This window comes from Streptomyces sp. NPDC005576, from assembly GCF_042871745.1.
Lineage (GTDB): Bacteria > Actinomycetota > Actinomycetes > Streptomycetales > Streptomycetaceae > Streptomyces.
Genome location: NZ_JBIAJC010000003.1, coordinates 288,358 through 345,234, shown reverse-complemented (window position 1 = coordinate 345,234; position 56,877 = coordinate 288,358). Strand labels below are relative to the sequence as shown.

Annotated in this window: 47 protein-coding genes and 1 pseudogene (2 of these 48 cut by a window edge); 25 read left to right on the top strand and 23 right to left on the bottom strand. The window is 71.2% G+C overall.

Features of this window, described 5'->3' with window-relative positions:
- Nucleotides 1-1,324, bottom strand: partial view of an AAA family ATPase gene (locus ACFYPN_RS07705; RefSeq protein WP_389297250.1) — the 5' portion only. Its footprint begins 1,421 nt before the window's first position; the window shows 1,324 of its 2,745 coding nt (coding positions 1-1,324); the start codon lies at nucleotides 1,322-1,324; its stop codon lies beyond the left edge, outside the window.
- 490 nt (nucleotides 1,325-1,814) lie between these two features.
- On the opposite strand from ACFYPN_RS07705, the gene ACFYPN_RS07700 reads away from it, so the two are divergent.
- The 4 genes from ACFYPN_RS07700 to ACFYPN_RS07685 are packed head-to-tail and all read left to right on the top strand — an operon-like array spanning nucleotide 1,815 to nucleotide 4,625.
- The gene (locus ACFYPN_RS07700; RefSeq protein ID WP_389297248.1) at nucleotides 1,815-2,438 is read left to right on the top strand and encodes an STAS domain-containing protein; all 624 of its coding nucleotides are present in this window, start codon (nucleotides 1,815-1,817) and stop codon (nucleotides 2,436-2,438) included.
- A 32-nt stretch (nucleotides 2,439-2,470) separates the two neighbouring features.
- Nucleotides 2,471-3,127: a response regulator gene (locus ACFYPN_RS07695; RefSeq protein ID WP_389297246.1), complete on the top strand. Its 657-nt coding sequence runs from the start codon at nucleotides 2,471-2,473 to the stop codon at nucleotides 3,125-3,127.
- On the top strand, nucleotides 3,124-4,227 hold the full coding sequence (locus ACFYPN_RS07690) for a PAS domain S-box protein (RefSeq protein WP_389297245.1): 1,104 nt from the start codon (nucleotides 3,124-3,126) through the stop codon (nucleotides 4,225-4,227). Before ACFYPN_RS07695 ends, ACFYPN_RS07690 begins: the two co-directional genes overlap by 4 nt.
- A complete protein-coding gene (locus tag ACFYPN_RS07685) occupies nucleotides 4,224-4,625 on the top strand; it encodes a response regulator transcription factor (protein ID WP_389297243.1) in 402 nt (133 codons plus the stop codon). The genes ACFYPN_RS07690 and ACFYPN_RS07685 overlap by 4 nt, the downstream gene beginning before the upstream one ends.
- 92 nt (nucleotides 4,626-4,717) lie before the next feature.
- Here ACFYPN_RS07685 and ACFYPN_RS07680 read toward each other — a convergent pair whose 3' ends face one another.
- From ACFYPN_RS07680 to ACFYPN_RS07665, 4 genes and pseudogenes are all read right to left on the bottom strand, one after another.
- Complete coding sequence (locus ACFYPN_RS07680; RefSeq protein ID WP_358764237.1) at nucleotides 4,718-5,674, bottom strand: sensor histidine kinase; 957 nt, start codon at nucleotides 5,672-5,674, stop codon at nucleotides 4,718-4,720.
- On the bottom strand, nucleotides 5,671-6,546 hold the full coding sequence (locus ACFYPN_RS07675) for an MEDS domain-containing protein (protein WP_358764236.1): 876 nt from the start codon (nucleotides 6,544-6,546) through the stop codon (nucleotides 5,671-5,673). Before ACFYPN_RS07675 ends, ACFYPN_RS07680 begins: the two co-directional genes overlap by 4 nt.
- A 465-nt stretch (nucleotides 6,547-7,011) precedes the next feature.
- The gene (locus ACFYPN_RS07670; RefSeq protein ID WP_358764234.1) at nucleotides 7,012-7,752 is read right to left on the bottom strand and encodes a DUF4328 domain-containing protein; all 741 of its coding nucleotides are present in this window, start codon (nucleotides 7,750-7,752) and stop codon (nucleotides 7,012-7,014) included.
- 166 nt (nucleotides 7,753-7,918) lie between these two features.
- Nucleotides 7,919-8,083: pseudogene (locus tag ACFYPN_RS07665) on the bottom strand (VWA domain-containing protein); the annotation flags it as partial.
- Nucleotides 8,084-8,531: 448 nt separating this feature from the next.
- Between ACFYPN_RS07665 and ACFYPN_RS07660 the strand changes: the two are divergent.
- Entirely contained in the window at nucleotides 8,532-10,004 is a 1,473-nt protein-coding gene (locus ACFYPN_RS07660; RefSeq protein ID WP_389297240.1) for a cation:proton antiporter, read from the top strand.
- Between the two features lie 184 nt (nucleotides 10,005-10,188).
- On the opposite strand, the gene ACFYPN_RS07655 is transcribed toward ACFYPN_RS07660, so the two are convergent.
- Complete coding sequence (locus ACFYPN_RS07655) at nucleotides 10,189-10,452, bottom strand: hypothetical protein (protein WP_358764230.1); 264 nt, start codon at nucleotides 10,450-10,452, stop codon at nucleotides 10,189-10,191.
- Between the two features lie 135 nt (nucleotides 10,453-10,587).
- Nucleotides 10,588-11,091: a GNAT family N-acetyltransferase gene (locus tag ACFYPN_RS07650; RefSeq protein WP_358764228.1), complete on the bottom strand. Its 504-nt coding sequence runs from the start codon at nucleotides 11,089-11,091 to the stop codon at nucleotides 10,588-10,590.
- 132 nt (nucleotides 11,092-11,223) lie between these two features.
- On the opposite strand from ACFYPN_RS07650, the gene ACFYPN_RS07645 reads away from it, so the two are divergent.
- Nucleotides 11,224-11,601, top strand: coding sequence for a VOC family protein (locus ACFYPN_RS07645; protein ID WP_358764226.1), 378 nt, complete (start codon nucleotides 11,224-11,226; stop codon nucleotides 11,599-11,601).
- Between the two features lie 180 nt (nucleotides 11,602-11,781).
- On the opposite strand, the gene ACFYPN_RS07640 is transcribed toward ACFYPN_RS07645, so the two are convergent.
- Complete coding sequence (locus ACFYPN_RS07640) at nucleotides 11,782-12,810, bottom strand: LacI family DNA-binding transcriptional regulator (protein ID WP_358764222.1); 1,029 nt, start codon at nucleotides 12,808-12,810, stop codon at nucleotides 11,782-11,784.
- 140 nt (nucleotides 12,811-12,950) lie between these two features.
- Here ACFYPN_RS07640 and ACFYPN_RS07635 point away from each other — a divergent pair, with 140 nt between their 5' ends.
- The 5 genes from ACFYPN_RS07635 (at nucleotide 12,951) to ACFYPN_RS07615 (ending at nucleotide 19,287) form a co-directional block, all read left to right on the top strand.
- A complete protein-coding gene (locus ACFYPN_RS07635) occupies nucleotides 12,951-14,255 on the top strand; it encodes an extracellular solute-binding protein (RefSeq protein ID WP_358764221.1) in 1,305 nt (434 codons plus the stop codon).
- A 33-nt stretch (nucleotides 14,256-14,288) separates the two neighbouring features.
- Entirely contained in the window at nucleotides 14,289-15,239 is a 951-nt protein-coding gene (locus tag ACFYPN_RS07630; protein ID WP_389297237.1) for a carbohydrate ABC transporter permease, read from the top strand.
- Entirely contained in the window at nucleotides 15,236-16,057 is an 822-nt protein-coding gene (locus tag ACFYPN_RS07625) for a carbohydrate ABC transporter permease (RefSeq protein WP_358764217.1), read from the top strand. Before ACFYPN_RS07630 ends, ACFYPN_RS07625 begins: the two co-directional genes overlap by 4 nt.
- Nucleotides 16,054-18,453, top strand: coding sequence for a glycoside hydrolase family 3 N-terminal domain-containing protein (locus tag ACFYPN_RS07620; protein ID WP_389297233.1), 2,400 nt, complete (start codon nucleotides 16,054-16,056; stop codon nucleotides 18,451-18,453). The genes ACFYPN_RS07625 and ACFYPN_RS07620 overlap by 4 nt, the downstream gene beginning before the upstream one ends.
- A gap of 198 nt (nucleotides 18,454-18,651) precedes the next feature.
- Entirely contained in the window at nucleotides 18,652-19,287 is a 636-nt protein-coding gene (locus tag ACFYPN_RS07615) for a DUF4328 domain-containing protein (protein WP_358764214.1), read from the top strand.
- Between the two features lie 112 nt (nucleotides 19,288-19,399).
- Here ACFYPN_RS07615 and ACFYPN_RS07610 read toward each other — a convergent pair whose 3' ends face one another.
- Both ACFYPN_RS07610 and ACFYPN_RS07605 read right to left on the bottom strand, forming a co-directional pair.
- Nucleotides 19,400-20,821, bottom strand: coding sequence for an endo-1,4-beta-xylanase (locus tag ACFYPN_RS07610; protein ID WP_389297232.1), 1,422 nt, complete (start codon nucleotides 20,819-20,821; stop codon nucleotides 19,400-19,402).
- Nucleotides 20,822-21,045: 224 nt separating this feature from the next.
- The gene (locus tag ACFYPN_RS07605; protein ID WP_389297230.1) at nucleotides 21,046-22,137 is read right to left on the bottom strand and encodes an endo-1,4-beta-xylanase; all 1,092 of its coding nucleotides are present in this window, start codon (nucleotides 22,135-22,137) and stop codon (nucleotides 21,046-21,048) included.
- Between the two features lie 961 nt (nucleotides 22,138-23,098).
- On the opposite strand from ACFYPN_RS07605, the gene ACFYPN_RS07600 reads away from it, so the two are divergent.
- A complete protein-coding gene (locus ACFYPN_RS07600) occupies nucleotides 23,099-24,559 on the top strand; it encodes an exopolysaccharide biosynthesis polyprenyl glycosylphosphotransferase (protein WP_389297228.1) in 1,461 nt (486 codons plus the stop codon).
- Nucleotides 24,560-24,646: 87 nt separating this feature from the next.
- Here the strand turns inward: ACFYPN_RS07600 and ACFYPN_RS07595 are convergent, their stop codons facing one another.
- Nucleotides 24,647-25,630: a GDP-L-fucose synthase family protein gene (locus tag ACFYPN_RS07595; RefSeq protein ID WP_389297227.1), complete on the bottom strand. Its 984-nt coding sequence runs from the start codon at nucleotides 25,628-25,630 to the stop codon at nucleotides 24,647-24,649.
- A 116-nt stretch (nucleotides 25,631-25,746) separates the two neighbouring features.
- Here ACFYPN_RS07595 and gmd point away from each other — a divergent pair, with 116 nt between their 5' ends.
- Genes gmd through ACFYPN_RS07570 form a run of 5 tightly spaced genes read left to right on the top strand, consistent with a single transcriptional unit; the run spans nucleotide 25,747 to nucleotide 33,368 of the window.
- The gene (gene gmd, locus ACFYPN_RS07590; protein ID WP_358763133.1) at nucleotides 25,747-26,760 is read left to right on the top strand and encodes a GDP-mannose 4,6-dehydratase; all 1,014 of its coding nucleotides are present in this window, start codon (nucleotides 25,747-25,749) and stop codon (nucleotides 26,758-26,760) included.
- The gene (locus ACFYPN_RS07585) at nucleotides 26,757-29,570 is read left to right on the top strand and encodes a DNRLRE domain-containing protein (protein ID WP_389297224.1); all 2,814 of its coding nucleotides are present in this window, start codon (nucleotides 26,757-26,759) and stop codon (nucleotides 29,568-29,570) included. Before gmd ends, ACFYPN_RS07585 begins: the two co-directional genes overlap by 4 nt.
- The gene (locus ACFYPN_RS07580) at nucleotides 29,567-31,822 is read left to right on the top strand and encodes a LamG domain-containing protein (RefSeq protein ID WP_358763137.1); all 2,256 of its coding nucleotides are present in this window, start codon (nucleotides 29,567-29,569) and stop codon (nucleotides 31,820-31,822) included. Before ACFYPN_RS07585 ends, ACFYPN_RS07580 begins: the two co-directional genes overlap by 4 nt.
- Nucleotides 31,819-32,544, top strand: coding sequence for a hypothetical protein (locus tag ACFYPN_RS07575; RefSeq protein ID WP_389297222.1), 726 nt, complete (start codon nucleotides 31,819-31,821; stop codon nucleotides 32,542-32,544). Before ACFYPN_RS07580 ends, ACFYPN_RS07575 begins: the two co-directional genes overlap by 4 nt.
- The gene (locus ACFYPN_RS07570; protein WP_358763140.1) at nucleotides 32,541-33,368 is read left to right on the top strand and encodes a glycosyltransferase family 2 protein; all 828 of its coding nucleotides are present in this window, start codon (nucleotides 32,541-32,543) and stop codon (nucleotides 33,366-33,368) included. The genes ACFYPN_RS07575 and ACFYPN_RS07570 overlap by 4 nt, the downstream gene beginning before the upstream one ends.
- Before the next feature lie 140 nt (nucleotides 33,369-33,508).
- On the opposite strand, the gene ACFYPN_RS07565 is transcribed toward ACFYPN_RS07570, so the two are convergent.
- Entirely contained in the window at nucleotides 33,509-35,113 is a 1,605-nt protein-coding gene (locus ACFYPN_RS07565; protein WP_358763142.1) for a hypothetical protein, read from the bottom strand.
- Between the two features lie 167 nt (nucleotides 35,114-35,280).
- The gene (locus tag ACFYPN_RS07560) at nucleotides 35,281-36,450 is read right to left on the bottom strand and encodes a glycosyltransferase (RefSeq protein ID WP_358763144.1); all 1,170 of its coding nucleotides are present in this window, start codon (nucleotides 36,448-36,450) and stop codon (nucleotides 35,281-35,283) included.
- Between the two features lie 104 nt (nucleotides 36,451-36,554).
- On the opposite strand from ACFYPN_RS07560, the gene ACFYPN_RS07555 reads away from it, so the two are divergent.
- A complete protein-coding gene (locus ACFYPN_RS07555) occupies nucleotides 36,555-38,075 on the top strand; it encodes a hypothetical protein (RefSeq protein WP_389297219.1) in 1,521 nt (506 codons plus the stop codon).
- Here ACFYPN_RS07555 and ACFYPN_RS07550 read toward each other — a convergent pair.
- Genes ACFYPN_RS07550 through ACFYPN_RS07540 form a run of 3 tightly spaced genes read right to left on the bottom strand, consistent with a single transcriptional unit; the run spans nucleotide 38,044 to nucleotide 42,238 of the window.
- Nucleotides 38,044-39,288, bottom strand: a complete 1,245-nt coding sequence (locus ACFYPN_RS07550) for a hypothetical protein (protein ID WP_358763146.1) — start codon at nucleotides 39,286-39,288, stop codon at nucleotides 38,044-38,046. The two genes, ACFYPN_RS07555 and ACFYPN_RS07550, sit on opposite strands and share 32 nt — an antisense overlap.
- Nucleotides 39,285-40,979: a lipopolysaccharide biosynthesis protein gene (locus ACFYPN_RS07545; protein ID WP_358763148.1), complete on the bottom strand. Its 1,695-nt coding sequence runs from the start codon at nucleotides 40,977-40,979 to the stop codon at nucleotides 39,285-39,287. The genes ACFYPN_RS07550 and ACFYPN_RS07545 overlap by 4 nt, the downstream gene beginning before the upstream one ends.
- A complete protein-coding gene (locus ACFYPN_RS07540; RefSeq protein WP_358763149.1) occupies nucleotides 40,976-42,238 on the bottom strand; it encodes a glycosyltransferase in 1,263 nt (420 codons plus the stop codon). Before ACFYPN_RS07540 ends, ACFYPN_RS07545 begins: the two co-directional genes overlap by 4 nt.
- Before the next feature lie 152 nt (nucleotides 42,239-42,390).
- On the opposite strand from ACFYPN_RS07540, the gene ACFYPN_RS07535 reads away from it, so the two are divergent.
- The gene (locus ACFYPN_RS07535) at nucleotides 42,391-42,840 is read left to right on the top strand and encodes an adenylyltransferase/cytidyltransferase family protein (protein ID WP_358763151.1); all 450 of its coding nucleotides are present in this window, start codon (nucleotides 42,391-42,393) and stop codon (nucleotides 42,838-42,840) included.
- On the opposite strand, the gene ACFYPN_RS07530 is transcribed toward ACFYPN_RS07535, so the two are convergent.
- The 7 genes from ACFYPN_RS07530 to ACFYPN_RS07500 all read right to left on the bottom strand — a co-directional run bounded on the left by ACFYPN_RS07530 (nucleotide 42,809) and on the right by ACFYPN_RS07500 (nucleotide 50,241).
- Nucleotides 42,809-43,546 (bottom strand): CDP-alcohol phosphatidyltransferase family protein, encoded by a 738-nt coding sequence (locus ACFYPN_RS07530; protein WP_358763153.1) that lies wholly within the window; start codon nucleotides 43,544-43,546, stop codon nucleotides 42,809-42,811. The two genes, ACFYPN_RS07535 and ACFYPN_RS07530, sit on opposite strands and share 32 nt — an antisense overlap.
- Before the next feature lie 112 nt (nucleotides 43,547-43,658).
- A complete protein-coding gene (mnhG, locus tag ACFYPN_RS07525) occupies nucleotides 43,659-44,012 on the bottom strand; it encodes a monovalent cation/H(+) antiporter subunit G (protein WP_358763155.1) in 354 nt (117 codons plus the stop codon).
- Nucleotides 44,009-44,344, bottom strand: coding sequence for a monovalent cation/H+ antiporter complex subunit F (locus tag ACFYPN_RS07520; RefSeq protein ID WP_358763157.1), 336 nt, complete (start codon nucleotides 44,342-44,344; stop codon nucleotides 44,009-44,011). The genes mnhG and ACFYPN_RS07520 overlap by 4 nt, the downstream gene beginning before the upstream one ends.
- The gene (locus tag ACFYPN_RS07515; protein ID WP_358763159.1) at nucleotides 44,341-44,934 is read right to left on the bottom strand and encodes a Na+/H+ antiporter subunit E; all 594 of its coding nucleotides are present in this window, start codon (nucleotides 44,932-44,934) and stop codon (nucleotides 44,341-44,343) included. The genes ACFYPN_RS07520 and ACFYPN_RS07515 overlap by 4 nt, the downstream gene beginning before the upstream one ends.
- Before the next feature lie 26 nt (nucleotides 44,935-44,960).
- Nucleotides 44,961-46,616 carry a Na+/H+ antiporter subunit D gene (locus ACFYPN_RS07510; RefSeq protein WP_358763161.1) on the bottom strand — a complete coding sequence of 552 codons (1,656 nt, stop codon included), beginning with the start codon at nucleotides 46,614-46,616 and terminating at the stop codon, nucleotides 44,961-44,963.
- A complete protein-coding gene (locus tag ACFYPN_RS07505; RefSeq protein ID WP_358763163.1) occupies nucleotides 46,613-47,272 on the bottom strand; it encodes a Na(+)/H(+) antiporter subunit C in 660 nt (219 codons plus the stop codon). The genes ACFYPN_RS07510 and ACFYPN_RS07505 overlap by 4 nt, the downstream gene beginning before the upstream one ends.
- Nucleotides 47,269-50,241, bottom strand: a complete 2,973-nt coding sequence (locus tag ACFYPN_RS07500; RefSeq protein ID WP_358763164.1) for a Na+/H+ antiporter subunit A — start codon at nucleotides 50,239-50,241, stop codon at nucleotides 47,269-47,271. The genes ACFYPN_RS07505 and ACFYPN_RS07500 overlap by 4 nt, the downstream gene beginning before the upstream one ends.
- Before the next feature lie 332 nt (nucleotides 50,242-50,573).
- Between ACFYPN_RS07500 and ACFYPN_RS07495 the strand changes: the two genes are divergently transcribed.
- The 6 genes from ACFYPN_RS07495 to ACFYPN_RS07470 form a co-directional block, all read left to right on the top strand.
- Nucleotides 50,574-53,483, top strand: coding sequence for a nitrate- and nitrite sensing domain-containing protein (locus tag ACFYPN_RS07495; protein ID WP_389297215.1), 2,910 nt, complete (start codon nucleotides 50,574-50,576; stop codon nucleotides 53,481-53,483).
- On the top strand, nucleotides 53,480-53,917 hold the full coding sequence (locus ACFYPN_RS07490; protein WP_266710071.1) for a roadblock/LC7 domain-containing protein: 438 nt from the start codon (nucleotides 53,480-53,482) through the stop codon (nucleotides 53,915-53,917). The genes ACFYPN_RS07495 and ACFYPN_RS07490 overlap by 4 nt, the downstream gene beginning before the upstream one ends.
- Nucleotides 53,914-54,330: a DUF742 domain-containing protein gene (locus ACFYPN_RS07485; RefSeq protein ID WP_389297213.1), complete on the top strand. Its 417-nt coding sequence runs from the start codon at nucleotides 53,914-53,916 to the stop codon at nucleotides 54,328-54,330. The genes ACFYPN_RS07490 and ACFYPN_RS07485 overlap by 4 nt, the downstream gene beginning before the upstream one ends.
- Nucleotides 54,331-54,335: 5 nt before the next feature.
- A complete protein-coding gene (locus tag ACFYPN_RS07480) occupies nucleotides 54,336-54,905 on the top strand; it encodes an ATP/GTP-binding protein (RefSeq protein ID WP_358763168.1) in 570 nt (189 codons plus the stop codon).
- 59 nt (nucleotides 54,906-54,964) lie between these two features.
- Nucleotides 54,965-56,098, top strand: a complete 1,134-nt coding sequence (locus ACFYPN_RS07475; RefSeq protein ID WP_358763170.1) for an FAD-dependent monooxygenase — start codon at nucleotides 54,965-54,967, stop codon at nucleotides 56,096-56,098.
- Between the two features lie 412 nt (nucleotides 56,099-56,510).
- On the top strand, nucleotides 56,511-56,877 hold the 5' portion of the coding sequence (locus ACFYPN_RS07470; RefSeq protein WP_358763172.1) for an ATP-binding protein. 83 nt of this gene lie beyond the right edge of the window; only the first 367 of its 450 coding nucleotides appear in the window; the start codon lies at nucleotides 56,511-56,513; its stop codon lies beyond the right edge, outside the window.

The following is a 56,877-nucleotide window of genomic DNA, read 5'->3' as shown; positions in this document are numbered from 1 at the left end:
GCCGGCCGGCCAGTAGCCGGTCGCCCGTTTCCAGGGCCTCTCTGTTCCGGCCGGCCCGCGTCAGGCAGAAGATCGCCTGCTCACCCACGGCGAACCGCAGCGGATGTGCTGACGGCACAAGCTCCAGTGCGCGCGTCATCAGGTCGGCGGCGAGGCCGGGCGTGACCGGCAGCACGGCGTCGGCCGCTTGCCGCAGCAGCTCCACGGCCTCCTCGTCCCCGGGCAGGGCTCCCCTGAGGACGTGCGGCACGGCGTCGATCGGCTGGTGGCCCGCGCCGACGATGTGGCGGGCAGCCTCCCGGTGCAGAGCCTTCCGGGCCGAGGGCGGGATGTCGACGTAGACCGCCTGGCGCAGCAGATCGTGCCGGAAGACCAGATGATCACCGTCGTCGTCCAGGAGTCCGGCGCGCACGGCTTCCTCGAGTGCCTCGATCAATGTGGCGGCCGACCGGCCGCAGAGCGCGGCAGCGTCGTGGAAGGCGAACCGGCGTCCCAGTACCGCTCCCATCTGGAGGAAACGCAGGGTGTCGGGCTGCAGGGACCTGAGTCTGCCGCGCACACCCACCACGAGCCCCGGAGGCACGGGGTCGTCGGAGGTCTCCGCGGTCCGCAGCCCCGCGAGCATCTCGACAGCCAGGAACGGGTTACCGCCCGCACCGTCGAGCAGTTCCCGCACGCGTGCGTCCACGGCGGCGCCCAGGGTGTCACCGGCCAGTCGAGCGATGTCCGCACCGGACAGGGGCCCCAAGGAGACGGTGACCGTCGGCAGGTCGACGGGCGCGGCCGCGATGATCTCTTCCGCCGGGCCGCTGGGCTCGCGTCGGCTGGTCAGCACCCACAGTACGGGCGAGGTACGCAGGCGTGCCGGTAGCTGTTGCAGGGCGAATCGGCTCAGCGAGTCCGCCCACTGCACGTCGTCCAGGCTGATGAGTACCGGCACGCTGTCGGCTCTCGTTTCGATCGCCTCTGCCAGGCGCTCCACCAGCCAGATCCGCTGATCGTGGTTGCGGGCCAGATCGGCGAAGTCGTCGCCGGACAGCAGTGGCTGATCTCCCTGCAGGACGCTGGCCGCCAACGACGAGAGCGGCACGATGTGATGCAACTCGTCCGCTTTGCCGACGCCGACCGAGAATCCCGCTGCCGTGGCCTGGGAGACCACCTCGGCGAGCAGTGTGGTCTTGCCGATGCCCGGTTCGCCCTGGATGAGGGCCAGACCGCCGCTCCCGGTGCGGACCACGGAGTCGATCAGCGCCTCGAGTTCTTCGAGTTCGGTCTCTCGGCCGCGCAGACCGCTACGGGACAGCGGACCGCCCAACCTTGCCACTTGTGCCCCATTCCTCCTGCACTCGTCCGTCGGACCCGGTCTCCGCCCATGCCGGCAGGTGGCCGCGATCTTGGGGCCGCAGCCTTGGGGGACGCTGCGTCGCGTTCCCGGCGCGTCAGGGAAGTCCCGGCGACCCGATGACCGTCCAGCGACTCCAGGGAGGCGATGTACTGGTGGCCAAAACTTGTCCGTCAGTGAACTCTAACTGTTCTCTGCGTGCACCTGAACCGTGGTTGCCCAGGTCAGGCCGCCGACGCGAGGGCTTCAGACGTCGGCCATTCCGATCCATCGGAGGGAACCATGGAAGGGATCCACTGAGGGGAACAGGAATGCTCCGGTGCGGATCGTGCTCCTGCCTTCGTCGAAAGAAGGATCCCGTACCCACCGCACCCGGACTCCGGCCGTCGCCTCCACGTCCGCCCACCGGCCTCGCGACCGCGCCTCCGGTGTTGACTTCCGCGTCTAGTGCAGATTCACTAGGATCAAGCTGATGCTCTCGCACTATGGAAAAATCGGTCACCGCCAACGGAGGGTCCACGGAGAGCTCATGGAATCCCACGCAGAGGCACGTGCCGCACGTACGCAGGGAGAGGGCCGGGAGGCTCTGCCCGTTACGCCGTTCCGGTCACACACGACAGTCCGTTCGGGAATCGCACGCGTGACCCTCGTCGGTGAACTCGACATGGATACAGCCCCCCGTCTCCGGAGCGCGGTCTCCGACTGTCTGGGCGCAGCACCGACACGGCTCCGCCTCGACATGACGGGCGTCTCCTTCTGTGACTGCGCGGGCCTGAGCGCCCTGCTCGGGGCGCGGACCTCCGCTCTTCGGGTGGGCGCGGACTTCGTCGTGGAAGGGGTCGGGGCCGGGACGCAGGTAGCGCGCCTGCTCTCCTTGATCGGGGTCGACCGGTTCCTCACCGGCCAGGTCCCCACCGGCCAGGTCCCCACCGAACAGTGCCCGACCGACCAGTGCCCGACCGACCAGTTCCTCACCGGTCGGGACACACCCCCGTACGCGGAGTCGTTCCGTCGTCGCGCCGTGGGAGCGGCTGCTCCCTCCCGTGAGGCGGCTACGGCCACTGCGGAGCAGCAGTCCCAGCACCTGCTGACATGATGCTGGTATCCGCCACCTGCAAGGACGCACCGATGACCGCCCCGCCCACGGACCGCCGACCGGTCAGAATCCTGTTGGTCGAGGACCACGACATGGTGGCCGAGGCGATATGCCTCGCGCTGGAGCGCTCACCCGATCTGCGGGTCGTGGCGCGCGCGGCGTCGGTGGCGTCGGCACTGGCCGACGCGGTGCGGTGCGAGCCGGACGTCGTACTGATGGACCGACGCCTGCCCGACGGTGACGGGGTCACCGCCATCGCCGATCTGCTGGCCCTGCTCCCGGGCGTGCGGGTGCTCATCCTGGCGGCGGAAGGGAGCGGGTCCGTCGCTGCGCGCGTCGCGGAGAGGGGCGGGTCCGGCCTGATCCTGAAGGCCCACGGTCTGCGGGAGCTGGAGGATGCCGTTCGCCGGGTGGCGGCGGGCGAGATGGTGTTCAGCCAGGACGTCCTGGGCGACGTGCTGCAGCGGCTGACCGGCCGGACACCGGCGCCCGGCGCGGATCTCACTCCCCGGGAGCGGGAAGCTCTCGGCCTGCTGGCCGAAGGCCGCACCACCGCGGAGATCAGCGAACACCTGGGGGTCGCTCTCAACACGGGGCGCAACCACGTCCAGCGGGTGCTGCAGAAACTAGGAGCACGATCCCAGTTGGAAGCGGTGGCGATCGCGCGGCGCGAGGGTCTCCTCGCATGACGCCGGAGCCGGGACAGCAGCAGTGGGCGCGGAAGCAGGCGACTCCGCTGTCGGAAGAAGCGTTCACCCTGCTGGTCCAGGGGGTGCTGGACTACGGCATCTTCATGCTCGACCCGCAGGGCTACGTCATCAGTTGGAACGCCGGTGCGGAACGGATCAAGGGGTACGCGGCGGCGGACATCCTCGGGCAGCACTTCTCGGTTTTCTATCCGCCCGAGGACCAGTCCTCCGGCAAGCCCCAGTGGGAGCTCGAGACCGCCGTCGCCGAAGGCCGGCTGGAGGACGAGGGCTGGCGCGTCCGCCAGGACGGCTCCCGGTTCTGGGCGAACGTGGTCATCACCGCCCTGTGGGACGAGAACGGTGTGCTGCAGGGATTCGGCAAGGTCACCCGTGACATGTCCGAACGGCGGGCTGCGCAGCATGCTCTCGTCGAGCGGAGGCGGCTGTTCGATCACCTGGTCCAGGCGCAGGAGGCGGAGCGGCGCCGCATCGCCTGGGACGTCCATGACGACTCCATCCAGGCCATGGTCGCTGTGGGCATGCGGCTCGAACTGCTGGCCGATCAGGTTGCCGAGCCGCACTCCGCGGAGCTGCTCCGTCTCGACGCGTCGGTGCGGGAGGCGATCGGTCGCCTCCGCAGCCTGACCTTCCGGCTGCATCCGCCCGGGATCGACCGTCACGGGCTGGTCGAAGGGCTCTCCAGCCACTTGGACGACGTCGTGGGCATCTCGTGGGGAATGGCTTACTCGTTCGAGCACCTGTTGGAGCGTGAGCCCACGCCGGAGACGGCCATCACCATCTTCCGCATCGTCCAGGAAGCGCTGCTGAACGTGCGCAAGCACGCGCGTGCGAGCAGGGTCGACCTGCGCCTCTCGCCGGCCGACGGGGGCATTCTGACGCGGGTCGCGGACGACGGTACCGGCGCACCGATGTCGCAGGACGGCGCCCGCGACCACTTCGGGGTCGTCGAGATGCGGGAGCGGGCCGAGACGGCGGGAGGCTGGTGGTCCCTGCACAGCCGCCCGGGTACGGGGACGACAGTCGAGTTCTGGGTGCCCAACCCCCTGCCGCTCGCGGCATCGCCGGACGGTGGGCCGTGACCGCCGTGACACCGGACGGGCTCCCGGAGCCGCGGCTCAGCGTCCTTCTGTGCGATGACAACCAGATGATTCTGGAGATCCTGGGCGACGTCGTGCGGGCCCAGCCCGACATGCGGGTCGTGGGCACCGCGCGAGACGGGGCCCGAGCTCTTCACCTCGCGCGACAGCACCGGCCCGACGTCGTGGTCCTGGACGTGCGCTTCCCCGGCGGAGGCCCCTCGGTGGCCAGGGACATAGCAATCTGTTCACCCGGCAGCCGGATCGTGGCGTTCTCCGCGTACGACGACAAGGGCTCCGCCGAGCAGATGCTGAGCGTCGGCGTTCGTGAGTACGTCCTCAAGGGTGTGAGCAATCGGGAGGTCCTCGCGGCGCTCCGCCGGGCGGCGGGGCCTCGATGAGAGCCGGGTGGCGCGGGGCCGGAACCCGGTGGGGACGGACCGTCGTGGGGACGGACCGTCGTGTGGGCGGAGCGTCGGACGGACGGCCCGGCTCACTCCCGTCCCATGTGGAGCCGGAGGACGAGTCCCTGAGCGCCCGCGCGGATCTCGACCAGATCGCACAGCTGATGCATGATCCACACGCCTCGGCCACCGGTCGTCGCCCGGGGATCGGGCCTGCGGCGGCCCGTGAGGGGGTCGGTCAGCAGCCCCCGGTCGCGGATCTCCGCGACGAGTTCACCGTTCTCGCACCACATGCGCAGGACTCCGTGACCGCCTCCGTGGCGCACCGAGTTGCCGGTTGCCTCGCTGATGGCGAGGAGCCAGTCCGTACGCCGGACCGGCGGCAGGCCGGCGGCCTCCGCCCAGCGGTCGGCCTCGTCACGGACGAGCGCCAGACCCTCCTCGTCGAAGGGGATGACGACGGCGTCCGACGGCTCGGCCAGCGGGGTGTCGCAGTCGCGGCAGACCTCGTGCGGATCGGCGTAGCCGGAGCTGGCGCGGTACGCCCCCGGTTCGCCGACCACCGGGTGGGTGCGGTACGCCTGGGCCAGTACGTCCTCGGGCAGGGCCGTGTCGTAAGGGCACAGGATGCTGACGGGGCGCCCGGTGAAAGCGAGGTTGATCAACGCTTCGTGGCGAGTGGCTTCCAGTGCCTCCGCCGACGTGCGGCCGACCCAGATCGGCTCTCCCACGATGGAAGCCTGGGTGCAGACCTTCCGCGCACTGTCCGCGAACTCCTGGAGCATCGACAGGATGCGTCCCGGATTACGTCCCGCCTGGCGCATGTCCACCCACGTGACGCGGTCCGCCCCCTCGACGAAGTCGCGCAGCAGTGAGAGCTGGGGGCCGGGTACGGCCACCAGGACGGAGTGCTCGCGCTCGACGGCGTCCTGGACGAAGGTCCCGACTCCGTCGAGGTACTCGGCCCTGCTCCCGTAGAACAGTGCCGGATGGTAGAAGGCGGCCTGGGGGCCGGGGTCGGTCGAAAGAGATCCGTAGGTTGTCATCGGTCCACGACCTCCACCATGGAATCAAGCTCCGGGAACAGTCGCAGTAGTCGGCGCAGAGGAGGAGGGGCCTGCCGGATTTTCAGTGGCGTCCCGCCCGGTCGCCGGGCCGCGGCGCCGGCCAGCACGCCCAGGGAAGCCGCGTCGAGGTGACGCAGTGCCCCGAGGTCCAGCTCCATCGGCTGAGCTGCCGAGGCCGAGAGGGCGGCGGCTGCGGCCGCGACCACGTCCCGGGTGTCGTATCCGGCCGACCCGGACAGCGCCAGGCCCAGCCGGTCCTCCAGGGGGACCACCCGCAGAGCCGGTTCGGCGTACGGTTCCCCCTCGTGCGTCACGTGAGCGCTCGCGAGGACACCCACGTACGCCTCGGACAGCAGGCGGCGGTCGTAGAAGCACCGGGCCGTCAACGGCAGCCGCGCGAACACCTCGTGGTGCAAGCGCAGTTCGTACTCCAGCAGCCGGTCGGCACCGTTGATGTCCCTCGCTCCCCAGGACATCTCACCGATCGCGCGCAGTCCCTGGTATCCCGAGGCGCGGGCCGCTTCCGCCACGTCGAACCAGAGCCCGATCATGGCGTCGGGATCGAAGTGGGACCCGGCCAGATACGACTGCGTGGCGACCGACACGGACAACTGTCCGCGCGCCACGGCGCCCGCCGCGTCGATGCCGGCGTCGGTGAGGACACGCAGTACCCGTTCGGGGGCGGTGGTGTCCGCGAAGTACTGCACCTGCTCGCCCTTGTCCAGCCCGTCGCGGACGAAGGCGCCGAGGTGTTCGGCCCACTGCCGGTCGTCGGAGAAGACCACACTGGAGTGGCGTCCCTTCAGCGACTTCCGCTCCGGGGGCACCTGCACCCCTCCAGCCTTCGGCATACCAAGCCCCCTGGTCCCGTCCGCCCCACGGACTCTCGTTCGGATCATGCTGTGCTCCAGCCGATGCGAACGAAAACCGTCAGCGCCCCCGCCGGCGAGCGCTGCCCGGTCCCGGCCTGGCTGTCCCGACCATGGAAACACGGATTCAATGTGCCTGACGCGCCGGTGTCTCATGCCGGGCCGGGGCACGTCGAACGGCCGGGCATCCGACGCGGACACCACGCCCCGCCCGACCAGCGCCCGGAGCAGGCCGCGGACGCCGGGACCGCCACGACGGGTCCTCCGGCCGTCCGGTCGCGCATGTGGCGGGGATCTCTCTGCCTCATCGGTGAGCCTCGCGCGGACGGGGCGGGACAGGACGGGGCGCGGGGCACCCGGCCGGACCGGCTCGACCGGCTCGACCGGCTCGACCGACTTGAGGAACGGTTTGGCGCGACCGGCACGGGATCCCTCCCGGCAAGTGCGTCAGGGGGCGGCGGGGAAGCCCGGCTGGACCAGGGCGGAGTAGCCGGGCTCCGGGGCCGGGCGGCGGTGCAGGGCGGTCAGGCGTATGGCGAAGTACGCCGCGGCCCCGGCCGCGAGGATGTCCAGGCCGTCGCTCACCGCGGTCTGGAGGACGGCGGCCCTGATCTCCGTGAGCGATTCGGCGGCGTTGTACCGACCGCTCGTGAACCGTCCGGCGAGCGTCGTGAGGATGAAGAGGCTCCACCACAGCCTCACCGGCCAGGCGGACGGGTAGCGTGCCGGTTCGGCACTCCAGGTCCGGGTGGCGGCGTTCCACATCTGGAGAGCGATGCGGACGGGCATCCACAGCGCCCCGATCGGTATGAACCACGAGCCGATCGCCCAGCCGGCGCCCCGTTCGAAGGCGTCCTGCGCCAGTGCTCCGATGTACTTTCGCATCCGGAAGAACCAGACGAGGAAGACCACCACGCAGGCGATGTACGGGGTGAACCAGAGCGTCGCGGCGAAGCCGTAGAGGTTCTCGGCCGCTTCGAGGTCCCCGACGGGGGTGGCGACGAAGTTCGCGTCGTCACCGATCAGATTCGCGAGGTTCAGATCGGCGTACACGGCGAAGAGGTCGGCGAGCGCCACCAGGCCCAGCAGGGCGACGACGGCCTTCAGCAGACCCTCCGGAGCGCGGGGCACCGGGGACGCCGGGGCACTGGGCCAGGCTTGCTGCTCGGGAAATGCGACATCGGACATGACAGAGTCCCCCCGGACGGATGAAAGAGAATGTGGCCCGCTTCGAGCGAGCAGAGGGAACGTACGCCCTCCCGGAGCGGAACGTCCATTCGATTCGGAACCGAAGTCCGGGCCGGAACCACCAGAACCGCAGCTTGCGCCGGAGCCGGAGTCCGAGCCGGAGCCGTCAGGGCATGACGAGCGGGCGGATACTCGCCTTGATCTTGCGGTTCACGGAGCGGCTCTCCACGTCCACCTCCAGCCGGGGATTGTTGCCCGTCTTCGCAGAGACGGTCTGGTGGACGCCCGCACCGAACAGCAGGCTGCGCGCGGCGTCGCCCGTGTACGCGCGGGGTCGGTGGCGAGGCGACCAAGTCACCCGGCACCCGTTCCATCGGGTCCGACACGCTCGCGAGCAAGTGCTTCCCAGAGCCGGGCGACGTAGTAGTCCACGTACGGATGCGGTGGACCGCCGTCTTCCCGCAACTCGGAACCAATGCCGTACGGGGTGCTCCGGGCCCCAGGGTGCGATCTCCTCCCACGGCGTCAGTTCGAAACGAAAGCGGATCGCGGGGAGGGTGGCGGTGGCCGGGGCGGGGCGGGGTTCGTCATGCGTCCAGCATCCCGGTCCGCCCACCGGCCCTTGCCTCTCACCCCCGTTGCGCTGCCGGGAGCCGGGGACATCGCACCGGCGCACGGGGACCCCGACCGCGTTTCGGGACTGCGCCCCCACCGCTACACGCTCCGCCCGGGGGTAGACGGCGCAGATCAGCCCGATCTACAGGACGGAGCGGCCGGACGTGGCCATCACAACCACTGGTGCGGTGTACGGGTGTCTGGGCTTGGGGGCACTGCTCGCCGCGGTGCTCCCCCGGCTGCTGTCGCGCCGGCCCGTCTCCCCTCCCATGGTGTTCCTCGCCTCCGGCCTGATCGTGTACGCCCTGCCGCTGCCCCTCCCCCTGCCACAGGTGGACCCGACGGAGCACCGGGACTGGGCGGAGCACCTCACCGAACTCTGCGTGATCGCGTCCCTGATGGGTGCGGGACTCGCGATCAACCGCCCGTTCGGACGGAGGACTTGGCGCTCGACGTGGCGTCTGCTCGGCGTGGCGATGCCGATCGCCATCGGTGCCACCGCGCTGGTGGCCTTCCTGCTGCTGGACTGGCCGCCGCACGTCGCGCTGCTGCTCGCGGCGGTGCTGGCCCCCACGGACCCGGTGCTCGCCTCCGAGGTACGGGTGGGCGAGCCGACGGACGACGAGTACGACGAGGACGAGGTGCGCTTCGCCCTGACGAGCGAGGCAGGGCTCAACGACGGGCTCGCGTTCCCGTTCGTCCTCGGTGCGCTCGCCCTCGGAGCGGCGGGCCAGGTCTCGTCCACCGGCTGGATCGTGCACTGGGCGTGGAGCGACGTGCTCGTCAGGCTCTCGGTCGGGGTGGCGGTGGGAGTGGGGACGGGCCTGTTGCTGGGACGCGTCCTCTTCCACGCCGGTGCGAAGCCGCTGCGACTCGCCGAGCACGGCGAGGGGTTCGTGGCGCTGGCGGTGACCCTCACCTCCTACGGCCTCGCCGAATCGCTGCACGGCTACGGGTTCCTCGCGGTCTTCGCGGCCGCCTGCACCCTGCGCAGCCGCGAACGGGGGCACGAGTACCACCGGGTGCTGCACGAGTTCATCGAGCAGATGGAGCGGCTGCTGATGGCGGTGCTCCTCTTCGCGACGGGCGCCTTCATCGCGACGGGCGCCCTGTCCCACCTCACCTGGCAGGGTGCGGCGACGGGGCTGCTGCTCCATCTGCTGATACGGCCGCTGACCTCGTGGGTCGCGTTGCTGCGGGGCCCCGCCTCGCGCAAGGAACGGCTGGTCACCTCGTTCCTCGGCATCCGGGGCATCGGCTCGTTCTTCTATCTCGCCTACGCCTGCGGCCGGGGAGACTTCGGGCGCTGGGAGGACGAGTTGTGGGCCGTCGTGGTCTTCACCGTGCTCGTCTCGGTCGTGCTGCACGGCGCGTCGGCCACGCCGATCACGGCGTACCTCGACAGGAAGAACGGCGAGACCGGTACCGACGAGGAGAGGGCCGGCGAGGAGAGGGCCGGCGAGAAGAAGGCCGACGAGAAGGGGGCCGGCGAGGAGAAGGCCGACGAGAAGGGGGCCGGCGAGAAGAAGGCCGACGAGAAGGGGGCCGGCGAGGAGAAGGCCGGCGAGAAGGACACCCCCGAGGCCGGTCCCGAGCGCCTCGGCAGCGGCGGAGACGCGCCCCGCGAGCGCGTCTGACGCGCTGGGACGGCCCGGCGGGCGCACACCGCCTGCGGGGGGCCGGTTCGTGGCGCGCGGCAAGGCAGGGCACCCGGCCGTGGCGCCGCACGCGGGTCGTACCGCCGGTCCCCGCGCACACCAGTGGGGCGGGCCGCAGGGTCTCGGGCGGCCCGCCCGGTTCTCACTCCGAACCCGGGAGTCCTCAGGCGGAGCGCGTCAGCTTCCGGGCGGTGCCGCAGTGGGCGGTTCGTCCGTGTCGCCAGAGCTGCGTCAGTGTCACGCCCAGCAACAGGACGAACACCACGAGGAGCACCCCCGCGATCGCCGTCTGCCGCGGCGCCGATCCCTCCCCCTGCGTCAGGAGTCCGAGGAGGGAGAGCAGCGCACCCGCCAGGTAGACGGAGCGCACGCGCCGCAACTGTCGCAGCGCACGGGGAGCCAGAGCCACATGCCTCTTCGATGCCATGGACGGCTTATGCCCCCGAACATGGAGCCGCAGACGCCGCGTTGGCCTCGAAAAGCCCAGGGACGGCAACCCAGGACGACAACCCGGGAACGACAACCCCGGAAACGGCAACGTTGGGGACGAAAACGCCGGGGACTACGAGGAGCCGAGCCGGATCTGCAGGGCCGGGTAGCGCGGGGCCCCGAAGCCGAGAGCCTCGTAGATGCGGACCCCGTCCGGTGTCGCGTTGAGGCCGACCAGGGTCACTTCGGTCTCCTCGGCGAACCAGCGCAGCGCCTCCTCGGTACAGGCGCGGGCGTACCCCTTGCGGCGGGCGACCGGTTCGGTACTGACGTTGAAGAGGTGGCCGCTCACGCCGCTGGGGCTGTTGGGCCCGGGGGCGCGGTGCTCACAGCTGCCGACCGCGCTACTGACCACACCCAACTCCGGGTCGTCCACCACGAAGGCGGCGAACACGGCTTCCATCGGCAGCCGTTCGGCGAACCACCGGGTGGCGGTTCCCCGCCAGGGCGCGTCCTCGGGCCCGACCGCCATCCCCATCTCGGCCAGCATCAGGGCTCGGAGCCGTACGAGGGCCTCCACGTCGTCGGCCGTCGCGCGGCGGACCTTCGGGGCAGGGGCGATCCGTGGGCTCTCCATGTCGCTCATCGTGCGGACGATTTCCGGGCCCGGCAAGCGGATTACGCGGACCTGGCGGGGGAAGACGGTGCGTGCGTGTGCGCGTCCGTCCGTGTTCGTTCGTGTCCGTCCGCCGCAGGAGGGGTTCCTCGCATGGCAGTTCGCAAATCCCTGGTTCTCGTGCTCGACAGCGCCGATCCGATGGAACTGGCCGAGTTCTACGCCGCATTGCTGGGAGCCGAGTCCAGGCCGGGGCAGGGCAACGATTACGTGGAGGTCGTCGGGGAGTCGGGGGTGCATCTGGCGATCCGGAGGGACCTCGGGTACGCACCGCCGAGTTGGCCCCGGCCCGACGATTCGCAGCAGGCCCATGTGCTCATCCGGGTCGAGCGGGCGGACATGGATGCCGCAGAGCGGGAGGCGATCGGGCTGGGGGCCACTCCGGTGGAGGCGCGGAACAACGGTGGCCTCCGCGACACGCGTCACTATGCCGATCCGGCCGGGCACGGCTTCGCCCTCACCGCGGTGTAGGGGACGCTCCCGGTCCACGCGCGACCCACGCGCTCCCGCGCGCGCCGTCAGGTGTCCTCGACGTCCGCCTGACGCTCACCCCGTCCAACGGCGGCGGGGGTGCGTGGCGGACGGGCCGCGCCCGCACCGACCCACGCCGACGGTGCCGTCACCGGCTCACCCGCCCAGCACGGCCGTTCCTCAAGCGCGAGGAGCGGCCGTGCTGTTGCGTACGACCAGGCTGGTGGCCAGCTCCATCCGGGTGGTCATCGGGGCCTCGTCCCGGAGCCGTATCAGCATCTGGACCGCCTCCTCGGCCATCTGCCGCAGGGGCTGGTGGACGGTGGTGAGGGCGGGGCTGGACCAGCGGGCGATCGGCACGTCGTCGAACCCGACCACGGAGAGGTCGTGCGGGACGCGCAGTCCGCTGACCCGCGCCGCTTCGAGCACGCCGAGGGCCTGGAGGTCGCTGCCGGCGAAGATCGCGGTGGGCGGATCGGGCAGGGCGAGCAGCTCCATCGTCCGGTCGTAGCCGCCCTCGACGTGGAAGTCGCCGTAGAGCACCAGGTCGGACGAGGCTTCCAGGCCGGCCATGCTCATCGCGGAGCGGTAGCCGTCCAGCCGGGCGAGGGAGCAGATCATGTCCTCGGGGCCGGTGATGATGCCGATCCGGCGGTGGCCCAGCTCGATGAGGTGGCGCGTCGCGGCGAGGCCGCCGCTCCAGTTCGCCGAGCCGACCGAGGGGACGTCCGGTTCGGGGTCGCCGGCCGGGTCGATGATCACGAAGGGGATCGAGCGCGACCGCAGCTGCTGCTTGAACTCCACCGGCAGGGCCGAGAAGACGAGCACCACGCCGAGCGGTCGGCGTTGGAGCACCCCTTCGATCCACTCGGGGCTGGGCGAGTGGCGGGTGCCGCTCTCGGTGAGCACCACGCCCGCCCCGTGGAGCTTGGCGACGTTCTCCACGCCTCTGATCAGCTCCATCGCCCAGATGCTCTCCAGCTCGTGGAAGACGAGCTCGATCAGCGGCGCCTCACGGGCGGACCGCGTCGTCCGCCGGTAGGAGTGCGTCTCCAGCAGGCGTTCCACCTTGACCCGAGTCGGTGCGGCGACGTCCTGTCTGCCGTTCAGCACCTTCGAAACTGTCGAAATGGAGACGCCGGCCTGCTGGGCCACCTGGGCAAGGGTGATGCGGCCCACGTTCTCGTCATCGCGCATGGTGAGAAGCATAGGGCACGAACAATTGGCCAACAGAGATAACAAATCAGCAACTTGAGGCCCGAGGGTTGACCCCTCCTGCCGCCGAGCCCTAGCGTCCCGACGCATGAAGTTTCGGTAATGAAGCCGAAACATTTTCGAGAGGCGAGACCATGACGCGACGCACACGGCTCCCACGTACCGCTCTCGTCGGCGGGGCCGTCCTGGCCATGGCGCTGTCCATGTCGGCATGCGGAGGGGACGACTCCGCGTCCGGCGGCGACGACAAGATTCACGTACTGGTCTACGGGGACGCCACCAACAAGGTGGAGAAGCAGCTCATCGCCACCTTCAACAAGACGTCGAAGGTCAAGGCCGTCCTGGACACCATCCCGGGCGCCGACTACCAGGCCAAGCTCCAGACGATCATCAACAGCAAGCAGGCTCCGGACGTCTTCTTCAACTGGGGCGGCGGCAGCATCAAGCCCTTCGTGGATGCCGGGCTGCTCCTCCCGCTGGACGACTTCATCGCGAAGGACCCGGGGCTCAAGGACAACTTCCTGCCGTCGGTGTTCAACAGCACCGTGGTGGACGGCAAGGCGTACGGCGTCCCGATGCGCGGCACGCAGCCGGTGCTGATGTTCAACAACAGCAAGGTGCTCAAGGAGAACGGCCTCGCCGCCCCCAAGACCTGGGACGACCTGGTGAACGCGTCGAAGGTCCTCAAGTCGAAGGGCGTCACCCCGATCGCCCTCGGCGGCGGCGACAAGTGGCCGACGCTGATGTGGTTCGAGTACCTCTACGACCGTGTCGCCGGCCCCGAGCTCATCCAGAAGGCCATCAAGGGCGACAAGGACGTCTGGGCGACCGACGACAGCAAGGCCGCGCTCAACAAGCTCAAGGAGCTCATCGACGCCGGCGCCTTCGGCACCAACTTCGACTCCGTGAAGTTCACCGACGGTGGCTCGCCCACGCTGCTCGCCACCGGCAAGGCGGCCTTCGAGCTGATGGGTTCGTGGGAGTACTCGACCCTCCAGGACTCCCAGCCGGACTTCGCCAAGTCGGACCTCGACTACAGCGCCTTCCCGGCCATCGACGGCGGCAAGGGTGCCCCGACCGACATCGTCGGCAACACCAACAACTTCTACTCGGTGCTGAAGAAGACCAAGCACCCGGAGGCGGTCGCCGAGTTCCTGAAGCTCCAGTACTCCGACCAGTTCGTGAAGTCGCAGCTCTCCATCGGCAACCTGCCGACCACGACGAACACCGAAGCGCAGCTGGACGGCGCCGCGAGCCCCGACTACGCCCGCTTCCAGTACGACCTCGTCAAGAACGCGCCTTCCTTCCAGCTCTCGTGGGACCAGGCGTACCCGCAGACGGCCGGCACGGCCATGACGACTGCCGTGCAGCAGTTCTTCAACGGCGGACTCGACGTGGACGGCTTCATCAAGGCGATGCAGGCCCTGCCCACCTCCTGACCGCGCTCCACCACCCGACTTGGAACACCTCTCATGACCACAACTGCCACCGCGGTCCCCGCGGACAGCAAAGGGGTCGAGCGGAGCGGCCGGCGCCCCGGCCGCTCCCGTGAAGGCGCCGGTCGCCCCGGCTTCGCCTGGGCGGCTCCGGCCGCCGTCTTCTTCGGCCTCTTCGCCATCGTCCCGCTCGTCCTGGTCGTCGCCCTCTCCTTCGCGAGCTGGAACGGACTCTCCGACCCGGAGTTCGCCGGTCTCGACAACTGGAAGAAGCTGTTCGACGACCCGATCATGATCAAGAGCCTCTGGCTCAGCCTGCTGCTCACCTTCCTGGGCGTCGTCGTGCAGACCCCGCTCTCCATCCTGCTGGGGGTGTGGGCAGCCGGGCACCAGCGCAACCGGGCCGTGCTGTCCGCCATCTACTTCGTCCCGCTGCTGCTCTCCGCCACGGCCGTCTCCGTGCTGTGGCGGGCGGTGCTCGACCCCAACTTCGGAGTCCCGGCACACGCCAAGTGGCTGTTCGGCGACGGAAACCTGTTCGGCATGCAGAGCAGTGCCATCGGAGTCCTCATCTTCGTCAGCACCTGGCAGTTCACCCCGCTGCACACGCTGATCTACCAGGGGGCGGCCCGCTCGGTACCCCGGGTGCTCTACCAGGCCGCGGAGATCGACGGGGCGGGCCGGTACCGGCAGTTCTTCCACATCACCCTGCCGCAGCTGCGCAACAGCGTCGTCACCTCGATGATCCTCATGGTGGTCGGCGGACTGACGACGTTCGACACCGTCCTCATCCTGACCCAGGGCGGTCCGGGCACGGACACCACCATCAGCGCCTACTACATGTACCAGAAGGCCTTCAAGAGCTTCGACTACGGAGCGGCGTCGGCCATCGGCGTGATGCTGATCCTGGTCGCCACGATCATCTCCCTGGTGATGGTGCGCCTCACGGGCTACGCCAAGATGAACAGCACCATGGAGGGCATGTGAGCAGGCGCCGCCCCAATTTCCTCGCCGGCTTCGGCTCCACCGTCTGGCTCCTCGTGGTGGGCCTCCCCCTCTACGTGATGCTGGTCGCGACCTTCCAGAACCGAGCCGACTACGGGTCGAACGGGCCGTTCGCGCTGCCCGAGCACTTCACCCTCGACAACTACATCGACGACTTCAACAGCGGGTTCGGCCAGTATTTCGTGAACACCGTGATCGTCACCCTGTCGGTGGTGGCGATCGTCGTGCTGCTCGTGGCCCCGCTGTCGTACGCGATCGTCCGCAGTCGCAGCCGCACGATCGGCATGGTGTTCCGGCTCTTCCTGCTGGGGCTCGCGATTCCCTCGCAGGCCGTGATCGTGCCCATGTTCTTCGCGATGAGCGAGGCGGGACTGTATGACAACCTCATCGGCGTCATCCTGCCGACGGCCGCTTTCGCGATGCCGGTGTGCGCCCTCATCCTCACCGGCGTGATGCGCGACATCACGCCGGAGCTCTACGAGGCCATGACGATGGACGGCGCGACCCACCGGCGCGTCTTCTTCCAGCTGGTGCTGCCGCTCTCCAAGAGCGGGATCTCCACCATCGTCGTCTTCTCCGCCCTCCAGGCGTGGAACGGCTTCCTCTTCCCGCTCGTCCTGACGCAGTCGGCCGGGTCCAAGGTCATCACCATGGGCCTCTACGACTTCCAGACCGAGCACGGGGTCGACATGCCGGGGATGCTCGCGGCTGTCGTCCTCTCCATGCTTCCCATCCTGCTCGTATATCTGTTCGCCCGCCGAGCCCTGGTACAGGGGCTGATGGGAGTCGGAGGAAAGTGACCGACCACGTGTCCGTACAGACCGAACAGGCCGAAGAAGTGGCGCTCCCGCTGTGGCGGGACCCGTCCCGCACCCCGACCGAGCGGGCCGACGCCCTGCTCCGGGAGATGACCCTGGAGGAGAAGATCGCCCAGCTCTTCGGAGTATGGGTGGGCGCCTCCGACGAAGGCGCCGAAGTCGCCCCGCACCAGCACGACATGGAGGAGCCGCCGCCGCTGGCCGACCTGCTGCCCGAGGGACTGGGCCAGCTCACCCGGCCCTTCGGTACGGTCCCGGTCGACCCCGCGCTCGGCGCGCTCTCGCTGCTGCGCACCCAGAGCGCCATCACCGCCGCCAACCGCTTCGGCATCCCCGCCGTGGCCCATGAGGAGTGCCTCGCGGGATTCGCCGCCTGGGGCGCCACCGCCTACCCCGTGCCGCTCTCCTGGGGCGCGACCTTCGACCCGGTGCTCATCGGCGACATGGCCGGGGCCATCGGACGCGACATGCGCTCGGTCGGCGTCCACCAGGGGCTCGCCCCGGTGCTCGACGTGGTGCGCGACGCCCGCTGGGGCCGTGTGGAGGAGACCATCGGCGAGGACCCGTACCTCGTCGGCACGATCGCCACGGCCTACATCAAGGGGCTGGAGCAGGCCGGCATCGTCGCCACCCTCAAGCACTTCGCCGGTTACTCCGCCTCCCGCGCGGGCCGCAACCTCGCCCCGGTCGGCATGGGCTCGCGCGAACGCGCCGACGTCATCCTGCCGCCGTTCGAGATGGCCGTGCGGGAGAGTGGTGTGCGCTCGGTGATGCACGCCTACACCGACACGGACGGGGTCCCGTCCGCCGCGGACAGGGAACTGCTCACCGGACTGCTCAGGGACACCTGGGGCTTCGACGGGACCGTGGTCGCCGACTACTTCGGTATCGCCTTCCTCAAGACCCTGCACGGTGTGGTCGGAACCTTCGGGGAGGCGGCCGTCGCCGCGCTCCTCGCCGGCGTCGACGTGGAGCTGCCGACCGTCAAGACGTTCGGTGAGCCGCTCCGCGCCGCCGTCGCCGAGGGACTCATCGCGGAGACCGACATCGACCGCGCCGCCCGCCGGGTCCTCGTGCAGAAGGCACAGCTCGGTCTGCTGGACGCCGACTGGAACCCGGTTCCCGAAGCCCTCGCCGGCGCCGGACTCACCCCCGGGACGCTGCGCGGCACGGTGGTCCTCGACAGCGACGCGAACCGCGCCCTGGCCCGCCGGATCGCCGAGCAGGCCATCGTGCTGCTCCGCAACGACGGCACCCTGCCGCTCCGGGGCCGGAACGCGCCCGCGCGCATCGCCCTGATCGGGCCCAACGCCGACCTCGCCACCGCCGTGCTCGGCTGCTACTCCTTCCCCGTGCACGTCGGCAGCCAGCACCCGAACCTGCCCGCCGGTGTGGAACTTCCCACGCTGCGCGAGGCGTTGGTGGCGGAGTTCCCCGGCAGCGAGATCGTCACCGCGGCCGGCTGCGGCATCGACGACGGCAGTACGGAGGGATTCCGCGAGGCGCTGGCCGCCGCACGCGACGCGGACGTCGTCATCACCGCACTGGGCGACCGGGCGGGTCTCTTCGGCCGGGGCACCAGCGGCGAGGGCTGCGACGCCGGTTCCCTGACCCTCCCCGGCGCCCAGCAGCAGCTGCTGGACGCGCTCCTGGACACCGGCACTCCGGTCGTCGTCACCCTGCTGGCGGGCCGTCCGTACGCGCTCGGCCGCGCGGTGGACGAGGCCGCGGCCGTCGTGCAGACCTTCTTCCCGGGCGAGGAGGGCACCCACGCGCTCGCCTCGGTGCTGAGCGGGCGGGTCGCCCCGTCCGGGCGGCTTCCCGTCAGCGTGCCGATGAAGCCGGACGCGCAGCCGTCCACCTACCTCGCGGCCCGCCTGGGGCACGCGAACGAGGTCTCCAACATCGACCCGACGCCCGCGTTCGGTTTCGGCCACGGACTCGCGTACACGACCTTCGAGTGGTCGGACCTCGCCGTCGCGACGACGGAGATCCCCACCGACGGCCTGGCCGAACTGGAGTGCACGGTACGGAACACGGGTGACCGCGACGGCGTCGAGGTGGTCCAGCTCTACCTGCACGACCCGGTCGCCTCCGTCGTCCAGCCGGTGCAGCGCCTGGCCGGTTACGTACGGGTCGAGCTGGCCGCCGGCGAGGCCGCCAGGGTGCGTGTCGGCGTCCCCGCCGACCTCGCCTCCTTCACGGGCCGCGACGGCGCACGCGTCGTGGAGCCGGGTGCGCTGGAGCTGCGGCTCAGCGCCTCCAGCACGGACCCGCGCCTCACCGCGGAGGTGACGCTCACCGGCCCCGCGCGGAAGGTGGACCACACCCGCCGGCTGCACGCCGAGTTCCGGGTGGAGACGCTCACGGAGCACTGAACCCCCGGAACGACGTCCGAACGCCTCTCGCCGGAGCCCGGCCGCCCGTCAGTGGGGTGGCCGGGCTCCGGCGCGTCCGGAGCCCGGCGCCCCGTCCGTTCATGATCAATTCACTGGTGGACGTCCGGTCCCCCGCAGTAGGCTGCCGCCGATTCCCGCGCGTGACGGCACGGCGGGGCCGTGACCCCGGGGGCCACCATGAGCGGTACGAACGGTCGGAACGACAGAACCACCGCGGACGTGCCGGACCCGGGAGGCCGTCCGCAGGGTGTCGCGTTCCGGGCGACCGGCGGGGTGGCGACTGCCGCGCAGGCGCTGATCGCCGGACAGACCGTGTTGCAGCTCGTGCTGGCGGCGGCCGGCGGTACCGGTTCGGAGGTCTTCCGGGTGACCGCCCCGGCGCAGACGCTGGTGCTCTTCGGCTCGGTGATCGCCTTCCTCCTCTGGTTCCGGGCATGCCTGGCGAACGCGGAACTCCTCGCCCCGGGGTCGCTGCGGTACACCGTGAAGCTCACCATGTGGAGCTTCTTCCTCCCCGTGCTCTGGTGGATCCCGGTCCGGGCGGCCCTGGACATCCGCGACGCGAGCGGCTCGACGCGTGGCACGGCGCTGATCTACGCGTGGTGGGCCGCGTTCGTCGCCAAGACGATCGGTTCCGTGGTGGTGAACGGGACGGCGCCGACGAACGGCGGGTTCTCCCCGTACGACCTCGTGGTCGGCGTGCTCGCGACGGTGCTGGCGATCCTGCTGATCCGACGGATCACCGCCGACGTGGACGCCGCGACCGGCGCGGGCCGGGCCGTCCCGCCGCCCGCCGCGCTTCCCGCCCGCTGACGGCCGGGGCACCCACGCGAGGATGCCCGGTCACCCCCCTCTGGAAAGGGCGACCGGGCATCCGCCTGGGGGCCTCACGGCCGGTACGGGGACGGGCGTGCGGCAGTGGTGATCAGGACGCGGTGCAGACGCTCACGGCGGGGGCCGCGGTGTTGCCGTTCGCCTGCACGGTGAAACCGAAGCTGGTCGAAGCTCCGGCCGCCAGGCTGCCGTTGTAACTCGGTGTGATCGTCATGACCTTGCCGGTGCTGTCCCAGCTGGTCGTGCCGTTCCAGACTCCGGTGGTCGTCTGCGAGGCCCCGAGGGTGACCTTGACGCTCCAGCCGGTGATCGCGGCGGAGCCCGCCTTGATGGTCACCTGGCCGTTGAAGCCGCCGGACCACGTCTGCGTCGCCGTGTAGGTCGCGGTGCAGGTCCTGGTACCCGTGCCGGGGTCCGTGCCGCCGCCGGTGCCCGGGTCGGTGGTGCCGCCGCCGGAGGTCCCGCCGAGAGCCGTCAGGGCCGCGGTGTAGGCGGCCTTCTTGCCATAGTTGTCGTCGAAGAGCAGCGGGGTGCCGCTCGCCCGCCACGAGTACTTGTCCGGGATGCCCCAGACGGTGATCCCGGCGCAGCGGGTCACGGCGAGGCAGGCCTTGACGACGTTGCTGTAGTTGGTGGCCTGGGCCGATCCGGAGCCTTCGATGTCCAGCTCGGTGATCTGCACGTCGACGCCGAGGTCGGCGAAGCGCTGGAGGTTCGCCTGGTAGTCGGAGGGGACGGGCGAGTTGCTGTTGAAGTGGCTCTGGAAGCCCACGCAGTCGATCGGGACGCCCCGCGCCTTGAAGTCCTTGACCATGTTGTAGACGGCGTTGGACTTCGCGTTCACGCCGTCGGTGTTGTAGTCGTTGTAGCAGAGCTTCGCGGCCGGATCGACGCTCCGCGCGGTCGTGAACGCCTCCTCGATGAAGCCGTTGCCCAGCTTGTCCTGGAAGGGCGAGGAGCGCCGTGCGCCGCTGCTGCCGTCCTGGAACGCCTCGTTGACCACGTCCCAGGCGTAGATCTTGCCCTTGTAGTGGGTCATCACCTGGGTGATGTGGTTGTTCATGGCGGTGCGCAGATCGGCGGCGGCGAGGCCGCTCACCCAGCTCGGCAACTGGGAGTGCCAGACCAGCGTGTGGCCGCGGACCTTCATGTTCTTGCTCTGGGCGTGGCTGACGATCTGGTCGGCGTTGGAGAAGTTGAAGGTGTTGCGGGTGCCCTCGACGGCGTCCCACTTCATCTCGTTCTCCGGCGTCACCGCGTTGAACTCGGTGTCGAGCGTGGTCGCGTAACCGGATTCGCCGAGGTGGTTGGCGGCGACGGCCGCACCGAAGTAGCGGCCCTGGCCGGCGGCCGCGGCGCCGAGGGTGCTTCCGGCGGCGTGCGCGCTGCCGGAGAGCGCGACGACTCCGGTGACGGAGACGAGGCCCGCTCCGCCCAGGGCGAGGGCCCTGCGGGCGAGGACGCGGAACGGGGAGCGGTGTCGCCCGCCCGCGTCGGACACGTTGATGGTCATGACTGCTTCTCTCTTCCGTCGTCGGACAGGGAGGAACTGACCGCCGTGGGGACGGCCACGATCAGGGGCACGCCGTACTGAATGCCATGCGCATGCCAAACATGGGGCGGCCGGGTGCGGGGCGGCCGCACGCCGTCCGCGCGGCCGGGGCGACACGCGGTCGCCCCGGCGCCGGGCGGCATCCGACGGACACCGCCCGGCTGACCGGGTCAGTGCCGGCCGGGTCAGTGCCGGCCGGTGCGGCGCGCGGCGGCGCGGAGGCCGTCGGCGAGCGCCGTGTACGCGGGCTTGCGGACGTAGTTCTCGTCCATGATGTTCGCCGCGCCCTCACCGGTGAACGTGCCCGGCACCCAGGAGTACTTGTCGCTGAAGCCCCAGACCGTGAAGGACTTGCACCCCTTCACTGCGACGCAGGCGTCGAGCAGCCTGCGGTAGTCCTGGGCCTGACGGGCCAGCTTGGTGGCGTCCGCGGGCAGCGTCATCCGCACGTCGATCTCGGTGAACGCGGTCTGCAGGCCGAGGGCGTCGAAACGGGCCAGGTTGTCGCCGACGTCACCCGGGAAGCCGTACTGGATGTCCAAGTGGCCCTGGATGCCCAGGCCCTGGACCGGTACGCCCTGCGCGCGGAGCTTCTTGGCCAGGTCGTAGTAGGCGGTGGACTTGGCGTTCACGCCCTCGACGTTGTAGTCGTTCATGAAGAGCTTCGCCTTGGGGTCGGCGGCGTGGGCCCACTTGAAGGCGTCGGCGATGTAGGACGGGCCGAGCTTCTGCAGCCACAGGGAGTCCCGGTAGCTGCCGTCCTCGTCGAATACCTCGTTGACGACGTCCCACTGGTAGATCTCGCCCTTGAAATGGCGGACCTCGTCGGTGATGTGCCGGTGCAGGATGGCGCGGAGCTCGCCGGTGTCGATCGAGCCGTCCGCGACGCCCGAAGTGAGCCAGGCCGGCAGCTGGTTGTGCCAGAGCAGCGTGTGGCCGCGCACCTCCTGGCCGTGCTTCTGCGCGAAGGAGACCAGTTGGTCGGCCTGCGACCAGTCGTAGGTGCCGCGAGCGGGCTCCACGACCTCCCACTTCATGACGTTCTCCGCGGTCACGGAGCTGAACTCGGAAGTGACGTCGGCCCGGTAGGGGGCGTCGGCGGCCAGCGCGCTCGTGTCGACGGCCGTCCCGATGAGCAGGTCCGGACGCTCCGCGAGGGTGCGCAGCGTCGCCTCGTGCCCGGCGTGACGGGCGGGGGCCGCCTGGGCGGCGGTACCGAGGGACAGTGCGGCCACGGCACCCGTGGCGACGGCGATGGCGAGTCGTCTGGACAGCATGGTGTGCAACTCCTCATAAGGGTGGGACTGAGTGCGTCGCGTCGACGAGGCCGTGACCCGGTCCTCGTCTCTCCGAAACTCTCTCGGCAAACGACAGGTGACGCTCCGCCCTTCTCCGGTTCGGGAGAGGGAGCGGTGACCTGGACTTACCGGATGGTTCAGGCGCATAACACTCCTGGGGGTGGAGTCCTGAGCCGTCGTCGGCGCTGAGACAGATCCTGGGGCATGTATTGCCACCGAAACAATGGCGCGTCACAAACGAAACATTTTCGTTCGAGTGATCCCCATCGAACATGCGGGATTCGACGACTCCGCACCCCGGAATCCGGACACTCCCGCGTCCGCCGACGGCACGCGCCGCCGATCGGCCCGCACGGGCGACACCCCACCCGCGCACCGCCCGACATCCCGCGCGCCGGGCGCACACCGCCGGGCCGAACGGAGCCGTACCCTCCGCACCGGGGACACGGGTCCTCCCACGCCGCCCTCCGCCGTCGCACATCAGGGCTATCCTGTTCAAATCTCCATGTGATGTGCGTAACTCTCGCCGGCGCGTGCACAAATGACACACCTGAAAGGTGCATGTGCCATGCGTATCGGGGAGGTTCGGTTCGTCCGGGTTGCGCCCGGATCATCCGGCCGCTGGTACGCCCATTGCTGCTCATGTGTCCCAACAGGGCACTGTCGTAGCAGAGATGGCGGATGGGCCGGGATCGCGGTGGAAGCCGCCGATTGGTCTGAAGTTCACGTGAACCCCAGCGAAATGACACGTGTGTGGATATCGTGCACCGAGCGATGGCGCATCCGCCGGTCCCCGGGATCGACGGATGCGCCGCGTTGTGGGGATGCAGCTGTGACTGGGGGGTTCATGGGGCATGTCGAAATACCCGACTCTGAAATATCCGGGCTCGTGGGACTGCGGCGTCGACCGCGCCTCCGTCCCACGGCGCCCCGGGACCGCATGACGGCCCTCGAACAGCTCTGGAGGGCCCCGACAGCACAGCGCGACCTGACCGGCCACGTCCTTCCGGGCCGCAGGCCGAGCCACTGGAGAACGTCTTTCGCGGTCCTGACCGAGACCGCGGCCATGGCGGCTCCCGCCTGGGCCGTCCTGTCCGCGCGAGGACAGCCGGTGGCCCTGCCCACCGCGGCCCTCGCGGCCCTCGCCTGGGCCGGGGTACGGGCCGTGCGCGGGCGCTTCACGGCCGGACCGCAAGGGAGCACGGCCGGAGCGACGGCCGTCATCGGGGACTGGCTGGTCCTCGTCGGTCTGCTCGCCGTCGCCTGGGCCGTCGCCGGCGACGCCGTCGATCCGACGGTGGCCCTGGTGTCCGCCGCGCCCGGCGGGGTGGTGACGGCCACGGTGACCTGGGCCGTCCGGCGACGAGCCCGCGCCGCGCACCGCCGTCCGGCCCTGCGGGTCCTCGTCGTGGGTGACGCGTCCGACGTGGACACCGTGGCCGGCGCCCTCGGTCCCCGCGCCCAGAGCGAGGGGTACGCCGTCGTCGCGGCCGTCACCGTGGGAGCGGCGGAGCCGGAGCACCAGCTGCCGGTGACCGGGCGGCTCCGAGCCGACGGCACCGACGACGACGTCTCCACCGTGCTCGCCGGGGCGTACGCCTACGACGCGGACCTCGTCCTCGTCGCGCCCGGGCCGCTGCTCCGCGGCGACCGGTTGCGGCGGCTCGGCTGGGGGCTGCACGACGGGGGTGTCGCGCTCTGCGTGCTCTCCGCGCTGACCGGGACAGCCACCGCCCGGATACGGCCCGCCTCGGTCGCCGGGATGACGCTGCTGCACGTCGCCCCGCCCCTGCGGCGGGGTCCGCAGCCGGCGCTGAAGGCGGCGCTCGACCGCTCCGGCGCACTGGCCGGGCTACTGCTGCTGGCACCCCTGCTGCTGGTGGTGGCACTGGGTGTACGGCTCTCCTCGCGGGGCCCCGTCTTCCACCGGCAGATCCGGCACGGCCGGCACGACCGGCCTTTCACCATGTGGAAGTTCCGGACGATGGTGGTGGACGCCGAGTCCCGGAAGGCGGAGCTGACGATGGCCAACGAGGGGGACGGGCCGTTGTTCAAGATGCGCCGCGACCCCCGGGTGACCGGGATCGGCAGGGCTCTTCGGCGCCTCTCGATCGATGAACTCCCGCAGCTGTTCAACGTCTTGCGCGGTGACATGTCCCTGGTGGGTCCTCGTCCTCCCCTTCCCGAGGAGGCGGCCGAGTACGACGACCGTGAGCGAAGACGGCTCGCGGTGAAACCGGGGCTGACCGGCCTCTGGCAGGTCAGCGGCCGGTCGGACCTCTCCTGGAAGGAATCGGTCTCACTGGACCTCTGGTACGTCGACAACTGGTCGGTCTCCACCGACATGGGCCTGCTGGCCCGTACCGTGCGCGCCGTCACCGACGGCCGCGGCGCCTACTGAGAGGACGGAGTGGAGACGATGCGAGCAGTCCCGGTGCCCCGCGCACGGCGGGGCACCGGTTCGCCCGGACGAACCGGGCCGTCCGGCTCACCCGAGGCCGGAGTCCCGGTCGCGCCACCAGGCGTAGGTTTCGGCGATCCCGTCCCGGAGCGAGATCTTCGGCGCGAAGCCGAGGGCCGTCAGGCGCTCCACGTCGAGCAGCTTGCGAGGCGTGCCGTCCGGCTTCGAGGTGTCCCAGTCGATCGTTCCTCGGTATCCCGTCACGTCCCGCACCGTGTCGGCGAGTTCGCGGATGCTCAGGTCGTCCCCGCAGCCGACGTTGACCGGTTCGTCGCCGTCGTACGAGGCCAGCAGCAGCGCGCAGGCCGCAGCGAGGTCGTCGACGTGCAGGAACTCCCGGCGGGGGGTGCCGGAACCCCAGAGGGTGACCGAGGGCGCCCCGTCGCGCTTCGCCTCGTGGAAGCGGCGGATGAGCGCGGGCAGGACGTGCGAGGTCGCCAGGTCGAAGTTGTCCCCCGGACCGTAGAGATTGGTCGGCATGGCGCTGATGTACGAGGCGCCGTACTGCTTGCGGTAGGACTGGATCTGCACGATGCCGGCGATCTTGGCCAGCGCGTACGCCTCGTTGGTCGGCTCCAGCGGGCCGGTGAGCAGCGCGTTCTCGCTGATCGGCTGGGGGGCGTGCTTGGGGTAGATGCAGGAGGAGCCGAGGAAGAGCAGCCGCTCGGTGCCGGCCGCGTGGGCCCCGGCGATCACGCTGAGCTGGATGCGGAGGTTGTCCTCCAGGAACTGCACCGGCCAGGTGCTGTTCGCCATGATCCCGCCCACCTTCGCGGCGGCCAGGACGACGGCGTCCGGCCGGACGTCGCGCAGATATGCCTCGGTCCGCGTACTGTCGCGCAGGTCGAGGAGGTCGCGGCCGCGGGTGAGCACCTCGTGGCCGTCCGCGGTCAGGCGGCGGACCACCGCCGAACCGACCAGCCCGCGGTGACCCGCCACGAATATGCGTGCGCCGGGGCGTAGGAGAGAGCTGTCGGGTTCCTGGGGAGGGCCGGGGAGATCAGTCGTCATGGCTGGGATTGTGCCAGCCGGCGCGCGACACTGTGAGCTTCTCACCGCAAACCGCTCACATGATGCAATTCCGGGGAAATACAACGCCGTTCAGGCGACCACAGAAGGGGGGAGTCATGGCCAAGACCGCACTCATCACCGGCGTGACCGGGCAGGACGGCTCGTACCTGTCCGAGCTGCTGCTCGACAAGGGGTACACCGTCCACGGGCTCATACGTCGTTCGTCGAGTTTCAACACCGAGCGCATCGACCACATCTACCAGGGGCCGGAGGAAGCGGACCGCTCCTTCGTGCTGCACCACGCGGATCTCGCGGACGGTGTCGCCCTGGTGAATCTGCTGCGCGAGATCCAGCCCGACGAGGTCTACAACCTCGGCGCCCAGTCGCACGTCCGGGTCTCCTTCGACGCGCCCCTCTACACGGGTGACGTCACCGGTCTCGGCGCGATCAGGCTGCTGGAGGCGGTGCGCGCCAGCGGTATCGACACCCGCGTCTACCAGGCGTCTTCCTCCGAGATGTTCGGCTCCACCCCGCCCCCGCAGAACGAGGGGACGCCGTTCCACCCGCGCAGCCCGTACAGCGTGGCCAAGGTGTACGCGTACTGGGCCACGGTCAACTACCGCGAGGCGTACGGCATGTTCGCGGTGAACGGCATCCTCTTCAACCACGAGTCCCCGCGCCGGGGCGAGACCTTCGTGACCCGGAAGATCACCCGGGGGGTGGCCCGCATCAAGGCGGGGCTCCAGGACCGTTTGCACCTGGGGAATCTCGACGCGGTACGCGACTGGGGGTACGCCCCCGAGTACGTGGACGCGATGTGGCGGATGCTGCAGCGCGACACTCCCGACGATTATGTGGTGGCGACCGGCGAGGGGGTCAGCGTCCGGCAGTTCCTGGAGCACTCCTTCGCCCATGCCGGTCTGGACTGGCGCGAGCACGTGCGGTACGACGCGAAGTACGAACGCCCCAGCGAGGTGGACGCGTTGATCGGTGACGCCTCCAAGGCGGAGGAGTTGCTGGGCTGGAAGCCGGAGGTGCGGTCGATGGAGCTGGCGCGCATCATGGTCGACGCGGACGTCCGGTTGCTGGAGGCGCAGCTCAGCGGCGCAGCCGTGCGGGTGGACCGATGAGCGTGCCACCCCGCCCCCGCCGGAGCCGGGGCGGGGTGTGCGCTACGGTGCTGGTGCTGGCGGCGGGGGTGCTCTCCGCCTCGGCGGCGGCCGCTCCCCCGGCCGCCGCGCTGACCGCTCCGGTCGGATTCACCGCCGACAATCTCTCCACCTACCAGACCAACGGCATCGTCTGGGCGCTGGCGGAGGCGAACGGGGTCGTCTACGCGGGCGGCACCTTCTCCCAAGTCCGGCCCGCCGGGGTGGCCGCGGGCGGCACCGGTTCGGCCCCCGCGGTCAACTTCGCCGCCTTCAACGCCGCGACGGGGGCTCCGGCCGGCTGCCCACTCTCCTTCACTCGCAGCAGCGGCACGGCCACGGTGCGGGCGTTCGCGCTCTCGCCGGACAAGACGACTCTCTACGCGGGCGGTTACTTCAACGCGGTCAACGGCACGTCCGCCAACGGCCTGGTCGCCGTCAACACCGCGAACTGCACGGTGCGACCGGGGTTCGCTCCCAACTTCGGGGCGACGGTGCGGGCGTTGGACGTGGCGGCGGACGGCACGGTGTACGCGGGCGGGGACTTCCAGACGGTCAACGGCAGTGCCCGGCGCTTCTTCGGGGCGGTGACCCCGGCGGGCGCGCTGACGGCGTGGAATCCGGACGCGGACGACCCCGGGCGGGCGCTGAAGGTCACCCCGGACGGCGCCTCGGTTCTGATCGGGGGGGACTTCACCACGGTGGGCGGTACCGCGACGCACGCGCTCGCGGTGACGGACGTGGCGTCCGGCGCGCTCACCCACACCTACCCGGACGGCTTCGTCCCGGCGTCCGCCGTCATCAAGGGCATCGTGACGGACGAGGCCTCCGGCGGCTGGTACGTCGCGGGCGAGGGCATGGGGGGAAACTCCTTCGACGGGCGTCTCGCCATGGAGCTGGAGGGATTCGGCCAGCGCTGGCGCGACACCTGCCAGGGCGCCACGCAGGCGGTCCGGGTCTACCGGGGTGTGCTGTACGCGGGCAGCCATGTGCACGACTGCTCCACCATGGGCGAGTTCCCGAACCAGGTCCGCAAGCATCTGACCGCCCAGTCGGTGGACGACCCGGCGATGCTGGGATGGCTGCCGGACACCAATGACGGCATCGGAGAGCCGGTCGGTCCGCGCGCGCTGACCGTGTCGAGCCGGGACGGGCGCGACTTCCTCTGGGTGGGCGGCGAGTTCACCGCCGTCAACGGCTCCTCCCAGCAGGGGCTGACCCGGTTCGCGAGCTCCCCGGACACGGGTGCGCCCGCCGTACCGGTGGTGAGCGCGTCCTCGCCCCGGGCCGGGCAGGTGAAGGTCGCCTGGCGTTCCTCGCTGGACCTGGACGACTCCTCGCTGACCTACCGGGTCTACCGCAACGGCGCGACGGCGCCGGTGTTCACCACCACGGGCTCCTCGCTGTTCTTCAGCCGTCCGCAGCTGACCTTCACCGACACGGGCGTGGTGGCCGGGCAGACGTACACGTACCGGGTCAGCGCGAGTGACGGGACCAATACCAGCGCCCGGTCCGCCGCCGTCTCCGTCACTGCGGCCTCCTCCGCCTCTCCGTACCAGGAGCGCGTCCTGGCGGACGGTGCCGAGCTGTACTGGCGCTACGACGAGGCGGGCGGGGCCTTCGCCGCCGACACCTCGGACGGGCTCGACGGCGGCGTCTACGCCAACGCGCCGGCGTACCGGGCGGCAGGGGCGGTGGCCGGTTCGACCGCGCTGGGCCTCAACGGCACGGACGAGTACGTCTACAGCGACCGGCTGCACCACTACACCTCGCCGTCGCCGTACTCGGCCGAGACCTGGTTCCGTACGACCTCGACGACCGGGGGCCGGATCATCGGCTTCGGGAACAACATCGGTACCGCCCAGGGGCACACCAGCAGCATCTCCGACAAGCTCGTCTACCTGACCGACGACGGCCGGCTCGCCTTCGGAGTCCAGTCCGGCGCCACCCGGCCGACGATCACCACCGCCGCCGGCTACAACGACGGCGCCTGGCACCACGTGGTCGCCACCCAGGGTCCGGCGGGCATGGTGCTGTACGTGGACGGCGAGACCGCCGGCACCGCCCCGGCGACCGGGAGCCGTTCGTACAACGGCTACTGGCGGGTCGGCGGCGACGCCATGAACAACGCCTGGCCGAACCGTCCGACCAGTGGCTACCTCGCCGGACAGGTGGACGAGACCGCCGTCTACCCGACCGCCCTGACCGCGGCGCAGGTCGCCGAGCACTACGACCTGGCGGACGCGCCGCCCGTTCCCGGCGGCGGTAACGGCGGCGGGAACGGTGGTGAGGGCACCACGGTCACGCTCGCCCCGGTGGAGGACGCGTACGTCAACGGCGTCGCCCCGAACACGAACTACGACGACACCCAGCTAGCCTCGCGCGGCACCACCGCCTACCTCGGCTATCTCCGCTACGACCTGCCGGCGGCCCCCGCCGGCCAGGTGCTCAAGGGCGCCCGGATCGATTTCCGCACCTCCTCGGACTCGACGGCGGGTTCCGCCGAGAGTCATCAGGTGGTGCCGGTGACCGGTGCCTGGACCGAATCGACGGTCACCTACAACACCCGGCCGGCGCTCGGTGCGACCGTGCTGGGGACCATCACCGGCGCGACGGCGGTCTCCACCGACTACACGGTGGCGCTCGACGCGTCGGCCCTGAGCGGGGCCCTCGGCTCCGCGACCTCTCTCGCCCTGACCAACACGGGTACGGACAGCCTTCGTATCTGGTCGAGCGAGATCTCCACCGCGGCCTACCGGCCGCAGCTGGTTCTCACCTTCGGAGCTGAATGATGAACGGACGTACGGGGCAGAGATCCGCCGGACGCGGCCGCAGGCGCGCCGCTTCCGCCGCTCTCTGCCTACTGGCCGGAGCCCTGACCGCGACAGCGGTCGGGACTTCCCCGGCGGCTTCGCTGACGCCGCCGGTGTCGATCACCGCCGACGATCTCTCCACTTGGCAGACGAACGGCATCGTCTGGTCGATGGCCGCGAACGCCGGCGTGGTCTACGCCGGCGGCACCTTCTCCACCGTGCGTCCGCCGGACGCCGCCTCCGGCACCTCGGAGACTCCTGCGGTGAACTTCGCCGCGTTCGACGCGGCGACGGGCGCACCGACCGGCTGCTCCCTGTCGTTCACGCTCTCCTCGGGCACCGCGACCGTGCGCGCCCTCACCCTCTCCCCGGACGGGAAGACCCTCTACGCGGGCGGTCAGTTCGGGTCGGTCAACGGCGTCGGAGTCAGCAACATCGCGGCGATCGACACGGCGACCTGCACCCCGCGCAACGACTTCAAGATCGCCGTATCGGCGACCGTCCGGGCCATCGCGGTCACCGCCGACACCGTCTACCTGGGCGGTGACTTCAACAGCGTGGGCGGCCAGACCCGCAACAAGTTCGCCGCCGTCACCACCGGCGCCGACCTGCTGCCGTTCACCGCCAACGCCGATGAGGTCGCCCGCGCGCTCGAGGTGACCCCGGACGGGCAGCACGTGGTGCTCGGCGGGGACTTCTTCACCGTCAACGGCACCACCTCGCACGCACTCGCCGTGGTGGACGCGACGACCGGCGCCGTGACGACGGCCTACCCGGGCTTCATCCCCAACACCTCCACGGTGCAGGACCTCACCTCGGACGCGACCGGCTTCTACACCGCCAACGAGGGCACCGGCGGCGGAGTGTTCGACGGGCGTATCGCGGTCGATCTGGACGACTTCCAGCAGCGGTGGCGGGACACCTGCCTGGGTGCCACCCAGGCCGTGCTGGTCCACTCGGGGGTGCTCTACAGCGGGAGTCACGCCCACGACTGCTCCAGCATGGGCGAGTTCCCCGACCAGCCGCGCAAGCACCTGCTGGCCCAGTCGGTGGACAACCCGCAGTTGTTGCCCTGGTTCCCGGACACCAACGACGGCATCGGTGAGCCGGTCGGCCCCCGGGTGATGGCGCAGACGGACACCGGCGGCCACCACTACCTCTGGGTCGGCGGCGAGTTCACCACCGTCAACGCGGCGGCCCAGCAGGGACTGACCCGCTTCGCGGACGGCCCCGACACGGGCGCCCCGTGGGTGCCCAACGTCCAGCTCTCCACGGTCGTACCGGGGCAGATCGACGTCAACTGGCAAGCCAGCTCGGACACCGACGACGGAGTGCTGACCTACCGGGTCTACAAGGACGGCGCCGCCACCCCGGTGTACACCACGACCGGGACCTCCCTCCCCTGGGACCGGCCGCAACTGCGCTGGACGGACACCGCCGTGGCGGCCGGCGAGACCCACTCGTACCGGATCACCGCGAGCGACGGCACGAACACCAGCGCCAAGTCCCCCGCCCTGTCGGCCACCGTGGCCTCGGCCGCCGAGGCGTACCCGGCGAAGGTGCTGGCCGACGGCGCGTCGCTCTACTGGCGTTACGACGAGGGCACGTCGACCTTCGCGGCGGACACCGGGGCCGGCCTGGACAACGGGTTCCTGCGCAACGCCCCGTCCTACCGGCAGACCCCGGCCGCGGTCGCGGGCGCGTCCACGGCGATCGGTTTCAACGGCACCGACGAGTACGCGTACAGCAACCGCAAGCACGCCCAGCCGGGCGCCTTCTCCGTCGAGACCTGGTTCAAGACGACCACGACGAAGGGCGGCAAGCTCATCGGCTACGGCAACCTGACGATGCAGAACAGCACGAACTACGACAAGCACATCTACATGAGAGACGACGGACGGCTGGTGTTCGGCGTCCACGACGGCTCCACCCGCACCGTCTCCACCCCGGCCGCCTACAACAACGGCGCGTGGCACCACGTCGTCGCCACCCAGGGCAGCGGGGGCATCGCCCTCTACGTGGACGGCGTCCTGCGGGCGTCCAACTCCGCCTACAAGAACAACCAGAACTTCCAGGGGTACTGGCGGGTCGGCGGCGACACCCTCAGTGGCTGGCCGAACGCCCCGACCAGCGCCTTCTTCGCCGGGCAGCTCGACGAGACCGCCGTCTACCCGACCGCGCTGAGCGGTACGCAGATCGCCGCGCACTACGCCCTCGGGACGGGCGGATGAAGAACCCGCTCCTGGCCGGCGCCGCCGTCGTCATCCTGACGGCGGCGCTGGCCGCGTGCGGCTCGTCCGACGACGGGAACGGCCCGGGGGCCGCGGACGCACTGCGTTCCGCGGCCCCCGGGCCCTCCGTCCCAGGACCCTCCGCCGCGGCACCGACCCACGACACACAGGCGGGCACGGACACCTCCGGCACCGACGCGGCCGCGACACCGACCGCCGAGGGCCCCAAGGTGCCCAGCGCCGGACTCACGCCCGCCACGGGCACGTTCACCAAGAAGGAGAAGGAGTACCTCACCGACCGGGTGCCCCGGGGCATGGACCCGGCCGCCGTGCTCCAGACGGGCCAGGAGACCTGCGACAAGCTCGACTTCCTGGTCAAGGCGGACCGGCGGATCGCCGTGGGCTCCATCGTCACGGGCGAGGTGCCCGACGCGGCACCGGCGGTGGCCCACCTGTGCACCGGACATCAGGATCTCGTCGACGAGGCCGCGCTCGGCTACGCGGACGGTGCCCACACCGGCAGAGAACTGCGGGCCGGGGTCTACCGTTCGGTCTCCCCCACCGCCGCCTGCACCTGGCAGACCGAGGGGGCCGCCGGCAAGGTGCTCGACCAGGGTTCCTCGGCGACCGGCCGACCCGTGCGCATCACCCTCCCCCCGGCCGCCCGTACCTTCACCTCCACAGGCTGCTACGCCTGGCTGCCCGAAGGAGACAAGCGTTGAGCAAGCTGCCCATCGCCGTGGCGATCCCCACCAAGAACGAGGGCCTCAACATCGCCGAGGCGGTGAAATCCGTGCTCGGCCACTTCGAGGCGGTGGTCGTGGTGGACTCGCACAGCACCGACGACACGGCGAAGATCGCCGCCGAGTGCGGCGCGGAGGTGGTCGAGTACACCTGGGACGGCGGCCACCCCCGGAAGAAGCAGTGGTGTCTGGAGAACGTCCGCACGGACATCGACTGGATCCTGGTGCTCGACGGCGACGAGCGGCTCAGCCCCGGGCTGCTCGCCGAACTCCGGTCGATATTCGCCGATCCCGCCGCACCGAAGCCCGCCGCGTACGACATCCCGCTCGGCTACTGGTTCTCCGGCAAGCGGCTGAAGCACGGATACACCATCCGCAAACGGTCCCTGACCGACCGCACCCGCTGCGCCTACCCGGAGGTCGGCGACCTCGCGGCGCCCGGCATCGGCGAGGTGGAGGGCCACTACCAGCCCGTCGCCGACTCCGCCCAGGCGCTGCGGAATCCGATCGAGCACCAGGACCTCGACCCGGTGACCGCGTGGTTCGAGCGGCACAACCGGTACTCCGACTGGGAGGCGTGGCTGGAGCACCACCCCGACGTCAAGGAGCAGGTGCGGCGGGTCAAGTCCCGTCAGGGGCAGCTGTTCCACAAGGCGCCGTTCAAGCCGCTGGTGTCGTTCGCGTACATGTACCTCTACCGGCGTGGGTTCCTGGACGGCCGGGCGGGACTCGACTTCGCCCTGGCCATGAGCTTCTACCGCTGGCAGATCGCCCTCAAGTCCCGGGAGCGGCTGCAGGGCTGAGCTTCGTCGGAGTGAACGGGCCGGGGGCCGCGCGAGGTCGGCGCGACCCCCGGCCGCGTCTCCGGCCGCGTCCCGTCCCCGTCCTGGCCACCCACGGGCGGCAACCGGGGTCCCGGTTGCCGCCCGTGTCGTTCAGCAGGTCAGGCCGTGCTGCCCGGACGGGTCCGGCGCTTGCGGACGGTGAGGGCCAGCGCGCTCCCCGCGAGCAGCGTCAGCGCAGCGGTCGCCGCGATCGCCGGCGTGGAGCCGCTGCCGGTGGAGGCCAGCGTCCCCGAGGCCCTCGGCGAGGCCGTTCCGGCCTTGCCGTCGGCGGACGTGTTCCGGACCCCCGCGCTCTGGGTGTCCACGCCCGAGGACGTGGCGGTGGGCCCGGGAGTGGCGGCGTCCGAGGAGGACGTCTTCACCGTGATCCTCGCGACGTTGTTCGCCTTCTCGGTGTCGGCGTCCAGATCACCTCCGTACACCGTGGTGACGGTGACCTTGCCGGAGGTCGTGGCCGGAGCGCTCTCGCCGACCTTCACGGTGAACGGAAGCTTCAGCGTCTCGCCCACCGTGAACGGCGAGTCCACCGCGCAGACGTACTCCGGGGCGCCGGGCGTGTGCTCGCCCATGCCGCCGCCCGTCCACACACCGCACTTCGGCGGGATCGTCACTGCGGTGGTGCCCTGCGGAATCTCGACCAGGATGCCGATCTGGGCGTCGGAGTTCACGAGGTTGAAGTCCGCCGGTCCGTTGTTGCGGACCTTCGCGGTCAGCACGACCTCGTCGCCCGGGTCGGCTTCGGCGGTGGAGCCGGTGACCTTGATGTCGGCCGTGTTGTCCACCTCGATCTGCCACTGGGCGTGATCGGTCCGCACGGCCGGCGGTTTGCCGTCCTCGACGAGTCCGAGCACCGGTCCGGTGGAGGCGGCCGTCTTCGGGACGGAGGTGGACACGGCGGCGATCTCGTAGTCGACGAGCTCGTGGAGCGCGGTGGGCTTCACGGCGATCCCGACCGGTGACGAGAGGCGGTATGCCTTGCCCGGCTCGACCGGCGTGGTGAGGTGGCAGACCGCACGGTCCAGGGACTGTCCGTGCGCCGCGGGGATGTCCGTGCTCTTCCCGTAGGTGCAGTTGGAGAACTTCTGCGCGAAGCCCAGACCGCGGGTGGTGGCGAGCGTGAGGTCCACCTGGTCGGCCACGAGGGAACCGGAGTTGGAGATCCTGATGGGGGCGTTCAGGGCCGAGCCGGGCTCGACGTCCCGGACATCCGGAATCCGCTCGATACCGAGATCCACCGCGCCGACGGTGACCCTGACCGTCATCTCCTCGACCGTCGCGTTCGACGAGGTCGCGAAGAGCCGCGCCGTGCCCGTGGTCCCGAGCGGGGCGTCCGGCTTGGCGTTCAGGTCGAGGATGCCGCCGTGGAATCCATCGGGAGCGATGTCGTGGGCGGGCCACGAGCAGAGGTCGCCCACGCACGTGGAGTCGAGGTCCGTGAACGCGGAGATGCCGGAGGCGTCGATGGTGACGACCACGTCCTCGGCGGTACCGCCGTCCGCGTCGCCCTCCAGCCCCCAGCTGATCTGCGGCGGGTCCGAACGGTCGGCGGGCTGCGGCAGCCCCACCTCGGAACGCGTGACCGTGAACTTCAGCGCGGGCCCGTCCTGGGCCTGAGCCGGAGCCCCCACCAGAACCGTCCCGAACAGGGCGGCGGCCGCGAGCGCGAGCGCTGCGGGCCAAGCACGCCGAGGAACTGATGACATCTGGACTTTCCCCTCCGATTGGCCGGAGTTGGTGCACCGGCTGCCTCGTGTGACGAGCCGGGGTGCCAGATGGTTGTGCCGGTCACCTACGGCGGTGTGGATCACACGGCCGTAGGTGACCGGCCCGGCGCCGGCTTTCCCGGCAACCGGGAGAAGATCCCGGCCGGTCAGCTCCGGCGTCGCCGGCGGCTCACCACGTCCTCGTAGGTCCGGCGCAGGGTGGCGGTGACCACGTCGATGGTGAAGTCGGCGTTGACCAGGTCCCAGGCGGCCTTGCCCGCCTCGTCGGCGGCGCCGGGCTCCAGCAACTCCAGGACGGCACCGGCGACCTTGGCGGCGTTCGCCGCGTCCTCGCCCACCCGGCTGTCGATCACCCGGCCCGCCCCGGCCTTCGCCACGTCGGGGGCGAGGCCGCAGGTGCGGGTGATGACGACCGGGGTACCGACCGACATCGCCTCCAGCACCGAGACGCCCAGCGGCTCCTCGATGGAGGGGAGCACGTACACGTCGGCCTCGCGCCCCGCCGCCAGGACCTCCTCGTGCCCGAGCGGGCCCACGTGGTCGAGGGAGCCGGTCACGCCGAGCCTCTCCGCCAGCGCCAGCGTGCCCGCCAGCGCCCCGGTGTCCGGGCCCGCCAGCACGAAGCGGGCGTCCGGGTGCTCGGCGAGCACGGCGGGCATCGCGGCGACGAAGTCCTCGGGCCTCTTGCGCTCCTGGACCCGGGCGAGGAAGAGGACCGTGGGTGGCCGGCCGGGCTCGCGGGCCGGCTTGCGCTCCTGGGGGCGTACCCCGTTCACCAGGCGGACCGTGCGGGTGAGGGCGACCGGTGCGGCCACCGCGTTGACGTCGAGGCGTTCCGTCTCGGTGAGGTGCAGGACGGCGTCGGCCTCGCGCAGCACCTTCCGTACGCCGAGCAGGTCGGTCAGCTTGGCCACCGGCTTCTCGGTCGGGTCGATCATGCCGTGGGTCTGCACGACCAGCGGGGTGCGGGTCGCGAGCGCGAGGAGCGCCACGGGCAGGGTCACCAGGTCCCTCATGAGGTGGACATGAACGAGGTCGACGTCCCGCATGGCCCGGCGGGCGGCGCGCAACAGGGCGAGGGAGGTGATCCCGCTGACCTCGAACATCGGCAGTACGTGCCGGGCCCGGTGGAGGAGGGCGGGAACCCCCTCGATCTCCTTGGGCGGTTCGCCGGGGCCGAAGCCGTCCCCCAGAGCCATGACGCGGGCATCGTCCCCGGCCGCGCGCTGCACCTTGGACAGGTTGAGCGCCACCCGGGTGGGCCCGCCGAAGGCGTGGTCCGGGGTGTGCAGCGTGACGACGTGCAGGATTTTCACCAGGGTTCCCCTCAACCTCGGTCGATGTGCACAGAGTATCCAACGTGCCTGCACAAGTAAGGTGGTTCGTCAGGGTGTTCGCAGGTCCACGGAACGGGGGGCGCATGACGTCCGTGTACGACACGGCTCCGGCCGCCAGGGCCCGCGCGGCCACCTCCTACGGGCGGTTGGAACCCGTGGCGAGGCCGCTCGCCTGGGCGATGCTCTCGCGCGCGCTCGCGGTGCCGCTGATCCTGGGCCTGGTGGTCTTCCTGCCCGCGGTGATCGCGGCGCAACCGGGCACCGGCGCCAGGGACGTCGTCTTCTGGCTGCAACTGGTTCTGACCTGCTATGCGGGCGCCCGTCTGGCGACGATGATCCTCTCCACCCGGCGCCGGCTGCTCCAGGGCGTCTTCTGGATGTTCGTGTACATCGCGATGGGTGTCGCGCCGCTCGCACAGGCGGTCATCGGGAAGACGCCGACTCCCCTGGTGGGACCCCGCTCGGACCTGGTGACGGCGACCGCGATGATCCTGGTCGGGTGCTCGGCGTTCGACCTGGGCGCGCTGCTGGCGTCCCGGCGACCGCTGCGCCGCCGGTCCTCCTCCTCGCGGGCGCGGCGCGGCCGCCCGGCGGTCGCGAACCGCACCCGGCTGCGGCTGCTGCTGCTGGTGGCGTTCGCGGCGAGCGGTTACTACGTGGTGAAGCTCGGCGGTCCCGCGATCTTCTTCAGCAGCCGCCAGGAGATCAGCGCGTCCGTGGCGCAGAGCGGGGTCGCCTCCTCCGAGTCGAACGTCGGCTCGGCATTCCTGAAGGGCTTCGGCACGGTACCCGCGCTGCTGGCCCTGCTCTTCTGGACACGCCGTCTGGTGACGTCCCGCAGGGCCCGCCGCTCGCCGTCGACGGTGCTGGCGTGGACCGGGCTCGTCCTGCTCAACCTGATCGTGAACAACCCCATATCCAACGCGCGTTACTGGTTCCTCACGGTGCTCGTCTCGCTGCTCTTCACCGCGTTCCCGAGCAGTGCGGCGGTGTACCGGACGGTGCTGGCGATGGGCGTGGTGGGTGCGCTGGTGCTCTTCCCGTACGCGGACCGGTTCCGGTACGACGACAGCGGCTACCGGCCGGTGCAGTCGGCCTCGGCCTTCGAGCCGCTGGCGACCAAGGACTACGACCAGACGGTCATGTTCGCCAACACCATCGCCTGGGTGGACACCCGGGGCCACACGTACGGCCGCCAGTTCGCGGGCTCGGCGCTCTTCTTCGTGCCGCGCGCGGTGTGGAGCGGGAAGCCCGAGGACACCGGGGTCCGGGTGGGGCAGTGGATGGGGATGAACATGACCAACCTCTCGGCCCCGCTGTGGACCGAGTTCTGGGTGGACTTCGGCCCGGCCGGAATGGTGGCGGGTCTCGCGCTGATCGGATACCTCGCCGCGCGTACCGACCGCCGGTACGCGCGCGCGGTCACCCGGGCCGGGCCGGGGCCGGGCAGTGTGCTGGCCATCGCCGCACCGCTGGTGGCGGGCTACACCTTCATCCTGTTGCGCGGCCCGCTGCTCCAGTCGGTGGGGAAGCTCGCCATCGCGGCGCTCTGCCTCGCGTTCGTGACCACGTTCACGGAGCGGAGCGCACCGCGGTCGCGCTGACGGCTGCCGTACCGGCTCCGCCGGTACGGCGCAGCCGGGCGACCCGGGTCCAGGTGGCGACCGCCTTGCAGACGGAGCCCAGGCAGAGCCCCCAGGCGGCGCCGGTGACCCCGGCAGCCAGGTAGCCGGCGATCAGGAAGACGACGGCGGCGAGCGAGAACACCACCTGGATGGAGAGCGTGGTCCGCGGGTCGAGCATCCGCAGGGCGAGCAGCCCGCAGGTGCCGAAGGCCATCGCCGCGTACTGGCTGCCGGTCGCGGGCAGGAGGGCGGCGGCGGAGGGCCACGTGTCGCCCAGGAGCTGCGCGCCGACCCGGTCGGGGAGCAGCGCGAGGACGGTGGCCCAGAGTGCGGCGGTCGCGGCGAGCACCCCGGCGAGCGCGGCGGTGGCCCGGGTCCGGCGCCGTTCGTCGCCGACCCGGGAGAGCAGCGGCGGCCCGAAGCTGGTGGCGGAGGTGAACAGGACGTTGAGCGGCCCGAAGAGGGTCGTCGCGCCGCGCAGGGCGCCCACCACGAGCGGGCTGCCGACCGTGCCGAGTCCGAGTACGGAGAGCTGGCTGGTGGCGTTGCCGACCCCGAACTCCACGACGAACCGCTGCCCCAGATGCCCACGCCGCAGGTAGGGCCGCAGGGCGGTGCGCGCTCCGGCGGTGCGGCTCCGCAGCAGGACGGCGGAGAGCAGCAGTGCCGGGAGGGCGGACAGCCCCCAGACGGCGACCAGCCGCGCCGCCCCGGCACCGTGGCTCTGCGCCCCGAGGGCGCCCAGGACGCAGGCGAGGCGGACCAGGTCGGCGGCGAGGGCGAGGTGCGGCAGCCGGAGGGTGGAGAAGGCGTACCGCATCGCGTCCTGGCCGAGGACGACCGGCAGGACGAGTCCGAGCGCCAGGAGAGCGCGGGCGGTCCCGCCGGGGACGAGCAGGGCTCCGCCGGCGAGGAGGGCACCGAGCACGGCCGCGGCGATCAGGGCGAAGGCGACCGCGGACCGGCAGGCGTTCCGGGCCGCCGCCCCGCCGTCCCGGGTCAGGACGAGCGGCTGGCCCGTGTAGGCGCCGAAGACGCCGAGCAGCACGGTGAAGACCAGGTAGACCGCGGAGAACCGGGCGAAGTCGGCGACGGTGGAGAGCCGGGCCGCGGCGACCAGTACCAGGATGTTGGTGAGCGCGGCGATCCCCTGGTCGGCGACGGAGCTGACGACCGCGCCGCGGGCCCTCACCGGCGGGCGGGCGGCACGGTGAAGGTGCGCAGCCCCATGGTCTCGGCGGGGTCGCCGGTGATCTCGGGCCGGTCGGTGTCCTCCGAATCCGGTCCCTGGCCCCCGTCGCCGCCGCCCCGGTGACCGGCGGAGCTCTGGTGCCTCCTGCGCTCCTTGCGGACCCGTCGGGTGGCTCCGGGGTGGAGGAGTACGCCGAGCAGGTGGCCGCCGGCCGCGCCGACGACCTCGCGGATGCGTTCCAGGTCGCTGCGGTGCACCTCTCGCGGATCGCAGACGATCATGACGCCGCCCACCCGGTCCAGGAGGGCGACGGCGTCGGCGTACGACAGGATCGGCGGGGCGAGCACGATGACGACGGCTCCGGGCGCGTCCGCCTCGGCGACGATGTGTCCGACCGGAGCCGAGGTGAGCGCTCGGGGGACGTTGTCCACCTGGGCGCCCGCCACCAGGGCGAAGGCGCCGGAGCCCGGCACGTCGACGTTGGTACGGCTGCCGGCGGGCCAGCCGCGCTTGTCGTCCGAGGCCCACCGGGGCCGGGGCTCGCTGACCGCCGGGCCGAGGTCGCGGGCGAGGGAGGGGGTCCGCAGGTCCGCTTCGACGAGGAGGACGTTGCGGCCCATCTCGGCGAAGGCGGCGGCGATGTTGGCCGCCGCGGCGGCCGCGGCCGAGTTGTCGCCGCGCGGGGCGGTGACCAGCAGCCTGCGGTTGTCGGCGAAGACGGGGTCGTAGGCGAGCCGGAAGGCCACGGCGCGGTACTCCTCCGCGAGCCTGCTGCCGCCGCGCCCGATGGCGAGCAGGGCCGTGGCGGCGGCGCGCTCCTTGGGGAGGGTGCCGAGCAGGGGGGCGCTGAGCGAGCGGACCAGCTCGTGGGTGGAGCGTACGGTCGGGTCGAAGACGAGACGGACCCAGGAGAGCAGCAGTCCGAGGGCGAGCCCCACGACTCCGCCGAGGCCGAGCAGGAGCGGGAGGCCCGCGCCGGTGGGCTTGGTGGGCGCCACCGGCTTCTTGTTGAGGTAGCCGGGGGTCGCGTCCAGCGCCTTCAACTCGGATATCTTCCGGCTGAGTTCGGAGATGGAGACGATGAGGCTCGCGCGGGCGCTGGTGATGTCGTCGGCGGTGCTGGAGCCGATCTGCTCCTCCAGCTGGTCGCGCTTCTGCTCCAGCGGTTTGAGCTGGGCGCGGTAGCCGTTCGCCATGTTCTCGATGCTGTCCTCGGTCAGCTGCTTCCGGTTGGCCAGGTAGGCCGTGGCGAGGGCCTCGGCACGGGCCCGCGACTCCTGCGGGGTGCTGCCGGTGTAGGTGAAGCGGAGGGTGAGGGTGTTCGGCGGGTTGGTGACCTGGAGCCCGGCGAGCAGGTCGCGGGAGGAGACCTTGTCTCCGTGGGCCGCCAGGGAGCGGGCGGCGAGGGTGCCGACGGTGTCGCTGACGGCGGTCTGGCGTTCGGAGCCGATGTTGATGGCCTTGTCGGCGGAGGCCCCGGTGGCGAAGGGGTCGGCGGTCGCCGAGCGGACCAGCACCTCGCCGGTGGCCGAGTAGGTGTCGTCGCCCGCGACGGCGAGGTAGCCACCGCCGAGGAGCCCGACGAGCACCCCGGTGGCGAGCAGGCTTCGGTAGCGCAGGAGTTGGCGGAACTGGTCGCGCAGGAGCGCCGGCTCGTCCTGGTCGTCCAGGGCCCGGATCGGATGGGTCATCGGCGTGTGCTCCCTTGTGCGTTCCCGAGTGCCTCGGCGAGCAGGTCGTCGAAGCGGGCGAGCCCCGCCTCGCGGCTCAGGTGCTGTGCGACATAGATGGCTCCCCGCGCGCCGAGCCGGTCGGCCGCCGTGCGGTCGGCGGCCAGCTCGCGTACGGCGGTGAGCAGGGCGGCCGGGTCCTCGGGGCGTACCAGCACTCCGGCGCCGGAACGGCGTACCTCCTCGGCGGTGCCGCCCCCGTCGGCCACGGAGGCGACGACGGGCCGTCCGGAGACGAAGTAGGAGGTGAGTTTGGAGGGGACGCTCATGTCGAGGACGGAGGCGCGCTGGGTGACGGCCAGGACGTCGGCGGCGGCGAGGACGTCGGTGAAGTCCTCGGCCGCGGCGGGCGGCAGGAAGTCGAGATTGGCGAGCCCGGCGGCCCGGGCGCTCAGTTCCTCGCGCTGGTTCCCGTCGCCCATCAGGACGACCCGGACGTCCGGCGCCAGTCGGGCGAGGTCGACGAGCACGTCGAGTCCCTGTTTCAGCCCCATGTTCCCCGAGTGGAGCAGGACGGGGGTGTCCGGTTGCCAGCCGAGGCGGGTGCGGGTGGCCGCCCGGTCGGCCGTGGGCCCTTGTACGTGGGTCCAGTTGGGGACGGTACGGATGCGGGCGGGGTCCACGCCGAGCGCGGTCACGCCGGGCACGAAGCTCTCGTGGATCACGCCGACCAGTGCCGCGCCGCGCAGCGCGTACCGCTCCGCCGCGGCCGCGGCGGACGCCGCCCTGCCCCCGCCCCGGATACCGCTCTGCGCAGCGGCGGCGCCCATCAGGTCCTGGACCACGGGTATGTACGGAACCCGGTGGCGGCGGGCGATCCGGGCACCGATGACACCCCCGGCGAGGCTCGGCATCTGGGCGACGACGGCGTCCGGGCGGCCGGGCGGCGGGGCGAGCAGGCCGTGGCCGAGGACGGTGAGTTCGAAGAGTCCGCGGCGCAGGGCGGTCTGCCGGGGTGGTACGTAGTGGCGTCGCCGGTGGACGTGGACCCCCTCGCGGTCCTCCGTGGTGCGCCAGACGCCCCGGTAGCCCTCGTCGGTGCGCCAGGACGGGTAGTGCGGCATCCCGGTGAGCACGTCGGTGCGCGCGGTGGTGGCCGCCCAGTGTTCGGCGAGCTGGGTGGCGTAGGGGCCGATACCGGTCAGTTCCGGCGCGTAGTTGGTCGAGACCACCAGAATCCTGCGGTCGTGCAGTGGCGTACGTGGTGCGGCAGCGGACATCGGACGATCGCCTTCCCCCCGGAACGGCTGCCTGTTCCCCGAGGGAACAGACCCGCGTCGAGCTTATCCGTTCACGGGATGCACAAGTGGTCTTCACAGTAGGGTCGATGGAAACATCAGCACATGACGTTCACCGCTGGGGGAGAGAACGGATGGCGCAGCACAGGGTGGGGTACGCTCCGGGCGTGTACGACCTGTTCCACGTGGGTCACCTCAACATCCTTCGTCACGCCCGTAGTCAGTGCGACTACCTGGTGGCGGGGGTCGTCTCCGACGAGATGGCCGCCCTGGCCAAGGGCCACCGGCCGGTGATCCCGCTGCCCGAGCGGCTGGAGATCGTCCGCAGCATCCGCCATGTGGACGCCGCGTTCGTGGAGACCGTGCCGGAGAAGATCGACACCTGGCAGCAGGTCCGCTTCGACGTGATCTTCAAGGGCGACGACTGGCGGGGCACGGAGAAGGGGAAGAAGCTCGAACGCGACTTCGCCGAAGTCGGTGTCGAGGTCATCTACTTCCCGTACACCGTACACACCTCCAGCACCCAGCTGCGCAAGGCGCTGGACGTGCTCGTCACCCCGCGCGGAGCGCTCTCAGCTCCCTGAACCACTTGGCCAGGAAGGCCACCAGGAACAGGGCGTGCACCACGGCGAGCGCCGTGTACCCCGCCAGGAAGGCCGTGGGCTCGCCGAGCAGCAGGAACACCAGGCAGAACACCCCGTAGTCGGCGGGGAGCAGCGCGACGGCGCGCACCCGTGAGACCGGTCCGCCGGGGGCTGCGCCCGGGTGCGGCGCCGCCTTGCCCAGCTGCTCGCGGAGGAGTCCCGCGCAGAAGGTCAGGACGGCGACGAAGAGGAAGCCGAGCGGCAGCAGCAGCCATGTCTCGCCGCGCTCTTCGCCGACCCGGTAGGCGTCGGAGCGGTAGAAGGAGATCAGTACGGCGGTGTGGACCAGGATCATCTTGGCGCAGTCCACCACGTGGTCGAGCCACTCACCGTCGGGGCCGCCGCGTCCGGTGAGCCGGGCGAGCTGGCCGTCGGCGGAGTCGAAGGCGAAACCCACCACCAGACCTGCCCAGACGCACACCCCGAGCAGCCACGAGGGCTCCGCGAGCGCGAGCGCGGCTATGGACGAGAACGTGAAGAGCGCACTGATCAGTGTTACTTGATTGGGTGTCAGCCGCGCCCGGTGAGCCCCCGCCGCGAGCACCCGGCCCGCGGGCCTGTTCACGTACCGCGAGTAGAGCGAGACACCCTTGGCCGTCTTCTGTGCGCCGCGCAACTCGCGCAGCACCGTACCCGTGCTTCCCATACGCCCCCCAGCGTCCTGATGTTGACCCGCATCATGACACGCTTCTGTTTCCGGTCATACCGCACCGAAGCCGGGCCGGAGCCGGGGACGCCGCCCGGGGACGGCGCGGCGGTCAGCGTTCCTCGGTGAGTTGCGTGTCCAGGTCGTCGAAGAGCAGGTCGCCGTGGTCGATCTGGCCCGTCCGGTAGGCGGATCTGGCCACCAGGTGCGCGGCCACCGGCCCGGTCATCATCTGGAAGAAGAGGATCAGGGCGAGGGTGGCGAGATCCATGCCGCTGCGCAGCCGCATCGCCACCCCGACGAGCACCAGCAGGATGCCGAGGGCCTGCGGCTTGGTCGCCGCGTGGCTGCGGGAGAGGACGTCGGGCAGGGTGAGCATGCCGAGGGTGCCGAGCAGGCAGGTGGCCGCACCGAGCAGGACGGCGACGGCGCCGGCGGTGTCGACGACGGTCAGCCAGGTGGTCATGGTCCGGTCTCCTTCGTGCCGGCGGGGCCGCCCGGCCGGTGACGTGGGCGCGGCCGGTCGCGCACCGCGATGAAGCGGGCGATGCCGACGGACCCGGTGAACCCGAGGAACGCCAGCACCAGCATGATCGGGAAGTAGAAGGTGTCGCGGACCAGTGCCGCGCGGGCGCCGAGACCGGCGATGATCAGGGCCGCGCACACGTCGAGCGAGAGCGCACGGTCGAGCATCGTGGGTCCGCGCCGGATGCGCACGAGCAGGAGCAGCCCGGCGAGGACGATCATCGCCACCGCCGCGTACAGCAGCCAGCGGTCGACGGTCTCGGTCGTGGTCATACGGGTGTGCTCCCGGTCTGCGGGTGGGGCGGCGTCGGCGGCGGCTCCGCGACCCGGGCGATCTCGTCCCGGGTGCCGAAGGCCCGTACGGTCAGGGCTTCCATCCGCCACACCGAGCGTCGGGCCGCTTCGAGTTCGGCGCTCAGGTCGGCGTCGAGCACGTGCACGAAGACGGTGGCGGTGGAGCGGCGCACCTCGACGATGGCGCCGCCCGGCACGTTGGAGACCGCGACGGCGGTGGCGGTGAGCATCAGGTCGCTCCGGCAGCGCAGCGGCACCGCGACGACGGCGGCCCGGTGGGGTCTCCCGGCGAGGATCTGCCGGGACACCTTCACCCCGGAGGTGAACATGTCGTACAGCAGGTAACCGGCGAGCCGCAGGATGCCCCAGGGGTGCAGCCGCAGCCCGAGATCGACCCGGGGCAGTGGGAAGGCCAGGCAGACGACGACCGCGACGACCACCCCGGTGAGGACGTTGGCCCAGGTCAGGGTGGACCAGAGCATCACCCAGATCACGGTGAGCCAGGCGATGAGCGGCAGATCGAGGACGCGGCGGCCGCTCCTGCCCAGGGTGAGGCTGAGCGGTGGCATCCCGGCCCCTCGGGGGAATCGGCGGCTCACCGGCCGAGCACCTCCTCGATGTAGGGGGTGCGCCGCAGGAGTTCGGCGGCCGCCCGGTCGGTGTAGGTGGTCAGCGGCCCGGCGAACACGGTGAAGGCGAGGCTGATGGCGACCCCGGCGGCGGTGGCCGCGACCATGGTGCGGGGCAGCCGGGTCGTGGTGGTGATGGAGCGGCCGTGCAGGGTCGCGGCGACCGCCCGCCCGGCCGGTCCGGGCAGGGAGCGCACCGGCTCGTCCCCGGTGCCGGGCATGCGGTCCGGGCCCTCGTCCGGATCGTCGTCGTCCTCGTCGGAGTCGGCTTCCAGGACAGTTCCGTCGAGCGCCTGTCCGGGCGGGGCGTCGCGCCAGAACGCCAGGTTCCAGACCTTGGCCATCACGTACAGCGTGAGCAGGCTGGTCGCCGTGGAGCCGGCCACCAGGAGCCAGGCCCAGACGCTCCCGTCCGCCACACCGGCGCGCATCAGGCCGAGTTTGCCGATGAAGCCGGAGAACGGCGGGATGCCCGCCATGTTGAGGGCCGGGACGAGGTAGAGCACGGCGAGGAGCGGTGCGGCGCGGGCGAGGCCGCCGGTCCGGGTGAGTTCGGTGGTGCCGCCCCGGCGTTCCATCAGCCCGGCCACGAGGAAGAGCGTGGTCTGGACGGTGATGTGGTGGGTGACGTAGACGATCGCGCCGCCGTACGACTGGCGGGTGGCGAGGCCGATCCCGAAGATCATGTAGCCGATGTGGCTGATCAGGGTGAACGAGAACAGCCGCTTGAGGTCGGTCTGGGCGACGGCGCCCAGGATGCCGACGATCATCGAGGCGAGGGCGACCGCCATCAGCAGGTCGCCGACCCGGTTGCCGGGGAAGAGCAGCGTCTCGGTGCGCAGCATGCTGTAGACGCCGACCTTGGTGAGCAGTCCCGCGAAGACGGCGGTGACGGGCGCGGGCGCGGTGGGGTAGGAGTCGGGGAGCCAGGCGCCGAGCGGGAAGACTGCGGCCTTGATGGCGAAGACCGTCAGCAGCATGGCCTGGATCAACGTCTGCACGCCGAGGGGGAGTTCGGGCAGGCGTTGGGCGAGCTGGGCGAAGTTGGCGGTGCCGGCCGCCGCGTAGGTCATGGCGATGGTGGTGAGGAAGAGCATCGAGGAGAAGAGCGAGATGATCACGTACGTGGAGCCGGCCCGCACGCGGGGGCCGGTGCCGCCGAGGGTGAGCAGCACGAAGCTGGCGACCAGCATGATCTCGAAGCCGACGTAGAGGTTGACGAGGTCTCCGGCGAGGAAGGTGCAGGAGACCCCGGCGACGAGGATGAGATAGGCGGGGTGGAAGACGGCGACGGGGGTTTCCTCGTCGCGGTCGGCCATGCCCTGGCCGAGGGAGTAGACGAGCACGCAGAGGGTGACGGCCGAGGAGACGGTCAGCATCAGGGCGGAGAGCCGGTCGGCGACCAGGGTGATGCCGAGCGGCGGGGCGAAGTCCCCGAGGTGGACGGAGAGCGGGCCGTCCGCCTGAGTGGCGGCCATGAGTCCGGCGGAGAGCCCGAGGACGAGCGTGAGCACGGCGACGCTGATGAAGCGCTGGAAGCGCTTGAGGCGGGTGCCGAAGGCGAGGCTGAGGCCGGTGGCGCAGAGCGGCAGCAGCACCGGCAGCGGGACGAGGGCGTTCATCCGGCGTCTCCCGGGTCGGTGCGGTGCGAGGGTCCGGCGGGGCCTTCGGGGTCTTCGGGGTCGGCGGCGGCGTCCGGTGGTGCCGTACGGACGGATCGGGTGTAGTCCTCCGGGTCGGCGCCGAGCACGTCGTGCCAGAGGTCTCCGGTCGCGTTGCGGCCCCGGGCCTGGAGGGCGCGGTCGGCGCGCAGCCGGTGGCGCAAGCGGCGGCGTTCGTCGAGGTAGCGCGCGCGCTCCTCGCTGGAGGGGGCGTCCCCCGTCCGGTACTCCTCGATGAGCTGGGCCCGTTCGTCCCGTACCTCGGCCCGCAGCGCGATGCGCCGGTCCTCCAGGTCGTCGTGGACCTCGTCGGTGCCGGTGAGCTGGTGGCTGCGGTAGGCCATGGCGAGCAGGAACGCCGTGGTGGCGAGGGTGATGACGATCGCGGTGAGGGCGATGGCCTGCGGCAGCGGGTCGGTGACCTCGCGCAGCGGTACGCCGTAGAGCAGGGGCGCGGCGCCCGCCGATCCGGTGCCGGCCAGCACGAGGAGGTTGATGCCGTTGCCGGCGATCACCGCGCCCAGCAGGATGCGGGTCAGCGGCCGGGTGAGCATGAGGATGCCGCCGACCGCGCAGAGCACGACGGCCGTGGCGAGGAGACAGGCGCTGACGGTCACCGGGTGCCGCCCCCCGCCTCGGCCGGGCCGTGGTGCCGCAGGGCGGCGGCCCGTTCGATCTGCCGGTCGATCTTCGCGCCGAGGGCGCGGACGATGTCGAGTACGACCCCGAGGACCAGGAGGTAGACCCCGCAGTCGAAGAGGACCGACGTGCCGAAGTGGTAGTCGCCGAGGACCGGCAGGTGCCCGTGGTAGGTCCACGCGTGCAGCACCGTGCCGTCGAAGAGGCCGAGCAGGGCGACGCCGGTGGAGAGGAAGAGGCCCATTCCGGTGATGAGTCCGGGGGGCAGGGGCGCCGCCTCCGCGAGTTCGAACCGGCCGCCCGCGAGGTAGCGGGTGATGAGGGCCACGGAGCCGACCAGTCCGGCGACGAAGCCGCCGCCCGGCATGTTCTCCGCGCAGAAGAGCAGGTAGACGGAGAGCACCAGGACGGGGTGGAAGAGCAGCCGGGCCACCACCTCGAAGACGAGCGAGCGGTGTTCGGGGGCGAGGGTGGAGGTCGCGGCGAGCCAGTCGCGTTCCGGGGCGCCTTCGTCGCCCTGCGGGAGCCCGGTGAGCCGGTCGCGGTCGCGGGAGAGCGACCAGGCGGTGCCGGGGGCCGGGGTGGCGGCGGTGAGCGTCGGGACGCCCGCCGGTACGGGGGCGCCGGGCGCGGGACGGCCGGGGCGTTCCTCGCCGGAGGCGGGCTGCTCGCTCCTGCGGTGCAGGTAGATCAGGCTGGTCACGCCCACCGCCGCGGCAGCCAGGACCGCCGACTCGCCCATGGTGTCCCAGGCCCGCAGGTCCACCAGGATGGTGGCGACGACGTCCTTGATGCCGTGGCTCGCGGCCTCACGCACCATCGCCGCGCCGGCCGGTTCGGCGGTGCGCGCGGCGGCGGAGACCCAGACGGCGACCCCGAACGTGGCGGCTGCCGCGAGGGCGACGGGGATGCGCACGGCCCGCCGCCAGGAGCTGACGGTCTCCTGGAAGTGCACCGGCATCCGGCGCAGCACCAGCACGAACACGATCATCGAGACGGTCTCGACGCAGAACTGGGTCAGTGCGAGGTCGGGGGCGCCCTGGACGACGAAGAGCAGCGCGGTGCCGTAGCCGGTGAGCCCGGCCAGCACGACGGCCTTCATCCGGCGGCTCACGGTGAGGCAGAGCAGGGCCGCGGCGCTGGTGAGCACGGCCAGCGCGCCTTGGAGGGGTGAGTCCCAGAGGCGCGGGGCGACCGCGTCGTCCCACGGGTGGTCGGTGATGAGGACGGTGAGCTGCCCGGCGATCAGGACGAGCAGGGTGGTGGCCAGGTAGACGGAGAGCGAACCGCGTTGCACCAGGCCGGTGATCTGGAGGGCGAGCCGCTCCAGGCCGAGCAGGAGGTGGCCGAAGACGCCGTCGGCGGTGGGCCAGGCGACGCGCCGGGAGAGGGTGCGGACGGGAGTGCGGGCGGCGAAGAGCACGGCGCCGCCCGCCCAGGCGACGGCCGAGAGCAGCAGTGCCGTGCCGAAGCCGTGCCAGAGCGCGAGGTGGTAGGGGTGCGCGGTGGCGGGGAACTCGTCGGCGTACCTGCTGAACAGGTGGTCCGTCCAGCCGATTCCGGGCCCGAGGACGAGCCCGGTGACGGCGAGCACGGCGGGCGGGGCGAGGAAGGCGGCGGAGACCCGGTGGACGGGGACGTCCGCGACGCCGGGCTTGCGGAGGAAGGCGCCCCAGACGAACCGGAGGGTGTAGGCGGTGGTGAGCGCGGAGCCCGCGACGACGGCCGCGAGGGCCCAGAGGTCCGCGGTGCCGCCGTGCAGGAGGGCCTCGAACGCGGCTTCCTTGGCGGCGAATCCGAGCAGCGGGGGCAGCGCGGCCATGGAGGCGGCGGCCAGCACGCCGACGGCGCACACCAGCGGCAGGGAGCGGCCCACGCCGGAGAGCCGGCGCAGGTCGCGGGTGCCGGTCGCGTGGTCGACGACGCCGATGACGAGGAAGAGCGGGGCCTTGAAGAGGGCGTGCGCCAGGATCATCGCGACGGCCGCGAGCGCCGCGTCCCGGGTGCCGTCCCCGGCGAGCAGGGTGAGGAAGCCGAGTTGGCTGACGGTGCCGTAGGCGAGGACGAGTTTGAGGTCGTGCAGCCGCAGGGCGCGCCAGCCGCCGAGCAGCATGGTGACGGCGCCGAGCACGAGTACCACCGGCCGCCACAGCGGTACGTCGGCGAAGGCGGGGGCGAGCCGGGCCACCAGGTAGACGCCGGCCTTCACCATGGCGGCGGCGTGCAGATAGGCGCTGACCGGGGACGGGGCGGCCATGGCGTTGGGCAGCCAGAGGGAGAACGGCCAGATCGCGGACTTCGACAACGCGCCCGCCAGGGCCAGTGCGACGGCGACCTGGACGGCGACGGAGGCGTCCGGCGGGTGGGCGACGATCGCCGAGATCCGGTAGGTGCCCGCGGCCTTACCGATGATCAGGAAGCCGACCAGCATGGCCAGTCCGCCGAGGGTGGTGACGGTGAGGGCCTGGAGCGCCGATCTGCGGTTCTGCTTCTTCTCGCTGGTGTGCCCGATCAACAGGTAGGAGAAGACGGTGGTCAGCTCCCAGAACACGTAGAGCGTGATCAGGTCGTCGGCGAGGACGAGTGCGAGCATCGCACCGGCGAAGGCCAGCAGGTTCCCGGCGAACCGGGCGAGTTGGGGCGTGTCGTCGGCGAAGTACGAAGCGCAGTACAGCAGCACGAGGGTGCCGACTCCCGCCGCGAGCAGCACCATCAGTTCGCCGAGGGCGTCCAGGCGCAGATCGACGGAGACGTCGTACACCGGAATCCAGTCCCATGACCACGCGTCGGCCCGCCCGTCGGCGGCGCTCGACCACTTCGTGAAGGCCCAGACCGTGGTGGCGGCCGGTGGGAGCGCGAGCACGGCGAACGCGCGGCTGCCCAACCGGTGCACCAGGGGACCGGCACAGGCCGCCAGCGCGAAGTGGCAGACGATGAGCGCGATCACAGCGGGGCGTCCGGGAAATATGGCACTGAGTACAGATATATCCCCCGGGGACGTTCACCCGTCCGGCACGCCGCACGGAACGCGGCTCCCCCTCATGACCACCCGGGCGGTCCCGGCGGGCACTCCCGGGCCGCACCCTCCGCCCTCCCGGAGTGTGAGGGATATGAGGGACCGGTGTTGTTCCTGTGAGCCCACTTTCTCTTCATTTTTTCACTGTGCCTAGTATCTATGTGTCGAAGTTCATAACGGAATTGACAGGTCGTGAGACCGTCACCCACGTCAAGGAGCATGCCCTGCGCACGCGCGCGTCTCGGCGCACCGACTCGACTCCCATGTCGCTGCGGACAGCCCTGCTCATCCTGGCCATCGTTCCCGGCGTCGCCCTCGCGGCCCTCTGGGCGGTCACCAGTGGTCAGACCCTGCTCGACTTCCAGCGGCAGGCAGCCCAGGGGCAGTTGGCTCAGAAGGCCGGCCAGCCGTCCAACATCGTGTACTTCAACCTGCAGGAGGAACGCCGGCTCAGCGCGGAGGCGCTCGCCGATCCCCATGCGTCCAAGGCGGCGCTCCAGCGGCAGCGGAAGCTGACCGACGAGGCGATCAAGACCTTCCAGTCCGTCTCCGACATCTCCGCCGACAGCGCCCCCACCAAGGTGCGCAACGCCGTCGCCGAGGCTCGTGAGTCCATCAACCAGCTCGCCGCGCAGCGGACGTTGGTCGACCAGGGCGACGACGAGCAGCAGGCGGTCGTCTACGGCTACTACACCGACCTCATCGCGGTCGACCTCCAGCTCTTCTCCGCCCTGAGCCAGGTCGACAACGGCGAGGTGACCACGGCGTCCGCGCCGCTGGTCGACCTCTTCTGGATGAAGGAGATGATCGCCCGGTCGGACGCGCTGCTGGCCCGCGGCTGGTCCAGCGGCAAGCTGAGCGCCAAGGACCTGGCGTCGGTCCGCCAGGAGATCACCGGTCAGCCCTTCCTCTACTCCACCAAGGTGCTCCCCAACCTCCCCGCCGACGAGGGGGCCATGTGGAACAAGATCGCCGATGGTGAGGCGTGGAAGCGGAAGACCGCGCTGGAGGCCCAGATCCTGGGCCCGCGGGACGCCGACTCCAAGGGGCTCGTCAGGATCGGCGCCTCGGAGAAGAGCTGGCGCTCGACGATGGACGAGCTCACCCCCCAGCTGGTGGTCCTGCTCCAGCACCGCACCGAACTGGTGGTCGCCACCGGCAAGGACACCGTGGTCGCGCTGCTGGTCAAGATGGTGATCACCACCGTGGTCGGTCTGCTCGCCGTGATCGCGGTCATCTTCACGACCTGGCGCCTCACGCGTAACCTGCGCCGCCGCATCAGGCGCCTCCAGGACCGCGCCGAGGAACTGGAACGCACCCTTCCCGATGTCGTCGAACGGCTCGGCCAGGGCGAGAAGATCGATGTCGAGGCCGAGGCCCGCGCCATCGAGTCCGACCGCGAGGGCAAGTCCGGCGACGAGCTCACCCAGCTCGGCGCCGCGCTCAACCTCGCCCGCACCAGTGCGTTGGCCGCCGCCGTCAAACAGGCCGACCAGCACCGCGGGTTCGAGCGCCTCCTCCAGCGCATCGCGCGCCGCACCCAGCAGCTCATCGGCCAGCAGCTCAAGAAGCTGGACGAGCTGGAGCGCAAGCACGAGGACCCCGAGGTGCTCGACGGCCTCTTCGACCTGGACCACCTCACCGCGCGTCTGCGCCGGTACGAGGAGAACCTGGTCATCCTGGCCGGCGGCTCCCCTCACCGGCGCTGGCGCAAGCCCGTCCCGCTGCTGGACGTCATGCGCTCCGCCCAGGGCGAGGTGCAGGACTACCAGCGGGTGGTGCTCGACCTCGACGGAACCCCCTGGCTCTCCGAACGCGCGGTCGGTCCCGTCTCGCACGTGCTCGCCGAACTGATCGAGAACGCGCTGACGTTCTCCCGGCCGCCGAGCCCCGTGGAGGTCCGCGCCGCCAAGGTGAGCCGTGGTCTCGCCATCGAGGTGGAGGACCGCGGCCTCGGCATGGAGGAGCAGCAACTGGCGGAAGCCAACGAGCTGATGAGCCGGCCGCCCCGGATGGACGTGCTCGCCCACTCCGAGGACATCCGGCTCGGTCTCCATGTGATCTCCCGCCTGGCCCACCAGCACGATCTGCGGGTGGAGTTCCGTTCGTCGGCGTTCGGCGGCACCCGCGTCGTCGTGCTCGTCCCCGACGAACTCACGGTCTCCCACCCGACCGGGCGCACGGTGGCCGCCGTACCCGCCGCCGCGGCTCCCGCACCCGAGCCCGCGCGCGAGGAGGCCCCCGCCTCCACGGGCGCGCTGCCGTCCCGGGTCCAGGGCCGGGCGATGGCCGGGGTCACCGCACTGGTCGACCACGCCGCCGCCCGTTCGCAGCGGTCCGCTCCGCCCGTCCCGTCCGAGGAGCGGCCCCCCGCCGCCACCCCGGAGACGGACCGGCCGGTCCAGTCCGGTACGTACACGGTTCCCGAGACCCCGTACACCGCCCCCGAGGAGCCGTACGGGGAGGAGCCGTATGCCGACACCTCCTACTCCCCCGCGCAGGAGGCGTACGGCACGGCCGAAGGCTCCTACGGCGCCGGCGACCCGTCGTTCGGGTCCGCCGCGGAGCTCTACGCGCCCGGCGACCAGGGGTACGCCGCGCAGGAGGGTCCCTACATGACGGCGGCCGGGCAGTACCCGGTGCCGGACCACGGCTTCCCGGGCCAGGACGCGCCGGCCGACCCGTACCCGGTGCGGGAGTCCGCCTACCCGGAGTCGTCCTACCAGGAGCCCCCGTACGCGGCGCCCTCGTACCCGGAGCCCTACCAGGAACAGCCGTACCCCGGCGGTTACCCGGCCCCCGACGCGGACACCTCGCCCTACGGGAACCACGCCCACAGTGGCGAGCGGCAGCCCGAGGTCTCCGGCCATCCCGCGCTCCCGCCCGGCGGAGACGGCCCGGCCCCCGGTGCGGAGCCCCCGCTCCCCCGCCGGGTCCGCCAGGCCAGCCTGGTCGACGAGCTCCGGGTCGATCCCGCGGCCGGCCGCGCGGCCGTCGCCCCCAGGACCCCGAGCTGGGACGAGAACCCTCTGCTCAGGCCCGCTCCCCGGCGTGCCGGCGCTGCCATCGGAGCGTTCCAGCGGCGGTCGCGCGAGGCGCGCTCGGCCGACGGCGCGCCCGCGCAGCCCACCCCTCCCCCATCTCCCCTCAACCCGAGAGAAGAACGGTCATGACACGCACAACGGCCACGCTCCAGGATCTCGACTGGTTGCTCGACGGCTTGGTGGACTCGGTGGCCGAGACCGTCAACGCCGTGCTGCTGTCCGACGACGGACTGGTCGTGAGTCACTCCCGGACCATCGACCGGTCGGACGCCGAACGGCTCGCGGCGATCTGCACCGGGCAGCAGAGCCTCGCCCGGGGCGTGGGCCAGCTGTTCCGGGGCGGCACCGTCCACCAGGTCATCGTGGAGCTGGCCGACCTCTGGCTCTTCATCATCACCGCCGGTCAGGGCACCCACCTCGCTGTGGTCGCCTCCCAGGAGGTGGACGCGGAGGTGATGTCCCTGGCCATGCACAACCTGGTCCAGCAGGTCGGCCAGAAGCTCACCGCGCCCGTGCGCGGCGAGTTCGACGCCTTCGGCACCGGGGACGGGCAGCGGGTGTGACGCCCTACTGGGACGACGACGAGATCGACGCCGACGAGGACGACGGTGCGGGCACCATGGTGCGCCCGTACACGATCACCCGGGGCCGGACCGCTCCCGAGCGGGACGACTTCACTCTCATCACCGTGCTCACGACCGTGCACGAGATGCGCGACGAGCACGGTGCGCCGCTGCGGCCGGGCCGGCTCCAGCCGGAACACCGCATGATCCTCGACCGCTGCACGCGCCCCGCCGCAGTCGCCGAGGTGTCCGCCGATCTCGACCTGCCGATCTCGGTGACCAAGATCCTGCTGGCGGATCTGGTCTCCCAGGGCCTGCTGCTGGCCCGCGCCCCACTCTCGGTGGCGCGGGCTTCCGGCGGGGCCAACATGGGCCTGCTGGCCGCCGTACGTGACGGACTCCGGAGACTCTGAGCAAGATGACAACGCCTCAAACGGCGCCCAGCGCCGTCAAGATACTCATCGCCGGTGGCTTCGGCGTCGGCAAGACCACCCTGGTGGGCGCGGTCAGCGAGGTCGCCCCGCTGCGCACCGAGGAGTTCCTGACCAAGGCCAGCATCGGCGTCGACGACCTGGCCGGTGTGGGCCGGAAGAGCACCACGACGGTCGCGCTGGACTTCGGCCGCATCACGGTCAGCCCGGAGCTGGTGGTCTACCTGTTCGGCACGCCCGGACAGGAACGCTTCTGGTTCATGTGGAACGACCTGGTCAACGGGGCACTCGGTGGTGTCGTCATCGCCGACACCCGCCGGCTGGACACCAGCTTCGCCTCGATCGACTTCTTCGAGAGCCGGGACATCCCGTTCGTGGTGGCGATCAACTGCTTCCACGGGCACAACACCCGCACTCCTGAGGAGATCCGCGCGGCGCTCGACCTGGACCCGCACGTCCCGCTCCTCGTCGGCGACGTGCGCGAGCGGTCCTTCGGCCGCGACGTGCTGCTGGCACTGGTCGACCATCTGATGGCCCTGCCCGCTGTGGTCGGCTGACCGCCACCCGCCCCGTGCCCTCCCCGCACCCCTCACCCCCCCCGGGAAAGAGAACACCCATGGCAACACCCCTGCGCGTACTGATCCACGGTGGCGGGATCGGTGGCCTCACCCTGGCCACCGCGCTCGCCCGGAGCGGTCACACCGTCCAGGTAGCCGAATTGCGCGACGGCGTCGAGGCTCTCGGCGTCGGCATCATCCAGCCGTCCAACGCCCTCCACGTGATGCGGGAGATCGGAACCCTGGACGCCTGCCTCGAAGCGGGCTTCGAGTGGGAGATCCTCACCATCTGCGACCCGTCCGGCGAGCCGCTGGCCAAGATCCCGCAGCCGCGCATGGACGACGCCCCCTCGAACAACGGCATACCCCGCCCCGAACTGGCCCGGATTCTCGCCGAGGCCGCCACGGGCGCCGGCGCGACCGTGTCCTACGGCACGACGATCGCCGAGCTGGCCGACGACGGCGCCGGGGTCGACGTGACCCTGTCGGACGGTTCGTCCGCCCGCTGGGACCTGGTCGTCGGTTTCGACGGCATCGGCTCGCCGCTGCGCAACCGGCTGTACGGCGACGCCTACGCCCCCGAGTACACGGGCTTCGCCAACTGGCGGGTCACCGTGCCGCGTCAGCCCGCGGTCCAGGGCGTCGTGATGAGCACGGGCCTCGCGTCCGCCAAGGCGCTGCTCACCCCGATCACCGACGAGCTGATGTACGTGGGCGCCGTCTTCGCCGAGGAGCCGGACTTCCGGCCGGACCCGGAGCGGGCGCACGAGGAGCTGGCGGAGCGGCTCACCGCCTTCGGCGGACCGGTGGCCGAGGCGCTGCAGCACGTCACCGATCCGGCGGCCGTGGTGTACTCCCGGATCTCCCAGGTCACCGTCGAGGAGCCCTGGCACGTCGGCCGGGTCGTGCTCGCCGGTGACGCCGCGCACGCCAGCGCGCCGCAGTTGGCGCAGGGCGCGGCGATGGCCGTCGAGGACGCCTTGGTGCTCGCCCGGTCACTGGACGCCGAGGAGGACGTCGCGGCGGCGCTCGCCGCGTGGGAGGCCCGGCGCCGGCCCCGCGCGATGTTCGTGCAGAGCCTGTCGCGGGCGGTCCTCAAGCAGGAGACCGGCAGCCCGACGACGCCCGAGGAGGACGAGCTCCTGAAGATCGGCATCCCGGGCGCGGCGCACGTGCTCGTCAAACCGTACTGACCCACCCCGGTGGACCCCGGTCCATCCCGCGGTGCCCGACGGGGCCCGGACGTCCGCACGGACGACCGGGCCCCGTCCCGCGTCCGGACCCAGGAGCCCTGCGGGGGGAGCGGCCATCACGCCGGGGCGCGTAGAGTGACTGTCCTCACAGCCGAGGGTCGGGCGGTTCGTGAGACTCTGGGTGCGAAAGTCCTTTTCATACCGGTCGGCCAGCCCCGCGTACGGACGCCCCGGTCCGTAGCTTGGAGCACGGAAGCGTCCCGGCGTGGGCGTCCCCGGCGCGACGGCCCCTCCGTCGCAGGACGGCTTCCGCGCCAGGGCCTGTTGGGTTGTCGCGCGCACCCAGCCCCGCGACGCCGCGAGCCAACCCCATCCAGGCCCAAGGAACCCCGCGACCCGAACGGAACCCGACTTGCCGCCCGTCGAACCCCCTCCCGCCTCCTGGCGCATCGAGCTGCCGCACACGACGGCTGCCGTACCGATCGCCCGCGCTCTCGTCCGTTCGGCACTCACCGACATCGAGGGCCCCACGGACAGTGACACCGCCGAGCTGCTCACCGCCGAGCTGGTGACGAACGCCGTCGAGCACACCGACAGCCACGAGCCCATCGAGCTGGTCGTGGAGCTGCTGCCGACCGGCTGCCAGGTGGAGGTCCACGACCGCGATCCCGAGCCGCCCGGCGGACTGACCGCTCCGGGCCCGGACACCATGCCGGACCCGTGGCAGGAGCACGGGCGCGGTCTGCTGCTGATCCGCACCCTCAGCTCCGCCTGCGGTC

Coding starts and splice junctions, on each gene's coding strand:
- ACFYPN_RS07700 (WP_389297248.1), top strand. CDS start 1,815: ATGCTCTCGCACTATGGAAAAATCGGTCACCGCCAACGGAGGGTCCAC.
- ACFYPN_RS07695 (WP_389297246.1), top strand. CDS start 2,471: ATGACCGCCCCGCCCACGGACCGCCGACCGGTCAGAATCCTGTTGGTC.
- ACFYPN_RS07690 (WP_389297245.1), top strand. CDS start 3,124: ATGACGCCGGAGCCGGGACAGCAGCAGTGGGCGCGGAAGCAGGCGACT.
- ACFYPN_RS07680 (WP_358764237.1), bottom strand. CDS start 5,674: ATGACAACCTACGGATCTCTTTCGACCGACCCCGGCCCCCAGGCCGCC.
- ACFYPN_RS07675 (WP_358764236.1), bottom strand. CDS start 6,546: ATGCCGAAGGCTGGAGGGGTGCAGGTGCCCCCGGAGCGGAAGTCGCTG.
- ACFYPN_RS07670 (WP_358764234.1), bottom strand. CDS start 7,752: ATGTCCGATGTCGCATTTCCCGAGCAGCAAGCCTGGCCCAGTGCCCCG.
- ACFYPN_RS07655 (WP_358764230.1), bottom strand. CDS start 10,452: ATGGCATCGAAGAGGCATGTGGCTCTGGCTCCCCGTGCGCTGCGACAG.
- ACFYPN_RS07650 (WP_358764228.1), bottom strand. CDS start 11,091: ATGGAGAGCCCACGGATCGCCCCTGCCCCGAAGGTCCGCCGCGCGACG.
- ACFYPN_RS07645 (WP_358764226.1), top strand. CDS start 11,224: ATGGCAGTTCGCAAATCCCTGGTTCTCGTGCTCGACAGCGCCGATCCG.
- ACFYPN_RS07640 (WP_358764222.1), bottom strand. CDS start 12,810: ATGCTTCTCACCATGCGCGATGACGAGAACGTGGGCCGCATCACCCTT.
- ACFYPN_RS07635 (WP_358764221.1), top strand. CDS start 12,951: ATGACGCGACGCACACGGCTCCCACGTACCGCTCTCGTCGGCGGGGCC.
- ACFYPN_RS07630 (WP_389297237.1), top strand. CDS start 14,289: ATGACCACAACTGCCACCGCGGTCCCCGCGGACAGCAAAGGGGTCGAG.
- ACFYPN_RS07615 (WP_358764214.1), top strand. CDS start 18,652: ATGAGCGGTACGAACGGTCGGAACGACAGAACCACCGCGGACGTGCCG.
- ACFYPN_RS07610 (WP_389297232.1), bottom strand. CDS start 20,821: ATGACCATCAACGTGTCCGACGCGGGCGGGCGACACCGCTCCCCGTTC.
- ACFYPN_RS07605 (WP_389297230.1), bottom strand. CDS start 22,137: ATGCTGTCCAGACGACTCGCCATCGCCGTCGCCACGGGTGCCGTGGCC.
- ACFYPN_RS07600 (WP_389297228.1), top strand. CDS start 23,099: ATGACGGCCCTCGAACAGCTCTGGAGGGCCCCGACAGCACAGCGCGAC.
- ACFYPN_RS07595 (WP_389297227.1), bottom strand. CDS start 25,630: ATGACGACTGATCTCCCCGGCCCTCCCCAGGAACCCGACAGCTCTCTC.
- gmd (WP_358763133.1), top strand. CDS start 25,747: ATGGCCAAGACCGCACTCATCACCGGCGTGACCGGGCAGGACGGCTCG.
- ACFYPN_RS07585 (WP_389297224.1), top strand. CDS start 26,757: ATGAGCGTGCCACCCCGCCCCCGCCGGAGCCGGGGCGGGGTGTGCGCT.
- ACFYPN_RS07580 (WP_358763137.1), top strand. CDS start 29,567: ATGATGAACGGACGTACGGGGCAGAGATCCGCCGGACGCGGCCGCAGG.
- ACFYPN_RS07575 (WP_389297222.1), top strand. CDS start 31,819: ATGAAGAACCCGCTCCTGGCCGGCGCCGCCGTCGTCATCCTGACGGCG.
- ACFYPN_RS07565 (WP_358763142.1), bottom strand. CDS start 35,113: ATGTCATCAGTTCCTCGGCGTGCTTGGCCCGCAGCGCTCGCGCTCGCG.
- ACFYPN_RS07555 (WP_389297219.1), top strand. CDS start 36,555: ATGACGTCCGTGTACGACACGGCTCCGGCCGCCAGGGCCCGCGCGGCC.
- ACFYPN_RS07545 (WP_358763148.1), bottom strand. CDS start 40,979: ATGACCCATCCGATCCGGGCCCTGGACGACCAGGACGAGCCGGCGCTC.
- ACFYPN_RS07540 (WP_358763149.1), bottom strand. CDS start 42,238: ATGTCCGCTGCCGCACCACGTACGCCACTGCACGACCGCAGGATTCTG.
- ACFYPN_RS07535 (WP_358763151.1), top strand. CDS start 42,391: ATGGCGCAGCACAGGGTGGGGTACGCTCCGGGCGTGTACGACCTGTTC.
- ACFYPN_RS07530 (WP_358763153.1), bottom strand. CDS start 43,546: ATGGGAAGCACGGGTACGGTGCTGCGCGAGTTGCGCGGCGCACAGAAG.
- mnhG (WP_358763155.1), bottom strand. CDS start 44,012: ATGACCACCTGGCTGACCGTCGTCGACACCGCCGGCGCCGTCGCCGTC.
- ACFYPN_RS07520 (WP_358763157.1), bottom strand. CDS start 44,344: ATGACCACGACCGAGACCGTCGACCGCTGGCTGCTGTACGCGGCGGTG.
- ACFYPN_RS07515 (WP_358763159.1), bottom strand. CDS start 44,934: ATGCCACCGCTCAGCCTCACCCTGGGCAGGAGCGGCCGCCGCGTCCTC.
- ACFYPN_RS07510 (WP_358763161.1), bottom strand. CDS start 46,616: ATGAACGCCCTCGTCCCGCTGCCGGTGCTGCTGCCGCTCTGCGCCACC.
- ACFYPN_RS07495 (WP_389297215.1), top strand. CDS start 50,574: ATGTCGCTGCGGACAGCCCTGCTCATCCTGGCCATCGTTCCCGGCGTC.
- ACFYPN_RS07490 (WP_266710071.1), top strand. CDS start 53,480: ATGACACGCACAACGGCCACGCTCCAGGATCTCGACTGGTTGCTCGAC.
- ACFYPN_RS07480 (WP_358763168.1), top strand. CDS start 54,336: ATGACAACGCCTCAAACGGCGCCCAGCGCCGTCAAGATACTCATCGCC.
- ACFYPN_RS07475 (WP_358763170.1), top strand. CDS start 54,965: ATGGCAACACCCCTGCGCGTACTGATCCACGGTGGCGGGATCGGTGGC.